36 protein-coding genes and 1 tRNA gene (1 of these 37 only partly in view) are annotated in these 43749 nt (G+C 56.4%); 23 read left to right on the top strand and 14 right to left on the bottom strand.

The window, feature by feature from the left end; all coding sequences use genetic code 11:
• Both OKC28_RS10175 and tcdA read left to right on the top strand, forming a co-directional pair.
• A tRNA-Asp gene (locus tag OKC28_RS10175) sits at positions 1–77 on the top strand.
• A gap of 169 nt (positions 78–246) precedes the next feature.
• Positions 247–1083 (top strand): tRNA cyclic N6-threonylcarbamoyladenosine(37) synthase TcdA, encoded by an 837-nt coding sequence (tcdA, locus tag OKC28_RS10170; protein ID WP_256686491.1) that lies wholly within the window; start codon positions 247–249, stop codon positions 1081–1083.
• Between the two features lie 21 nt (positions 1084–1104).
• On the opposite strand, the gene OKC28_RS10165 is transcribed toward tcdA, so the two are convergent.
• Positions 1105–1539, bottom strand: coding sequence for a SufE family protein (locus OKC28_RS10165; protein ID WP_256686493.1), 435 nt, complete (start codon positions 1537–1539; stop codon positions 1105–1107).
• A gap of 13 nt (positions 1540–1552) precedes the next feature.
• Positions 1553–2773: an aminotransferase class V-fold PLP-dependent enzyme gene (locus tag OKC28_RS10160; RefSeq protein ID WP_256686494.1), complete on the bottom strand. Its 1221-nt coding sequence runs from the start codon at positions 2771–2773 to the stop codon at positions 1553–1555.
• Positions 2774–2939: 166 nt separating this feature from the next.
• On the opposite strand from OKC28_RS10160, the gene rep reads away from it, so the two are divergent.
• A complete protein-coding gene (gene rep, locus OKC28_RS10155; protein ID WP_005318142.1) occupies positions 2940–4952 on the top strand; it encodes a DNA helicase Rep in 2013 nt (670 codons plus the stop codon).
• Positions 4953–4962: 10 nt separating this feature from the next.
• Here rep and OKC28_RS10150 read toward each other — a convergent pair whose 3' ends face one another.
• From OKC28_RS10150 to OKC28_RS10130, 5 genes are all read right to left on the bottom strand, one after another.
• Positions 4963–7248, bottom strand: a complete 2286-nt coding sequence (locus tag OKC28_RS10150; protein WP_059113835.1) for a putative bifunctional diguanylate cyclase/phosphodiesterase — start codon at positions 7246–7248, stop codon at positions 4963–4965.
• A gap of 84 nt (positions 7249–7332) precedes the next feature.
• Complete coding sequence (locus OKC28_RS10145; protein ID WP_005318144.1) at positions 7333–7788, bottom strand: c-type cytochrome; 456 nt, start codon at positions 7786–7788, stop codon at positions 7333–7335.
• Positions 7789–7985: 197 nt separating this feature from the next.
• The gene (tdh, locus tag OKC28_RS10140; RefSeq protein WP_256686496.1) at positions 7986–9014 is read right to left on the bottom strand and encodes an L-threonine 3-dehydrogenase; all 1029 of its coding nucleotides are present in this window, start codon (positions 9012–9014) and stop codon (positions 7986–7988) included.
• Positions 9015–9082: 68 nt separating this feature from the next.
• A complete protein-coding gene (locus OKC28_RS10135; RefSeq protein ID WP_256686497.1) occupies positions 9083–10273 on the bottom strand; it encodes a glycine C-acetyltransferase in 1191 nt (396 codons plus the stop codon).
• A gap of 115 nt (positions 10274–10388) precedes the next feature.
• Positions 10389–11033: a TetR/AcrR family transcriptional regulator gene (locus OKC28_RS10130; RefSeq protein ID WP_005318149.1), complete on the bottom strand. Its 645-nt coding sequence runs from the start codon at positions 11031–11033 to the stop codon at positions 10389–10391.
• A 146-nt stretch (positions 11034–11179) separates the two neighbouring features.
• Here OKC28_RS10130 and rfaD point away from each other — a divergent pair, with 146 nt between their 5' ends.
• The 6 genes from rfaD (at position 11180) to OKC28_RS10100 (ending at position 18144) form a co-directional block, all read left to right on the top strand.
• Positions 11180–12139, top strand: coding sequence for an ADP-glyceromanno-heptose 6-epimerase (gene rfaD, locus OKC28_RS10125; RefSeq protein ID WP_270689088.1), 960 nt, complete (start codon positions 11180–11182; stop codon positions 12137–12139).
• 85 nt (positions 12140–12224) lie between these two features.
• Positions 12225–13346, top strand: a complete 1122-nt coding sequence (locus OKC28_RS10120; RefSeq protein WP_270689086.1) for a glycosyltransferase — start codon at positions 12225–12227, stop codon at positions 13344–13346.
• Positions 13347–13436: 90 nt separating this feature from the next.
• Positions 13437–15197, top strand: coding sequence for a polysaccharide deacetylase family protein (locus OKC28_RS10115; protein WP_256686499.1), 1761 nt, complete (start codon positions 13437–13439; stop codon positions 15195–15197).
• A gap of 6 nt (positions 15198–15203) precedes the next feature.
• The gene (locus OKC28_RS10110) at positions 15204–16415 is read left to right on the top strand and encodes an O-antigen ligase family protein (RefSeq protein WP_270689084.1); all 1212 of its coding nucleotides are present in this window, start codon (positions 15204–15206) and stop codon (positions 16413–16415) included.
• Positions 16412–17095 (top strand): glycosyltransferase family 25 protein, encoded by a 684-nt coding sequence (locus tag OKC28_RS10105; RefSeq protein ID WP_256686503.1) that lies wholly within the window; start codon positions 16412–16414, stop codon positions 17093–17095. The genes OKC28_RS10110 and OKC28_RS10105 overlap by 4 nt, the downstream gene beginning before the upstream one ends.
• Positions 17092–18144 (top strand): glycosyltransferase family 9 protein, encoded by a 1053-nt coding sequence (locus OKC28_RS10100; protein ID WP_256686505.1) that lies wholly within the window; start codon positions 17092–17094, stop codon positions 18142–18144. The genes OKC28_RS10105 and OKC28_RS10100 overlap by 4 nt, the downstream gene beginning before the upstream one ends.
• Here the strand turns inward: OKC28_RS10100 and OKC28_RS10095 are convergent.
• From OKC28_RS10095 to OKC28_RS10085, 3 genes are all read right to left on the bottom strand, one after another.
• On the bottom strand, positions 18119–19183 hold the full coding sequence (locus OKC28_RS10095; protein WP_256686507.1) for a glycosyltransferase family 9 protein: 1065 nt from the start codon (positions 19181–19183) through the stop codon (positions 18119–18121). The two genes, OKC28_RS10100 and OKC28_RS10095, sit on opposite strands and share 26 nt — an antisense overlap.
• A 426-nt stretch (positions 19184–19609) precedes the next feature.
• Complete coding sequence (locus OKC28_RS10090; RefSeq protein WP_256686509.1) at positions 19610–20920, bottom strand: type II toxin-antitoxin system HipA family toxin; 1311 nt, start codon at positions 20918–20920, stop codon at positions 19610–19612.
• Positions 20920–21174 (bottom strand): helix-turn-helix domain-containing protein, encoded by a 255-nt coding sequence (locus OKC28_RS10085; RefSeq protein WP_256686511.1) that lies wholly within the window; start codon positions 21172–21174, stop codon positions 20920–20922. Before OKC28_RS10085 ends, OKC28_RS10090 begins: the two co-directional genes overlap by 1 nt.
• A gap of 606 nt (positions 21175–21780) precedes the next feature.
• On the opposite strand from OKC28_RS10085, the gene hsdR reads away from it, so the two are divergent.
• From hsdR to OKC28_RS10060, 5 genes are all read left to right on the top strand, one after another.
• Entirely contained in the window at positions 21781–24258 is a 2478-nt protein-coding gene (gene hsdR, locus OKC28_RS10080; RefSeq protein WP_270689079.1) for an EcoAI/FtnUII family type I restriction enzme subunit R, read from the top strand.
• A 120-nt stretch (positions 24259–24378) separates the two neighbouring features.
• A complete protein-coding gene (locus OKC28_RS10075; RefSeq protein ID WP_270689077.1) occupies positions 24379–25866 on the top strand; it encodes an N-6 DNA methylase in 1488 nt (495 codons plus the stop codon).
• A complete protein-coding gene (locus OKC28_RS10070; RefSeq protein ID WP_270689075.1) occupies positions 25866–27674 on the top strand; it encodes a restriction endonuclease subunit S in 1809 nt (602 codons plus the stop codon). The genes OKC28_RS10075 and OKC28_RS10070 overlap by 1 nt, the downstream gene beginning before the upstream one ends.
• Before the next feature lie 40 nt (positions 27675–27714).
• Complete coding sequence (locus OKC28_RS10065) at positions 27715–28722, top strand: YecA family protein (protein ID WP_256686518.1); 1008 nt, start codon at positions 27715–27717, stop codon at positions 28720–28722.
• Between the two features lie 10 nt (positions 28723–28732).
• Positions 28733–29851, top strand: coding sequence for a hypothetical protein (locus tag OKC28_RS10060; RefSeq protein ID WP_270689073.1), 1119 nt, complete (start codon positions 28733–28735; stop codon positions 29849–29851).
• A gap of 199 nt (positions 29852–30050) precedes the next feature.
• On the opposite strand, the gene OKC28_RS10055 is transcribed toward OKC28_RS10060, so the two are convergent.
• Positions 30051–30914: a YicC/YloC family endoribonuclease gene (locus OKC28_RS10055; RefSeq protein ID WP_256686522.1), complete on the bottom strand. Its 864-nt coding sequence runs from the start codon at positions 30912–30914 to the stop codon at positions 30051–30053.
• Between the two features lie 271 nt (positions 30915–31185).
• On the opposite strand from OKC28_RS10055, the gene rph reads away from it, so the two are divergent.
• From rph to OKC28_RS10010, 9 genes are all read left to right on the top strand, one after another.
• The gene (gene rph, locus OKC28_RS10050) at positions 31186–31902 is read left to right on the top strand and encodes a ribonuclease PH (RefSeq protein ID WP_256686524.1); all 717 of its coding nucleotides are present in this window, start codon (positions 31186–31188) and stop codon (positions 31900–31902) included.
• Between the two features lie 79 nt (positions 31903–31981).
• On the top strand, positions 31982–32635 hold the full coding sequence (gene pyrE / locus OKC28_RS10045; protein WP_058395167.1) for an orotate phosphoribosyltransferase: 654 nt from the start codon (positions 31982–31984) through the stop codon (positions 32633–32635).
• A 189-nt stretch (positions 32636–32824) separates the two neighbouring features.
• Positions 32825–35254 (top strand): heavy metal translocating P-type ATPase, encoded by a 2430-nt coding sequence (locus OKC28_RS10040; protein ID WP_256686527.1) that lies wholly within the window; start codon positions 32825–32827, stop codon positions 35252–35254.
• On the top strand, positions 35255–35644 hold the full coding sequence (gene cueR, locus OKC28_RS10035) for a Cu(I)-responsive transcriptional regulator (RefSeq protein WP_005318178.1): 390 nt from the start codon (positions 35255–35257) through the stop codon (positions 35642–35644). It abuts the gene before it with no gap.
• An 84-nt stretch (positions 35645–35728) separates the two neighbouring features.
• Positions 35729–36883, top strand: a complete 1155-nt coding sequence (locus tag OKC28_RS10030; RefSeq protein WP_181455381.1) for a GGDEF domain-containing protein — start codon at positions 35729–35731, stop codon at positions 36881–36883.
• A 30-nt stretch (positions 36884–36913) separates the two neighbouring features.
• A complete protein-coding gene (locus OKC28_RS10025; RefSeq protein ID WP_005318183.1) occupies positions 36914–37177 on the top strand; it encodes a YihD family protein in 264 nt (87 codons plus the stop codon).
• Positions 37178–37373: 196 nt separating this feature from the next.
• A complete protein-coding gene (gene ccoG, locus OKC28_RS10020) occupies positions 37374–38825 on the top strand; it encodes a cytochrome c oxidase accessory protein CcoG (RefSeq protein WP_125601940.1) in 1452 nt (483 codons plus the stop codon).
• Positions 38826–38909: 84 nt separating this feature from the next.
• Positions 38910–39899 carry a serine/threonine protein kinase gene (locus OKC28_RS10015; protein ID WP_059113820.1) on the top strand — a complete coding sequence of 330 codons (990 nt, stop codon included), beginning with the start codon at positions 38910–38912 and terminating at the stop codon, positions 39897–39899.
• A 377-nt stretch (positions 39900–40276) separates the two neighbouring features.
• Positions 40277–40885: a thiol:disulfide interchange protein DsbA/DsbL gene (locus OKC28_RS10010; RefSeq protein ID WP_005318191.1), complete on the top strand. Its 609-nt coding sequence runs from the start codon at positions 40277–40279 to the stop codon at positions 40883–40885.
• Positions 40886–40988: 103 nt separating this feature from the next.
• Here OKC28_RS10010 and phnE read toward each other — a convergent pair whose 3' ends face one another.
• The 3 genes in view from phnE to OKC28_RS09995 are tightly spaced (each overlapping or abutting the next) and all read right to left on the bottom strand, a layout consistent with a single transcriptional unit that may run on beyond the window.
• Positions 40989–42524, bottom strand: a complete 1536-nt coding sequence (gene phnE / locus OKC28_RS10005; RefSeq protein ID WP_270689099.1) for a phosphonate ABC transporter, permease protein PhnE — start codon at positions 42522–42524, stop codon at positions 40989–40991.
• Complete coding sequence (locus OKC28_RS10000; RefSeq protein WP_256686537.1) at positions 42524–43285, bottom strand: phosphonate ABC transporter ATP-binding protein; 762 nt, start codon at positions 43283–43285, stop codon at positions 42524–42526. Before OKC28_RS10000 ends, phnE begins: the two co-directional genes overlap by 1 nt.
• Positions 43282–43749: the 3' portion of a putative selenate ABC transporter substrate-binding protein gene (locus OKC28_RS09995; RefSeq protein WP_059111909.1), read on the bottom strand. The gene runs 378 nt beyond the window's last position; only the last 468 of its 846 coding nucleotides appear in the window; the start codon falls outside the window, past its right edge; it ends in the stop codon at positions 43282–43284. Before OKC28_RS09995 ends, OKC28_RS10000 begins: the two co-directional genes overlap by 4 nt.

The raw sequence follows: 43749 nt of genomic DNA, 5'->3' as shown, positions 1-43749 counted from the left end.
GGAGCGGTAGTTCAGTTGGTTAGAATACCGGCCTGTCACGCCGGGGGTCGCGGGTTCGAGTCCCGTCCGCTCCGCCAGTAAATTGAGAAGCCCAGTCGAAAGACTGGGCTTTTTTCATTTCCGAAACTGCAAAGTCAGCGGTCACCATTACCCACCTCCTCTTCCTTTCTCCACGCTGAGGCATCTTGATGTTCGCCGCTGGCTGTCGTTGCCGCTATAATGGCCGCCTTCAAGCAAGGTGGTGGTATGAAAGCAGAATATCTACAGCGATTCGGGGGCATTGCCCGTCTTTATGGTCAGAGTTCACTTGGTTCCTTCAGTCAGGCCAAGGTCTGTGTGGTAGGGATCGGCGGAGTTGGCTCCTGGGCAGCGGAGGCGTTGGCCCGTGCCGGGATCAACCAGATCACCCTGATCGACATGGATGACATCTGCATCACCAACACCAATCGTCAGATTCACGCCATGCAGGGCACTGTTGGCCGCCTCAAGACAGAAGTGATGGCCGAGCGCATTCGTGCTATCAACCCGGATTGCGAGGTGATCGAGGTGGATGACTTCGTCACCGCCGACAACCTGGCAGAGCATATCAAGCGGGAGTTTGACTATGTGGTGGATGCCATCGATTCGGTCAAGGCCAAGGTGGCGCTGATTGCCTTCTGCAAGCGCAACAAGATCCCGGTGATAGTAGCTGGCGGCGCAGGCGGGCAGATGGACCCGACCCAAATCACAGTGGCGGATCTGGCCAAGACAATCCAGGATCCGCTGGCGGCCAAGGTGCGCTCCGACTTGCGCCGGTTGCATAACTTCAGCAAGAATCCGGCGCGTAAATTCGGGGTGGAGTGTGTCTTCTCAACCGAGCAGTTGAGCTATCCCGATGGCAATGGCGGTACCTGTCAGGCCAAGGCGGCCAGCGATGGCAACATGAAGATGGATTGCGCCTCCGGCTTCGGCGCCGTGACGCCGGTGACAGCGACCTTCGGTCTGGTGGCCGCCTCCCGGGTATTGAAGAAGATTGCCGAGCGGGGCGCTCGCGCCGAGAAAGAGGCAGGGAATGAAGCCGTAGGGTCGATTAGCGAAGCCTAATCGACCACTGAGCAAGGTGGATTAGACTGCATGCTCCCGGATCGTCAGCACTATTGCCCTGAGCCCGTTACCCCGTGACGGGCTCAGGTGTTTCTCCAGCCCCAGTTCGGTGAAATAGGTCTCCATATCAAAGGTCTGAATGGCCTCTGCGGATTGGTGGTTGAGCGCCGCCAGTACGATGACGATGAGGCCGCGTACTATGCGGGCGTCGGAGTCGCAGGCAAAATGCCAACGGTCATTCTCTCCCTGCTCCCCTTTCAGCCAGGCCTGGCTTTCACACCCCTTGAGACGAAACTCCTCCTGCTGCCACTCGGCAGGGAGGACGGGTAGCAGCTTGCCGAGCTGGATGATGAGCCTGTACTGGTTTTCCCAGCCGTGGGCGGCCGCAAATTGTTGGCGGATGCCCTCGGCATTGGGTTCTAGGCCGATCTGGGTATAGGTTGCGAGGCTGTTCATGAGGTTGTCTGCCTTAGAAGAAGTCACTGAGTTTGCGCAGAGCCGCCAGCAGGGCATCCACGTCGTCTTGATTGTTGTAACAGGCCAGCGAGGCCCTCATAGTACCGCCGATGCCAAGGCTTTCCATCAGCGGCATGGCGCAGTGATGGCCGACCCGCAGCGCTATGCCCTGCATGTCGAGCAGGGTGGCGGCATCCTGGGGATGGATGTCATCCAGCAAGAAGGATACGGCGCCGGCGCGCTGGCCGGGTTCACCGACAAGACGCAGACCCGGTACCTGCCGCAGCCCTGCCACCAGATGGTCGGTGAGTACCTGCTCGTGGTGAACCAGGGCAACCCTGTCTTGTTGCATAAAAAAGTCGATGGCGGCAGCCAGGCCTATGGCACCGGCGATGTGCGGGGTACCTGCCTCGAACTTGAAGGGCAGGGCGTTGAAGGTGGTGCCGCTGAAACTGACCCTGTCGATCATCTCGCCGCCCGCTTGCCATGGCGGCATCCGTTCCAATAGCTCGGTGCGGCCCCACAACACGCCGATGCCGGTCGGGCCATAGAGCTTGTGGCCGGAGAAGGCGTAGAAGTCGCAGCCGATGGCTTGCACATCCACCTCGAGGTGAGCCACAGCCTGGGCACCATCGATCAGGGTCAGGGCGCCGACCGCCTTGGCCGCTGCCACTATCTGCACGGTCGGATTGACGGTACCGAGGGCGTTGGAGACATGGGCCACGCTCACCAGCCGGGTGCGCGGTCCCAGCATGGCTAGGTAGGCGGCCATATCCAGATCGCCCCGCTCATTGAGGGGAATGACCCGGACAACGGCGCCGGTTCGCTGGGCAATCAGCTGCCAGGGGACTATGTTGGCGTGGTGCTCCAGGGTGCTGAGTACGATTTCGTCCCCCGCTTTGAGCTCGCTCGTTCCCCAGCTTTGGGCCACCAGGTTGATTGCCTCGGTTGTGCCGCGGGTCCAGATCACCCCGCGACAGTGAGGCGCATTGATGAAGCGGGCGATCGTCTCGCGGGCAGCCTCGAAGGCCCGGGTGGCCCGCCCGCTCAGAGCATGGGCGGCGCGGTGAACGTTGGCGTTGTCGGCCCGATAGTAGTGCGCGATGGCATCCAGCACCGCTTGCGGCTTCTGGGTGGTGGCGGCATTGTCCAGGTAGATCAGAGGGTGGCCGTTGACCTGCTGCGCCAAGGCCGGAAACTGGCCGCGCAGTCGGGCGTGCTCTTGCTGATTCATGGTCCCCTCGTCATCGTCTGGAAAAGGCGGCCATGATCCTGAAAATGGCGTTCGAACACAAGACGCATGATGCTTGCCGACTGATGGTGTGTGGCGCAGCGATGCGGCTCGCCCGCTGATTTCTGTTACAATGCCGCCCCTCATCATAAGCCAAGAGATCCGGCCCATGAAGCTCAACCCCAATCAGAACGAAGCGGTCAAGTTTGTCTCCGGCCCTTGCCTGGTACTGGCGGGAGCCGGATCGGGCAAGACGCGCGTCATCACCAACAAGATCGCCTATCTGGTGCAACAGTGTGGCTATAACGCCCGCAACATAGCGGCCGTCACCTTCACCAACAAGGCGGCGCGGGAGATGAAGGAGCGTGTCGGCCAGACTCTGGGTCGCAAGGAGGCGCGGGGCCTCATGGTTTCCACCTTCCATACCCTAGGCCTTGATATCATACGCCGTGAGCACAAGAGCCTAAATCTCAAGGCGAACTTCTCCCTGTTCGATGACACCGACCAGCTGGCGCTGCTCAAGGAGCTGACCGAGGCTGAGCTGGATAACGACAAGGACAAGCTGTCGGCCCTCATCAGCCAGATCTCCAACTGGAAGAACGACCTCATACTGCCGGCGCGTGCCATGCGTATCGCCCAAGGGCCGGAAGAGGTGCTGATGGCCCAGCTCTACGAGCGCTATCACCGCCAGATGGTGGCCTACAACGCGCTCGACTTCGATGACCTTATCGTGATGCCGACCCTGCTGCTGAAAAGCAACGAGGAGGTGCGCACCCGCTGGCAAAACAAGATCCGCTACCTGCTGGTCGACGAGTATCAGGACACCAACACCAGCCAGTACGAGCTGGTGAAGCAGATAGTCGGCGAGCGGGCCCGCTTTACCGTGGTTGGGGACGATGACCAGTCCATCTACTCCTGGCGCGGTGCCAAGCCGCAAAATCTGGTGCTGCTCAACGAAGACTTTCCGAGCCTCAAGCTCATCAAGCTGGAGCAGAATTACCGCTCCAAGGGGCGCATTCTGAAATGCGCCAACATACTGATCGCCAATAACCCTCATGTGTTCGACAAGGCGCTCTTCTCCGAGCTCGATTACGGGGTGCCGGTCAAAGTGTTGTTTGCCAAGAACGAGGAGCACGAGGCTGAGCGGATCGCCGCCGAGCTGATGGGGCACAAGTTCATGAACCGCACCCGGTTCAAGGATTACGCCATCCTCTATCGTGGCAACCATCAGTCGCGCATCTTCGAGAAGGCGCTGATGACCAACCGCATCCCCTATCGTATCTCGGGCGGTACCTCTTTCTTCTCCCGTACCGAGATCAAGGACATCATGGCTTATCTCAAGCTGCTGGTGAATCCGGACGAGGACACCGCCTTCCTGCGGGTGGTCAATCTGCCACGGCGGGAGATAGGTCCCACCACGCTCGAAAAACTGGGTCAGTATGCCAACCAGCGTGGCAAGAGCCTGTTTGCCGCCAGCTTTGAGCTGGGGCTGGAACAGTCCCTTTCCGGCCGTGGCTTGAGTGCACTACAAGCATTTACCAACTGGCTGGTGCGATTAGGCGAGCAGGCGCAGCGGGGCAACCCGGTTGAGGCGGTGCGGGACATGATCAAGGAGATCCACTACGAGGAGTGGCTCTACGAGACTTCCCCCAGCCCGAAGGCGGCTGAGATGCGAATGCAGAACGTATCGACCCTCTATCGCTGGATCACCGAAATGCTGGAAGGGGATGAGCTGGAAGAGTCGATGACGCTCGCTCAGGTGGTCACCCGCCTTACCTTGCGCGACATGATGGAGCGCAACGAAGGAGAAGATGACGCCGATCAGGTGCAGCTGATGACACTGCACGCCTCCAAGGGGCTGGAGTTCCCTTATGTATTCATGGTGGGGATGGAAGAGGGCCTGTTGCCCCATCAGACCAGCATCGATGAAGACAACGTGGAGGAAGAGCGGCGCCTCGCCTACGTGGGCATTACCCGTGCCCAGACCGAGCTCACCTTCACCCTCTGCAAGGAGCGGCGCCAGTATGGAGAGTCGGTAAGGCCCGAGCCGAGCCGCTTTCTGCTGGAGCTGCCCCAGGACGATCTTGAGTGGGAAAATCAGAAGAAGGTGACGGCCGAGGAGCGCCAGCAGAAAGGGCAGGTTGGCGTCGCCAACCTGCGAGCGCTGTTCAAGAAGGATTGAGCCGACACGGCTAGCCGCGTTCACCCTTGGTCTGGCTGAGCAAGGGGGTGATATCTGCCCCCGGCATGGGTGGTGAAATGTAGCGTCCTTGTCCCATCAGGCAGCCCATGTCGATCAGCTTCTGCAGTTGCTGCTGGTTCTCGATCCCTTCGACTACCAGAGTGAAATCCAGATCCTGGCAGATGTCCCGCATGGCGCGGATCAGCGCCAGATCCTTGGGGGATTGCAGCATGCGATGGGTGAAGCTGTCATCCACCTTGATGTAGTCCACCGGGAAGTGGAACAGGGCGTTGAGGGAGGAGAAGCCGGTGCCAAAATCATCCAGACTGATCTGAATGCCTTTGGCCCTCAGCTCATGCAAAGAGGTGAGGGCATCGGAATCCTGCCGCGACAGCTCTCGTTCATTGAATTCGAAAATCAGGTAACCCGGTGCTATCCCCTCGCTCTCAATAATGTCGACCAGTCGCATGATCTGGTCGTGGTTGACCAGATGCTTGCCGGAGAGATTGATCGCAACCTTGAACTTGCTCTGGCCCGACATGGGCAGCCAGTTTTTCAACTGTTGGCAGGTGTGGCGCAGTATCTGGTAATCCAGTTCCTGAATAAGGCCGCACTGCTCCGCCAACGGGATGAAGTCGAAGGCATCCTTGAGTACACCCTCCTCCGTGATCCAGCGAGCCATCACCTCCAGCCCTGTCAGGCGGCTGTCCTTGAGCCGGATCACTGGCTGGAAATAAGGCACTATGCGCCCCTCTCGCAGGGCTCTGGCCAGCATCTCCTCCGGTGAGGTCCAGGTCTGGGCCGAGCACTCTTCCGAATAGCTGACGATGCGGCTGCGACCGTTGCGTTTGGCCTGATACATGGCCAGGTCGGCCTGATGCAGCAGTTGACTGATATCTGAAGTCTGCTCCGACACACTGGCCACCCCCAGGCTGACCGTGATGCTCAGCTCATTGCCTTGCAGCCGGAATGGATAGGAGAGGCGGCTGATGACGCGGTTGAGAACAGGGCTGATATCCTCCTCGTCCTTGCTGTTGTCCAAGTAGATGACAAATTCGTCCCCTCCCAGTCTGGCCACCATGTCGTTTTGTCTGATGCAGGTTTGCAGACGGCGACTCATCTCTTTGAGCAACTGATCGCCAGCGCTATGGCCCAAGGTGTCATTGACCTGCTTGAAGTGATCCACATCGACGAAGATGAGTGCAAACCCCGGCGTCTTGTAGCGGTGGAAGTGGGTCATGGCATGATTGAGGTGATTCATCAGCAGCGCCCGATTCGGCAACTGGGTCAGCGGATCGTGCAAGGCATCGAATTGCAGCCTGCGCTCGAGCTCCTGGTGTTGCTTGAGTTGCTTCTGCAATCTGAGATTGGTCTGCCGCAGCTGTTGCAGGCGCTGGTTGATGGAGTCTTCCGAGTTGATGTCGTGCAGCTGCTGCCGGATCCGCCTCAGCTCCAGCAACAGGGTCAGCTGGCTGCGCAGAAAGTCGAGGAACAACCGGTTATCTGTCTCCAGCGGCTGCTGAGTACTGATAAGGAAGTGGGCAAAGTATTGCTGCTGCAGGCGCAAGGGCTGGCTGTACCAGTGCAACTGCTCTTTGTGCTGTTCCATGTTGTTGGTGCTGTGGCACAGGCTGGTGATGAACTCATCGCTATGCGGTGGCTGCTCGGGATATATTTTTTCCAGCCGATGGCTGTCTATTCGGACCAGCAACATGTCCTGAATGGCCAGTATCTGGCGTAGCACAGCTTCCAGCTGGGAGAACAGTGCCTGGCTGGGCAGGGTATTGGCCAGGCGGATAATGCGATTGATGCTCTCAATCTTTTTTTGCCAGTCAGGATCCTTGCGGATAAGGGGGGAGGCCAGTTCCGATAGCTGGGAGCCTGCCTGGGTTTCATTCAGCCGCTTGGCGAGACATTCCAGCAACAGGCGCAGTGTGGGCAGATCCTTGGGCTGACAGCAGGCCAGTAACCACTGTATCTGACCGTGCTCGACCGGCAGTATGCACCAGCCTTTCGCCTCATCGAGCTGGTCAAGCTGATCAGAGATCCGCGACTCCTCCAGCCCCAGCTGCAGTTTGAAACGGTCAGAAATCTGATGCTCGCAGACCCAGTGCAGCCCCGCTTCCGATAAGCCCAATATGCCAAAATGTTGCAGAGGACAGAGCTGGTTCAGCTGCTGGATCAGAGTGTCATACTCTTTAGGGGTGGCCTCGGAGGGTGCTGGGAAGTCCATAATAGAGGAGACCAACGCCAACAAGGGAGTCGAGTAATGCGGTGCTGTGGGTTGGGCTGACATAGAAACTCCCGGTTTGCCTACCTTACAAAGAGTAGTCGGAAGTAAACAGATTGAAAGGGCCGCAATTGCGGCCCTTTCAATCACTTAGAGGTTGTCAGTCATGTAGTGAATGGCGTTTTCGATCTCTTCATCGCTACAGGTGACGCAAGTCCCTCGTGCTGGCATCACACCGCTCTTGCCGGTGAAGCCTTCAATTGCATGTTTCTTTAATATATCAATGCCTTGGGCTATGCGTGGCTCCCACACAGCCTTGTCGCCGCGTTTGGGGGCACCGGCAATACCCATGTCATGACAGGCAAAGCACGCCCCTTTGTAGACGGCCTCGCCATCACGTGGGCCGGATGGTGCTGCCGCCACAGGAGCTGCGCCTGCAGTCGCAATCCCTTCCAGTTCCTTGGCGGTATAGACCTGACCGACGGGCTTGATCCGCTCGGCAATCGCGTCCGGTGACATCTCATCGGCAGCAAGTACAACGCCGGACAAACTGGCAGCCGTCATTCCGACAGCCAGCAAATAGCTCAGTTTTTTCAACACGCTCATGTACTCCCAGCAGGCTTTTATTATCCCTAGAAAACGGCTGGATTATAACCGAATAGTTACAGCCATTTAAACGCTTGTGTGTGAAGTGTTAAGCACTCTGCGTGCAAAGTTTCTTCGTCAGATCACAAACTGGTGAGGATGCATGATAAAAAAACCCGGTATTCACCGGGTTTCATGAAAGAGGGCGACCCAAGGGCTTATTTGTCCCAGCTGAGGATCACCTTGCCGGACTTGCCGGACCCCATGGCTTCGAAGCCTTGCTGGAAGTCATCGATATGGAAATGATGGGTGATGATGGGAGTGAGATCCAGGCCTGACTGGATCAGGCTGGCCATCTTGTACCAAGTCTCGAACATCTCGCGGCCGTAGATCCCTTTGATAAACAGTCCCTTGAAGATCACCTTGTTCCAGTCTATGGCCATGGTGGAGGGGGGGATGCCGAGCATGGCAATTTTGCCGCCGTGGTTCATCCTGTCGATCATGTCCTGGAAGGCCGAGGGCACACCGGACATCTCCAGCCCCACGTCGAAGCCTTCAGTCATGCCGAGTTCGCTCATCACGTCAGCAAGGTTCTCTTTGCTGACGTTGACGGCGCGGGTGGCACCCATCTTGCGAGCCAGCTCCAGCCGATATTCGTTGACGTCCGTGATCACCACATGACGGGCTCCCACGTGGCGACAGACAGCTGCAGCCATGATGCCAATGGGGCCTGCACCTGTGATGAGCACGTCTTCGCCCACCAGGTCGAAGGAGAGCGCAGTGTGCACGGCGTTGCCGAACGGGTCGAAAATGGCGGCCAGTTCATCGGGAATGTTGTCAGGCAGCTTGAAAGCGTTGAAGGCCGGGATCACCAGATATTCGGCGAAGGAACCCGGGCGGTTGACGCCGACCCCTATGGTGTTGCGGCACAGGTGGGTGCGGCCGGCCCGGCAGTTGCGGCAGTGGCCACAGGTAATGTGGCCCTCGCCGGAGACCCGATCCCCCACGGCGAAGCCACGCACTTCCTGGCCGACGGCGACCACTTCGCCCACGTATTCATGACCGACCACCATGGGCACGGGGATGGTCTTTTGGGCCCATTCGTCCCAGTTGTAGATGTGCATGTCGGTGCCACAGATGGCGGTCTTGCGGATCTTGATCAGCAGATCGTTGTGGCCGAGCTCGGGTGCCGGGACATCCGTCATCCAGATGCCGACTTCGGCTTTGAGTTTGGAGAGTGCTTTCATGGTTGTTCCTTCATGCCAGTCAATCACGATGAATGCAGAAAAAAGGGGCTGCAGCCCCTTGGTTCAAATCAGATGACACCGAGTTCGCGGCCGATGCCGATGAAGGCATCGATCGCCTTGTCCAGCTGTTCACGGGTATGAGCGGCGGACATCTGGGTGCGAATGCGGGCCTGGCCCTTGGGGACGACCGGGAAGGAGAAACCCACCACGTAGATGCCGGCGGCCAGCATGCGGCTCGCCATTTCGGAGGCCAGCTTGGCATCCCCCAGCATCACAGGGATGATGGCGTGATCGGCACCTGCCAGGGTGAAGCCGGCAGCGCTCATCCGCTCGCGGAAGTAACGGCTGTTCTCTTTCAGGCGGGCGCGCAGCTCGTGACCGTCGGCCAGCATGTCGATCACCTTGATGGTGGCCGAGACGATGGAGGGGGCCAGCGAGTTGGAGAAAAGGTAGGGACGGGAGCGTTGACGCAGCCAGTCGATCACCTCTTTCTTGCCTGAGGTGTAGCCACCGGAGGCGCCTCCCAGTGCCTTGCCCAGGGTGCCGGTAATGATGTCGACTCTGTCCAGCACACCGCAGTATTCGTGGGTGCCGCGACCGTTGTCGCCAATGAATCCGACTGCGTGGGAATCATCCACCATCACCAGGGCATCGTACTTGTCGGCCAGATCGCAGATGGATTTCAGATCGGCGATGACCCCATCCATGGAGAAGACGCCGTCGGTGGCGATCAACTTGAAACGGGCACCATCGGCGTTGGCCTGTTTGAGCTGGGCTTCCAGCTCGGCCATGTCGTTGTTGGCATAGCGATAACGCCTGGCCTTGCACAGCCGCACGCCGTCTATGATGGAGGCGTGGTTGAGGGCATCGGAAATGATGGCGTCTTCGGCACCGAACAGGGTTTCGAACAGGCCGCCGTTGGCATCGAAGCAGGAGGAGTAGAGGATGGTATCCTCGGTGCCGAGGAAGGCAGAGAGCTTCTGTTCCAGCACCTTGTGGTTGTCCTGGGTACCGCAGATGAAGCGCACCGAGGCCATGCCGAAGCCGTGGCTATCGAGCCCCTGATGGGCTGCTTCAATAAGGTCCTTGTGGTTGGCCAGTCCCAGATAGTTGTTGGCACAGAAGTTCAGTACCTGCTCACCGCCCACCGCAATCTGGGCCTGTTGGGCCGAGGTGATGATGCGCTCCTGCTTGTACAATCCTTCAGCCTGTACTTGGCCAAGTTGCTCGGTCAGGTGACGATAGAATCCGTTAGACATCCTCGATCCTTATTGGCTATTGCAGCTGTTTATCAACAATGGGCAGTATTTTACTGCAATCTGTTGCGGTGAATTCAAATGATTGTGCTGACATTCAACAATTGTGAAACAGATCTCACCCTGCTGGTTGGGCCAGTTGACTGTAATGCTGCTCCAGCTGACGGATCTGCCCGGCCACCTGGGGCTGGATATAGGGACGCAGCAGGAACAGCACCCGTAATACCCCCTGGTAGAGCAGTGGCTTGGTGATGCGGGTATGGGGGGCCTGGGCAATCTGGAACGGGATCCAGCAGGTCACCACCATCTTGATGGTCTGGCCAAGGTCGGGCAGGTCCTCGTCGTTGACATCTATGATACCCCCTTCGCGCAGGCTCCTGAGCAGGGCGACCACGGAGGAGCGCAACTGCTCCTGGGCCTTGAGATACTTCTGCTGCAATGGCTCATCGCGACTGAGGATGTCCGGTAAATTTGCGTAGAAAAAACGGAACTGCCACATCAGATAAAAGATGGCATCCAGGTAGCCCATCAGGTTTTCCAGCTTGATCTCGTTGCTGCGCGCCGGGGTAAAGCTCTCGCTCAGGTGACGGGCATATTGATCAAAAATCGAGTGGATGATGTCTTCTTTATTCCTGAAATGGTAATAAAGGTTGCCTGGGCTGATGCCCAGATGGGCGGCAATGTGGTTGGTGGTGATGTTGCGTTCACCCTGATCGTTGAACAGCTCGGTGGCGCTGTGAATGATCCTGTCTCTGGTTTTCATCACTGTTCCCTCTGGCGGGCCCCTTGCATCAAGGTCGAATCCCCTTGCGGCCCGTGATAAACTTTTCGGCAATTTCAAATTGGCTCACTATACACAGCTTTAACAAGCAGTCACATGTGACCATCAACGTACGCGAGGCAAACTCCATGATCGTAGTAACTGGCGGTGCTGGCTTTATCGGCAGCAATCTGGTCAAGCAGCTGAACGCTCAAGGACGGACCGATATCGTGGTCATCGATGACCTGACCGACGGCACCAAGTTCGTCAATCTGGTCGACCTGACCATTGCCGATTACATGGATAAGGACGAGTTCCAGGCGCGGATCGTCTCCGGTGACGAATTTGAAGAGTGGGATGACGGCATCGAGGTGATCTTCCATGAAGGTGCCTGCTCCGCTACCACGGAGTGGAATGGCAAGTTCATCATGGAGGTCAACTACGAGTACTCCAAGGATCTGTTCCACTACTGTATCGAGCGGGAAATTCCGTTCATTTATGCCTCCTCCGCCGCGACCTACGGTGGCCGCAACGATAACTTCATCGAAGATCCCAAGTTCGAGCAGCCCCTCAACGTCTATGGCTACTCCAAGCAGCTGTTCGACCAGTACGTGCGCCGCTGGATGCCGGAGATCAACTCCCAGGTCGTGGGTCTGAAGTATTTCAACGTCTACGGTCCGCGCGAGCAGCACAAGGGCTCCATGGCTTCCGTTGCCTTCCACCTCAATACCCAGGTGAAGCAGGGTGACAATCCCAAGCTGTTCGAGGGCTGTGACGGTTTCCCGGATGGTGGCCAGATGCGTGATTTCATCTATGTGGACGATGTCTGCAAGATTAACCTCTGGTTCTGGCAGAACCCGCAGCACTCCGGCATCTTCAACTGCGGCACCGGCCGTGCCGAGCCTTTCCAGAACGTGGCCGAGGCCGTGATCAAGCATCACCAGCAGGGCGCCATCGAGTACATCCCTTTCCCGGATCATCTCAAGGGTCGCTATCAGAGCTTCACCCAGGCAGACCTGACCAGGCTGCGCGGTGTCGGTTATGACGGCGAGTTCAAGACAGTGGCCGAAGGCGTGGCCGATTACATGGCCTGGTTGAACCGGGCGTAAATCAGCCTTATGGAGTCCGGGCCGTCTCCTAAAGAGATGGTCCGTATTTTTAATATTAAAACCTCCAATTGAAGTGACTTTAAGTATGAAAAAGAAAGTGCTATTCCTGATGGAGACATTGGGAGGGGGAGGGGCTGAAAAGGTATTGGTTAATATTATCAATAGTCTTGATGATATCAAGTATGACATCACGTTGTTATTATTGAAACGTGAGGGAATGTATCTATCAAAAGTTCCACCTCATGTAAAAATAAAATACCTGCTAGATGCAGAGCCTACGGGGCTAGTCCGTAGAGGAATGATGTATTCGCTAAAGAAAAGATGGCTTAATGCAGTTCTATCAAAGCCATGGCTAGCCAACATGTCGTTCCCAGAGGAGTATGATGTCGGGGTTTCGTTTCTGGAGGGTGACAGCAGTTTGCTATTATCCCACCTGGATGGACCCAAGAAAAAAATAGCATGGGTACATATAGACCTGGAGAAACATCATACCCTGCCCAAAGAGATAGAGAAGGTCGTATATGAGAACATGGATCAAATAATCTGTGTTTCGGAAGGTTCCAAGCATTCAGTTTTGAGTCTTTACCCTGCTCTGAATGATATTACCTCAGTCATTTATAACCCGATAGATCTAAAAAAAATCATTGATGGTGGCGAACAGAAAATCAGAGTTGGTTCGGGTCTCAATGTATTGGCTGTTGGTCGCTTGCTCAATGATCAAAAGGCATTTGATGTTCTGTTGGATGCTCACAGAATAAACATATCTGCGGGATTGAATTATCACTTGACGATTCTTGGTGAAGGATCAGACAGGTCGACTCTGGAAGCCTATATCACAGAGCATCAACTGGGTGATAATACTAGTCTGCTTGGTTTCAAAGACAATCCTTATCCCTACATTGCAGGTTGTGACATATTTGTCATTTCTTCTCATTATGAGGGATATCCAGTTGTACTGGTTGAGGCGATGACGCTTGGTAAGCCCATTGTGTCAACCGATTGTACCGGACCCAAAGAGGCATTAAGTAATGGGGAGTTTGGTCATTTGGTACCCATTGCGAATGCACAAGCGTTAGCTGATGGTTTGAAAATGCTATTGGAGAATGATGCCATTCGTGAACGCTATGCTGAGTTGTCGAAGCAGCGATCTGAATTTTTCAGCTTCGAACGCAGCATGCAAGATATTGAGACACTATTAAATACCTAGTCATCGCCTCATCGGCATGATGAAATTCGTCTACCGCTCTCTCATGAAATGGTAGAGAGATGTATAGAATACGTTGTGGGTGGGAAAAATATGAACATATTGATGGCACTCTCCCAGCTTGAAGTGACGGGAGCTGAGGTCTATGCCACCACGGTCGGTAACGAACTGACCCGGCGTGGCCACAACGTTTTTTACGTTTCAGATACGCTGACCAAGCCTACCCTGGGGCCGGTGTTCAAGCTGCGTTTCAACAAGCGCAGCATACTGCGCCGTTTCTGGCATGTGTTTTACCTCATCTACCTCATCAAGAAGCACCATATTCAGTTGGTACACGCCCACTCCCGTGCATCTGGCTGGAGCAGCTATGTGGCCTGCAAACTGACCGGTACTCCTATGATCACCACGGTACATGGGCGTCAGCCGGTACACGCCTCTCGCAAGGCCTTCCATGCCCTTGGGTTTAGGGCTGTGGCTGTCTGTGAAGATATAGCCCACCAGATCATCGACAACCTGGGGGTGGATCCGGACATAGTGCAGGTACTGCGCAACGGTATCGAGACAGACAAGTTCCAGCCAGTGCCGGTGCCTGACAATGCCAGGCCGGTGATCGCCATCATAGGTCGCCTGAGCGGTCCCAAGGGCGAGCTCTGTTATCGCCTGCTGGATGAGGTGCTTGATCTGGACACTTGTCAGGTTCGTGTGGTGAGCGGCAGTCAGGTGCCCGAGCGTTTCTGTCGCTTTCAGAACCAGGTCGATTTTGTCGGCTATGTGGATGATGTGCCAGCCTTGCTGGCGGGTTGCGATCTAGTGATCGGGGCTGGTAGGGTCGCAATGGAGGCACTGCTGTGCGGGCGCCCTGCGTTTGCCATCGGCGAGGCCAAAGCGATTGGTCTGGTGACTGAACAGAACCTAGCGGAGGCGCTGGCCAGTAATTTTGGCGACATAGGCCCGCAGGATCTGGCTATCGACTTCGCTGCCTTGAAGGCGCAAATTCTGCCTGCGTTGGCCAGCCGGAGTGTGCCGGACGTTATTTGCCAGCGCATTCAGGCTGAGTATGGCTTGCAAGGGGTAGTATCCGGGCTGGAGTCTGTCTATCAGGATGCTGTAGTCGAGACCCTGCGCCGGGAGATGCCTGTCGTTATGTATCACCGCTTTATCGAGCATGACAGCGAGAAGGGGGTTCATGGTACCTGGATGCCGATTGCCATGTTTGAGAAGCATCTGCGCTTGCTGAAATGGTTGGGCTACGAGACGCTGACCTTCCGCGATCTGGCTGAGAGGGGCTTCATTCATCGCCTGGAATATGGCAAGAAGTACCTGATGATCACCGCCGATGACGGCTACCAGGACAACCTTACCCGCATGCTGCCATTGCTTGAAAAATACGGGTACAAAGCCGTGGTATATGTGGTGACGGGAGAGGAGCATAATCGTTGGGACGTGGAACACCCCACCAACCCGGATACCCAGATTTCCCTGATGAATGGGGAGCAGATAAAAGCACTGGTGGCCTCCGGCCATGTGGAGATTGGGGGCCATACCCTGACCCATCCACGGCTGAGCAAGCTCCCCCCCGAGCAACAAGCCCATGAAATAAGAGAAAATAAACGACAGTTGGAAGCATTGCTTGGCTATTCGCTGCTGTCGTTTGCTTACCCTTATGGGGACATGGATGATAGCGCCAAGGAGCAGGCACAGGCCGCTGGTTACCGCTTTGCCGTAGCCACCAACAGTGGTCCCAGAGCCATGCATCAGGATCCCTATCGGATCCGTCGCATCGCCATTTTCCCTCGTACCGATGTTTTTGGCCTGTGGCGGAAGATTCGGGGTAACTACGTATTCAGGAAATAATAATTGATGTCCATTAGAAGCCTTGAACTGCTCGACAAAGCTACGACAGCCTTGTTTGCGCTGGTGATTATGTTTTCATTTTGCGGCCTTTTTTTGGTGCCAGCCGGCCAGACAATTCTTTCCAATCTACTCGTCGTGGCATCCGTATTTGGTCTGCTAAATTACGTTTTTGGTAAAAAGCGAAACGTCGGGCTTGAGGACCGGCGTATTCTCTGGGTATTGGCAGCCTATGCAGCCATGATTTTTGTAAACCGGCTGATCCATGGTGATCAATATGGTGTGATGCGTGGTTTATTCTATGTTGTTGTGTTTGCGTTGCTGATACCACGCAAGCCAGCTCTGTTGACACTGGGCTATGCTGCGATTGTCACTGGGGGTATTGGCTTGGGTATTATGAGCCTCTGGCAATATCAGAGTGGTATTGTCAGAGTTGAAGGATTTACCAATGCCATTCTCTTTTCGCAGGCTGCATTGACACTGGCGATATTGAACTGGTTTGTGTTCCAGCAGAGACAACTGTTGAGCTGGATAAGGTATGGCGCCTTGGTCGCTTTGGTGGCGGCCCTGTTTGCTCTCTACCTGTCCCAGAGTCGTGGTGTCTGGCTGGCTCTCGGCGGTGTTATTGTTTATATCATCTGCTATAAGGGGTGTTTCAAGCCTTGGAAATACGCTGCGATTGCCGTGTTATGCACTGCTGCTCTGGGAGCAACGTATCATAGCAATCAGTTGATCCAGAAACGGGTAGCGGCTGCGGTGTCCGACATGCAGAAAATGGATAAAGGGTCGTATGATTCTTCATGGGGGCTTAGGGTCGTGGCATGGCAGAGTGCTTGGTTGGGGTTTGTTGATGCTCCCGTCTTTGGAGTGGGAACCCGCGGTTTTGATAGCTTGAAACAGGAACAGGCTGCAAAAAAACTAGTTTCTCCCCTTATTCTTCACTCTGCTCTGGCTCATGCTCATAATCAGTATATGCAGAATATGGTTATTCGCGGTAGCGTTGGTTTTTTTGCTCTAGCAGTCTTTTTATTTTATCCAATAGGATTGGCCATAAAGAATATGGGGTGGATGTCAGCGGGTGTTTTTATCCCGTTAACATTTGCTATCAATGGACTGAGTGACGTTCCATTTGAACATCAAAATGTATTGTATGTTTACGCATTAAGTCTAATATTTGTTTGGTATTCATCTGAAATAAAAGTAAATGAGAGCGCATTATGATTCCGATATTTGTCATTAGTCTTTCTCGAAGTCAAGATCGGCGAGCAATGCTTATTAAACAGATGAAGCATCTTGGCCTTGAATTTACATTTTTCGATGCAGTCGATGGTAAATCATTGAGTGATGCTGAGTTGCAGCATGTTGACTTTCCCCTTGCCCGTGAGACGTGTGGTCACGATCTCAGCATGGGCGAAGTAGGCTGTGCCATGAGTCATATCAGGTTGTATGAGATGATGGTGGAAAAAAACATAGAGCGTTGTGTGGTGCTGGAGGATGATATATATCTCCATATGCACTTCAACGCGATTATGGAGAGCGCCATTGCAAAGAGTCATTCTGAGATTATTTTCTTGTATCATGGCAAAGCTAAATGTTGGCCATGGATGAAGCCTTTGCCCGAGGGATATCGTCTTGCAAGATATCGCACCCCAAGTTGTAGCTCTAAACGTGGGATAATCTCTACGGCTGGTTATATATTGACATTATCTGGCGCTAAAAAATTATTAAGCAAGGCATATCCAATCAGAATGCCATCTGATTATCTGACCGGGCGGTTGCAATTGAATGGACTGACTGCATCCGGAGTTGAGCCAAGCTGCATGGATGTAGGATTGTTTGAGACAACGATCGATGATCGCAACTATGGTCCTCATCTGGCTAACCGAGAGGTCGAATCGTGATTGGTTATCTGCAGTTATTACGCGACCGGATTCGTCGGGCCTTGGGAATTCTTTTTTTTGACAAGAAGACTCCTCTTGGCTTGCAAGGAGACATAAGTCATATTTTAGTTATTCGTTGGGATGCCAAGATAGGCGATTCATTTGCCTCATCATTTTTCTTCCGAGAGCTGAAAAAGCTGCCTAATAAATTCATTACTGTTATTACCTCCCCCGCCTTGGCACCTTTGTATCGAGAGGAGTTCGGTGTTGACCATGTGATAGAAGTAACTAAAAGGCCAAGTTACAAAACTCTTTGCGATATAGCCTTGTCAATTCCTCATGTGGATTTGGCAATACATCTCACCGAAGGGATGAAGATGAAAGACTTATACTTTTTGTATAAGTTATCGCCAACCAATATCGCATCGCTGGATGATAATGTCGCACGGGTAAATATAAAGCTCTCTGATACGACCAAGGGCATGCTATTTCAAGAGAAATATACATATCTATTAAATATGTTAGGGTTAATGGATGTAGATACTACATATATCATCCCCGATGTTGCTAGAGACAAGGTTATATCTGGCTGCGACAATAGTATTGTCATCAATCCTTTTGGTAGTACGCGTTACAAGTCCATGTCACAAGGAAAGGTAACGGAATTGCTGACTGTTTTGGGTCAGTGTTTCCCCACTCGTCATTTTGCTCTACTTTCCTCACCGGCCACTCGTGAGGATGCACAGAAAATGATAAATGGTTGTGGTGCAAACAATGTGGCGCTACTGGAAGGGGTGAATACAATTGAGGATGCAATTTATTGCATTCGGGAAGCCAGCGTGGTCATTTCGGTCGATACTGCCATCGTTCATATCGCAGCCGGACTCAAAAAACCACTGATCTCTATTTACCCACTACATGGGAATGAGTTCAATCAATGGCTACCAAGTCCCTCACCCTTAACCAAGGTGATATTTAGCCACTCTCCAGGCATCAATGCAGATATGAACAATGTAGAAAGTCATGCAATATCTGACGCGCTTTCTATGTTGCTTTCAGTTGAGAAATAAGCGTGCTCAATCTGCCAGTTATCATCTCGGGAGTAATGAGGCGATAGAGTTGTTCATTCGTGCCATTTTTATTCAGTGCTGATAGCTGCTCAGTTTCTGCCCCCTTGGCATCGAAGATATCGATGGCTTGATAACGGGGGTGGTTGACCGGGTTAGCGATGATCTTGTCGCCGCCCGGGGCGACTATGGTCAGCAGGGGCAGGTCGATGGCCTGGGCCATGTGGCGCGGGCCTGTATCGTTGCCGACAAACAGCTGACAATGGGCGAACAGACCCACCAGTTCCCGCACCGAGCGGGTCCTGATGTGGTCAAATACGCTGGCCTGCAGCTCGGTTGACAGCAGCGGTTTGAGGCTGCGGTTGTACTCTTCTTCTCCCGGCCCGCAGTAGATCAGGATCTGGGCGTTGTGCTGTTCGATGAGCCATTGGGCAACCTGGGCGAAGCAGTCGATGGGCCAGCGCTTGTAGTGCCCCAGCGAGTTGACCCCCATGGCGATCAAGAGTCGCGCAGGGTCGACGCCGGCCGCCTGCAAGGTTTCCCGTCCCTGCTGTTTCTCCTCTTCGCTCAGCCAGAGATGGTAATTGCGATCTTCTTTGGCCAGTTTGAGCGGCTTTAGCAGCGAGAACCTGTCGTCGATCAGGGTACTGTTGCCTTGGAATTCGGTGTCTTTGCGAAAGCGCACTATGCGGTTGTGGCCGAGTCGCCAGGGGAAGGAGTCAAATCCTATCCGCAATCTGGCGCCGGAAAATAGGCAAGTCAGCAGGCCGATCATCTGGCCCTGGCTGTTGACCACCACGTCATAGTTTTCGCGGCGGATATCCAGCAGCAGGTCCTTCATGTAACGCCAGTCGTTGCGCTTGGCTTTCTCGATGACGATGAGTCGATCGATATTGGGATTGCCCTGCGCCATACCCGCGCAATAATCCATGACCAGATAGTGAACCTCGCCGTTTGGGTCATTCTGCTTGAGGTTGTTGCACAGCGCGGTGGAGATCAGTACATCCCCTATCTGTTTGGTTTGAACTACAAGGTATTTCATAAGGCAGGCCTCAATAGAGGTCGTTGTTGATCATCAGCGTGCCAGCATACCGCACAAGCGAGTCAGATGCTGTCGGCGCTGAGTGAAAATCTGATCTGGCTCAAGCCAAGGGTAGTGTGGTGCAGGCCTAGAGCAGAAGCCCGTCGTTGACGGGCTTCTTGCATCCATCACTCTATGTTCTGGGTCTGATTACATGATGGATTGTAAATAACTATAAAAATCATATGTATGATGTGATTTGTCTTATTTTTTTAGAAAAAACTACCCAAACAATGGTTATAGCCCCCTGTTTATCCTGAACCATCCCCACGCTGGCCAGGTAGAGGTGGGAAAAGTGGGAAACAGGAAAAACTGGGCCTGGATGTGAGGTGGTAATGGTTGGTGCTTATGTTTTGTCTCTGGCCAGGATTCATTTCACTTGGTTGACTACAGAGTTAAACGCTGCGCTCTGGTGCTGAGTCCATCCAGAATCGAGTCCGCAATCTGGGCGGGAAATGTCTCTGGTAACTGCTGACTGACGGCCGAGATCACTTCATCCAGACTACTGGCCATTTCGTTTAGGATCATTTCCATTTGCACCTTTTCAAATCCAACCGCTTTGGCAGTCTGATAGAAATGGCGAGGAAATATCTGCTCTATCGCATATTTCTTGCCCTTGGTCGCGGTCAGGCCCATGGCCAGCTTTGCATCGCGTGGGTGTAGACCTCGGCCGCCAAACACCGGATAGACAGATAGGATGTCGTAAAAAGGGGTCAGGCGAAAACGCCCTTCCGGTTCAATAAAGACCGAGAAGTTCTTTGCATGGCCATCGGTGGCCGCCAGCAGCCAGAACAGGACCTGAGACTTCATGAACAGGTAGCGATCCTGTTCTGGTGTCGCAGAGCCCAGCAAGGTTTTCATGATGTCAGTGATCCCCGGTCCTCCATGGCTCTCGTATTTCCGTGCTGACGGAACATTCAATACCTGACAGAAATCTTCTTGGGGAAGGCGCATGATCCAACTGCGATCGGCAGCGTAACGTCTGTCGAAGCGTTCCACAGCCAGTGCTTTGACCTGGCCAACCTGCATCATGAAGCAGTGAGGTACGGGTAGACCAAACTCCTTGGCAATCAGAGTGCAGAGATATTCATTTTCTACGCTCTGGGAGAGGTCTATCGAGTAGGAGTGGCTTTCAATCTTGCCGATAGGGAGTTTGATAATGTGGGTTGTCGGCGTTGCATTGAGTGGCAAGTACCAACGGCCATCGAGATAGAGTAGCGCAGTCTTTTCTTGCGCCCCGGCGATAGAGATCCGGAACTCCTCTTGCTCCCTGACCATCCCCAAAGGGATTCCTGATTTGTAGCTGGTCAGGATCTGCTCGAGCTCGTCATCGGAAAGTGCCTTGTAGTCGATTCGCCTGACATCTGGAACATCGTGCCCTTCGGTAACCAGCTGTAATGCCCCTACGCTATCCTGGCCAATGCAACTGAGCAGATCGAAGGGCTGGGTTGATGCCGCTTGATAGCGTGCTACAACCCTGTTCCTCACCTCCGTATTATCTGGCAGCAGGTTGTCGAAAAAGTTATAGGCTTCATCGCCCCGGTAGGGCTGATGGCGCAATGGCATGGAGAGTGAGATGGGACGGCTGCCTGGTTGTGCTAACCATGACCCATGGTACTGAAACTGATGGGCGCCGCTGGTAGTTTTGGTGAATGTGCCTACCCGATAGCCGTTCATGTAGACAGCCAGATTGGCCATTACCACTCCTCCTTCCAGCCCGATGCCGGACTCTCGGATGACTCATTGCGGGGTTTGATGTCCAGTGACAACTCGAGTGCTGCGAGGATCTTGAACAGGGTCTCCAGCTTGGTGGACTCAGGGTTGAGCTCGAAGCTGGATACAGTGTCTTGCCTAATCCCCACTTTCTCGGCCACTTTACCCTGGGAAAGCTTTTGCGAAAGCCTGGCATCCTTGATATAGGCGCTCAGCTGCTTGGCGCTGGTTACTTTCATGATTCGACAACCTGGTAGCGTGCGTTCTTCTAATTTACACGCTATGGCAGGTATATCAAAGCTTACCTGTTATAGGAGGTAAATATCATTTACACGCCATAGGCGGTTTTTAGCATTTATCCCCTATAGCGGGTAAGAGAACGGCAAAGTCGAAGTTTCAATCGATATGCGCAGCCAACCAGCCGAGACCTTGCTCTGCAAACGTAAACAGCTGGTCGCTATAGCCAGGATTGTGAGGGACGCTACGCATTATCGTGCAGCAAACCTACCGATCCTGACTGAAGTATGTGGGTGGTCTGTATCAAGCGTTCAAAGACAACTCAAAAGCTATCTATTGGTGAAGGCGCAGACTTGAAGTGTGTTCCGTCGGATCAAAAGGCTACCGAGAGGTCGTGTTTTGATGCCGTGCGATGGTTCCAAAAAGGTATGCCCTTCAACAAGCATTCACTACGACCTAGTTATGCCATTGCCAGACGTATCCTTGGCCAGAAGGCATGCTATCAAGAGCAGCCCCCCATGTTGCTTTATGAGTCTGAAATCAACAAAACTCGGCTGATTTTATGAGAGAATCTTGAGCAATATTGTCCCCCGACCGGAAGAGTGCTCATGGCCGAGATCAACAAAGCAACCCTCACCGAAGCCGACATCATCTCGAAATACTTGCTGCCTGCTATCAAGGCGGCGGGGTGGGATGACCTGACCCAGGTCCGCCAGGAGGTGAAGCTGCGGGATGGCAAAGTGGTGGTGCGCGGCCAGATGGCAGCACGGAAAAAGGTCAAATCGGCCGATATCGTGCTCTATCACAAGATGGGCTTGCCACTGGCAGTGATCGAGGCCAAAGCCAACCAGCATGAGATTGGCAAGGGGATGCAGCAGGGGCTCGATTATGCCCGTCTGCTGGATGTGCCGTTCGTGTTTGCCAGTAACGGCGATGGCTTCGTGTTTCATGACAAGACCAATCCGGCCCAGCTGGAGTCCGAGATTGCGCTGGAGGACTTCCCCAGCCCGGGCCAGCTCTGGGATAAGCTCTGCACCTGGAAGGGCTACACCCAGGCCCAACTGCCTGTCATCAGTCAGGACTACTACTCCGATGGCAGCGGCAAATCCCCTCGCTACTACCAGCTGCAGGCCATCAACAAGACAGTAGAAGCCATATCGAAAGGTGAGGATCGGGTGCTGCTGGTGATGGCCACCGGCACCGGCAAGACCTACACCGCGTTCCAGATCATCTGGCGTTTGTGGAAGGCGGGGGCCAAGAAGCGCATCCTGTTTTTGGCCGATCGCAACATTCTGGTGGATCAGACCAAGATCAATGACTTTCAGCCCTTTGGCCCGGCCATGACCAAGGTCACCGGACGCACTGTCGATCCCGCTTATGAGATCCACCTTGCCCTCTATCAGGCGCTCACCGGGCCAGAAGAGTCACAGAAAGCCTTTAAGCAGGTCTCACCCGACTTCTTCGACCTGATCGTGGTGGATGAGTGCCATCGGGGCAGCGCCGCCGAAGACAGCGCCTGGCGCGAGATACTCGAATACTTCTCATCGGCCACCCAGATTGGTCTCACCGCCACGCCCAAAGAGACCGAAACCGTCTCCAGCACCGATTACTTCGGTGACCCTGTTTATACCTACTCCCTCAAAGAGGGGATCGAAGATGGTTTTCTTGCCCCCTACAAGGTGGTGCGGGTCGATATAGACGTTGATCTGCAGGGGTGGCGTCCCACCAAAGGGCAGATGGACAAACAGGGCAACCTGATTGAAGACCGTATCTATAACCAGAAGGATTTTGACCGCACTCTGGTGATCGACGAGCGTACCCAGCTGGTGGCCGAGACCATCACCAACTACCTCAAGAAAACCGACCCGATGGCCAAGACCATAGTGTTCTGCAACGATATCGATCATGCCGACCGGATGCGACGGGCGCTGGCAAACCTTAACCCTGAGCAGATGCTGAAAGATGATCGCTATGTGATGAAAATCACCGGCGACGATGACCTTGGCAAGGCCCAGCTCGACAACTTCATCAACCCGAAAAAGCCCTATCCGGTCATCGCCACCACCTCCGAGCTGATGACCACTGGCGTCGATGCCAAGACCTGCAAGCTGGTGGTGCTGGATCAAAACATCCAGTCCATGACCAAGTTCAAGCAGATCATAGGCCGTGGCACCCGTATCGATGACAAGTACGGCAAACTCTGGTTTACCATTCTCGACTTCAAGAAGGCCACCGAGCTGTTTGCCGATCCCCGTTTCGATGGCGATCCGGAGCGCGTCATGGTGGTCAAACCGGCAGACATCAACAACCCCGATGATGGTCTGGGCGATATCATCGATGGCACCGATCCACTGCCAGCCGATGAACCCGGCGATAATGACGATCCGCTTGCCCCCGGTGTCGATGAACACCCCGGTAGCTACACAACCGGCAGTGATGGTGGCCAAAGTGGCGCAGGGGGGCTGGGCGCAGGCCCGCTGGGTGGTCCAACGCCCGGAGTCAGCAAGTATTATGTCAACGGCGTGGCCGTCAGCGTCATCGCCGAGCGGGTGCAGTATTACGATGCTGATGGCAAGCTGGTGACCGAATCCTTCAAGGACTACACCAAAAAGACCCTGCTCAAGGAGTTTGCCACCCTGGATGCCTTCACCAGACGCTGGCAGGCGGCTGAGCGCAAGCAAGCCATCATGGATGAGCTGGTACAGGCGGGCGTGCTGTGGGAGGTGTTGGAGCAGGAAGTGGGCAAGGAGCTCGACCCGTTCGACCTTATCTGCCATGTGGTATACGATCAGCCGCCACTGACCCGCCGTGAGCGGGCGAACAACGTCAAAAAGCGCAACTACTTCACCAAGTACAACGACACCGCCCAGCAGGTGCTTACCAGCCTGCTCGAAAAGTATGCCGATCAGGGTGTGACCGAGATTGAGACCAAGGATGCGCTAAAAGTGGCCCCCTTTACCGAGTTGGGTCGGCCGCTGGAGTTGGCCAAGAAGGGCTTTGGTGGCGCCAAACAGTTCGAACAGGCCATCACCGAACTGGAGCAAGAAATCTATCGCCACACTGATCGCGAGCAACAGAGCGCCTGACGCCAAGACTGCAACCGAACCACAGTGCGGCCATGGCAATCATGGCCGCTCGTTTTATCGATCTTCCTGACGCATTCGCCCCTGTATTCGTCACCATTGTTGTAAAAAGCAGAGAATTCCATGTCATCCATCAGCTCAGTTATCAAATCCATTCAGGACATCATGCGCAAGGACGCCGGTATCGACGGCGATGCCCAGCGCCTCGGCCAGCTCTCCTGGCTGCTGTTTTTGAAAGTGTTCGACGCCCAGGAAGAGGAGCTGGAGTTTGAGCAGGGTAACTACCGCTGCCCCATCCCCGAGCGTTTCCTGTGGCGCAACTGGGCGGCCGATAGCGAAGGGCTGACCGGCGATGCCCTGCTCGATTTCGTCAACAACGATCTGTTCGATTCCTTAAAAAACCAGCCTGCCAATATCAGTCTCAACCCCCGTGGCTACGTGGTGAAAGAGGCGTTCAGCGATGCCTTCAACTACATGAAGAACGGCACCCTGCTCAAGCAGGTGATCAACAAGCTCAACGAGATCGACTTTACCGACAGCAGCGAGCGCCACCTGTTTGGCGACATCTACGAACAGATCCTGCGCGACCTGCAAAGCGCCGGTAATGCGGGCGAGTTCTACACCCCCCGCGCCGTCACCCGCTTTATGGTCAACCGCATCGACCCCAAACTCGGCGAGCGGATCATGGACCCGGCCTGCGGCACCGGCGGCTTTCTCGCCTGCGCGTTTGATCATGTCAAAGAGCACTATGTCGAGACCGCTGCCGACCACCAGACCCTGCAACAGCAGATCCTGGGGGTCGAAAAGAAGCAGCTGCCGCACCTCCTTTGCACCACCAACATGTTGCTGCACGGCATCGAGGTGCCGGTGCAGATCCGCCACGGCAACACCCTCGACAAGCCGCTGTCGAGCTGGGATAGCGATATCGATGTGATCCTCACCAACCCGCCTTTTGGCGGTACCGAAGAGGATGGCATCGAGCAGAACTTCCCTGCCGATCTGCGCACCCGTGAAACCGCCGACCTGTTCCTGCAACTCATCATCGAAGTACTGAAAAAGGGTGGTCGCGCCGCCGTGGTGCTGCCCGATGGCACCCTGTTTGGTGAAGGGGTCAAAACCAAGATCAAGCAACTGCTCACTGCTGAGTGCAACCTGCACACCATAGTGCGGCTGCCCAATGGCGTGTTTGCCCCCTATACCGGCATCAAGACCAATATCCTCTTCTTCACCAAGGGGCAGCCCACCCAGGATGTCTGGTTCTACGAGCACCCCTATCCGGCTGGGGTGAAAAACTACAGCAAGACCAAGCCGATGAAGTTCGAGGAGTTTGAGGCAGAGATCGCCTGGTGGGGTGAGGAGGCGGACGGCTTTGCCGCCCGGGTAGAGAACGAGCAAGCCTGGAAGGTCAGCATCGACACCATCATCGAGCGCAACTTCAACCTCGATATCAAGAACCCCCATGTCGGTGAGCAGATAAGTCACGACCCCGACGAGCTGCTGGCGTGCTATGCCACAGAGCAGGCTGAAATCCAGACCCTGCGTGACCAGCTAAAAGCCATTCTGGGCGACGCCTTGGGCAAAGGTGCGGCCAAGCAGGGGGAGCAGGCATAATGGCGGCGCTGAAAATAGAAAATCTGATTACCGACCACCTGGATCTCTGGACTGCGGCGGTGCGCCCCAAAAGCAGTGCCGGGCGCGGCAGCAATAGCAAGCTGGAGCTCACCGGCATCAAAAAGCTGCGCGAGCTGATCCTTGAGCTGGCCGTGCGCGGTAAATTGGTGCCGCAAGACCCCAGCGATGAACCGGCCTCCGTGCTGTTGGAACGGATCGCCGACGAAAAGACGCAGCTGGTCAAAGAGAAGAAAATCAAAAAAGAGAAACCGCTACCTGCGATTAGTGAAAACGAAAAGCCGTTTGAACTGCCGCAGGGCTGGGAGTGGTGCCATTTAAAAGACATCATCACCATAATGGATGCTGGCTGGAGCCCTGCTTGCCCTCCTGAAGCCTCACCAGATATTGATACTTGGGGTGTCCTGAAGACAACAGCAGTACAAACCTTGGAGTATCGAGAATATGAGAACAAAGTTCTTGATAAAACAAAGACTCCGAGACCCGAGTATGAAGTTATGGTTGGCGACATCCTAATTACTCGTGCTGGCCCTAAAAATAGAGTAGGAATTTCATGCTTAGTTGAAAAAACCAGACCAAAGCTGATGATTTCTGACAAGATAATTCGATTTCACTTGGTTGAAGTTGGTTTATCGGAACGTTTTATATCTCTATGCCTAAATGCTGGTGCAACAGCTGTTTATATTGATGGCTCAAAATCTGGCATGGCTGAAAGCCAAATGAATATATCTCAAGATAAACTTAAACTTGCTCCTATTCCGTTGGGTCCTCTAAAGGAGCAAAACCATATTATGGATAGAGTGGATGAGTTAATGGCCCTCTGCGACCAATTGGAGCAGCGCAGCGAATCACAGCTGGCGGCCCATCAGACATTGGTGGAAACATTACTCACCACCCTGACCGACTCCGGCGATGCCGACGAGCTGGCGAAAAACTGGGCGCGGCTAAGCGCTCACTTCGATACCCTCTTTACCACCGAGGCCAGTATCGACGCCCTGAAACAGACCATCCTGCAACTGGCGGTGATGGGCAAGCTGGTACCGCAAGACCCGAGCGATGAACCCGCCTCCGCTCTGCTGGCGCGTATCGCCGCCGAAAAGGCGCAGCTGGTCAAAGAGAGGAAAATCAAAAAAGAGAAGCCGCTACCCGCGATTAGTGAAGAAGAAAAGCCGTTTGAATTACCGAAGGGGTGGGCATGGTGCCGATTCGGATTACTACCGACTTTTTATTCTACAGGGCTTGATAGAGGGAGGAGCCAACAATCGATTGATGGCCAGTATATATATTTCAAAATGAATAATATTTTGAATGATGGCGGCTTTGATCTAAGCAATGTGACTCGAGTGAATGCAATGCAAGGTGAGGTTGAACAATATTATATTAAAAAACACGATCTTCTGTTTAATACTAGAAATAGTGAAGAGCTTGTTGGAAAAACCTGCGTGTTCACCTCCGATACTCAGGAGATCATTCTTTACAATAACAATATATTAAGGGCTGAATTCTTTGATGAGGTCTTACCCTATATGATCGATATATGGATGCGCAGCCCTGCTGGTAAAAATGAATTGAATAAAATTAAGTCTGGCACGACGAATGTTTGGGCCATATATCAAGGTAAATTAGAGTCACTACCTTGTGTGATCCCCCCTTGTGCAGAACAGCATCGGATTATAAAGAAAGTCGATGAGCTGATCTCCCTCTGCGATCAACTTAAATCCCGCCTGCAAACCAACCAGCTGACCCAACTTGCCTTGGCCGAGTCGCTGGTGGAAGGAGCCTTGTCCTGATAAGCCGCTTGCAGCATTCGCCCGATGATAAGAGGCATGGATGATGAAACTCAGTCGAAACGATCCCTGCCCCTGTGGCAGCGGTAAAAAATTTAAACGTTGTTGTATGACCCGCGAGGACAAGCTGCATGCCGACGTGCAGGATGAGGTTGCCGCCATGTTGGCCATGAACCCACATTTGAGCCTGGCGGAACTCAATGTGGCGTTACAGCACAAAATGGCGGATCGTAATAACCAACCGCATCCCGATTTTTGTGGGGTGACGCCAACCCAAATGGCTAATTGGCTTTATGCACCGTTCGATCAATTACAGTGGCTCACCATCAGCACCCCAGAAGATCTTTCTGCCAGCCCGGTGATGCGCTATTTAGGCCTCATGCTTGATGAGGCCATGGCGCAATCCGGGTCATTCAACGCCACCAGCAAAGGCAACTTGCCGACGAAGTTAGTCAAACAGGCCTGTGAGTTGTTGCCGGAGTTTGCCGTGGCGCAATGCGGTTCTAACCTCGGTATCTGTGAGTTTGCGGGCAATAACGAAGACAAATTCAATGCCCTGCACTACACCAGAGTGTTGGCCGAACTCAGTGGGATTATTTATCGCCGTAGCGGTCGCTATCATGTGAAAAAAGCAGCGCAAAAACAGTATCAGGCGGCAGGGATACCGGCCTTTTTTAAACCTATGCTAGCGGCTGCCGTCAGCCAATATAACTGGGCGTATTTTGACCAACATCCATTCGATGTCGATGTGGGTATATTTTGGGTGTTTATGCTGTGGCGCCTGCAACACCACCACAGCGCCGCCGAGTTGGTGCAAGAGGTGATGACGGCGTTCCCCGATGTGCTCTTGGCCATCCCTCCCGACCATTACTTTTCACCGGAAAGCAATTTGGGCACGCTCATCGAGTTACGGTTTATTGAACGATTTTTACAATACTGGGGATTTGTGACGATTGAGCCGAAGCGTTATATCAACGCTGAGCCGGTCGCCAGAAGGGTTCATATCCAGCCTTTGTTACAGCAAACCTTTCAATTCACCCTTAACCGATAGCAAGGTCATCGTGAGCGAATATCAATACTACAAATTTGAGCGTGTCGACGGGCAGTTAGCCCCTCACGCCCGCCAGGCACTCAGAGCCATTTCAAGTCGAGCCGAGATTACTGCGACCGCTTTTCAGGTCTATTACACCTACAGTGACTTGAAGGCTGAGCCTGCTGAGCTGATGTTAAAATATTTCGACATCGGTTTTTACTATGCCAACTGGGGTTCCATTGATGCTTATATCAAGCTGCCTGCCGGCACGATCCCCGATGCGTTACTTGGCGTTTCGCTCGATGGCCTTCATGTAGATGAAAGCGATGAATGGCAATTGATGATTTTTTCCATCGAAGAGTATGGCGAATATTTTGACGATGAACAGGCTGACGACTTTTTCCAACATTTAGCCGCTTTGCGCAGTGCCTTAATTCAGGGGGATTGGCGTCTTGTCTATTTTATGTGGCTGAAAGAATGCGAATTTAATGAAGAAATTGATGGGGTGCCTTTAATTCATTTCGATTTTGAGCACCTCAGTGAGGAGCTGCAGGCTTTTGCCACCCTTTATGATATTCCCTTGGCGTGGGTTAACGCACTGGCCATGGTGCTGAATGCACACCCCAGTCACCCAGCCAAACAGGCCGAGTTTCAGTTTGACGGCTGGTTCCATCATCTCACTGACGGGGAGAAACAGACGCTATTAAGCACACTGTTTGAACAAGGCCAGTTAACCCGTCATCAAGCCTTGGCGATGACGCGAAAAGAATCGGCCAACCAAGACCAAGCCTATCAGTATTGGTTAACTCCCGACCTGATCACTCCTTACGTTGCACAAGCGCAACGCCAATTACAGCAAGCGCAAGCTGAAGCGATCGCAAAGAAAATGGCGATTGAAAAAGCGGAAAAAGAAAAAGCATTGACGGATATCTACCATCAGCGCGAACACGCTTGGCAGCAAGCACAAGAACAAGCGGATCGCACGTGCGCCAGTGGCTACGATGCGGCATCACGCTATTTGCATCAGTTATGCGAAGCCTATCAGCTCAAAGGCGATAGCCCCGCGTTTGCCCTGCGCTTTAAGCGATTTGTGGTGGCGAACAACAGCCGTAAAGCGCTGTTAACCCGGCTGAAAGATCTCCTGTAGGCGGGTATCCGGTTACGCAACATGACCCTTTTCGGCGAACGGGGAGCCATCATCGTCGAACAACACAAGCAGGCGCGGCAGGTCGGTTGTCACCGACATCTGCCCATTTATGTGGCTAGGAAAATTAAAAGCCCTGTATCTACCCTGCTATTCACAAGGTAACACGGGGCTTTTAAGAGATGCCTGGGCTGGTGAAAAACTATTCGATGTTCTGAATTTGTTCCCGCATCTGCTCGATAAGGACTTTCAGCTCGACGGCGGACTGGGTCACGTCGGCGTTGATGGATTTCGAACCGAGCGTGTTCGACTCGCGGTTGAACTCCTGCATCATGAAGTCGAGACGACGGCCACAGGCGCCACCCTTCTTCATGATTTTGATGGTCTCACTGATGTGCATCTCCAGACGATCCAGCTCTTCGGCTACATCGATCTTCTGGGCCAGCATCACGATTTCCTGCTCGATGCGAGCCGGATCCAGCTCTACCTTGGCCTCGGTCAGGCGGTCGGTGAGCTTCTGGCGCTGCCACTCTATGATCTGCGGCAGGTGCACGCGTACTTTCTTCACTTCCACCTGAATGCCATCCAGACGCTGCTGGATCAAGTTCTTGAGGTTGGCACCCTCGCTGGCACGGGAGGCGATGAAATCCTCCATGGTCTGGTCAAACCCGCCGAGCAGCTCGGTGGCGACTGCATCCATGTCCTGTTCGGCGGCGGCCATGACACCCGGCCAGCGCAGCACGTCAACCGGGTTGAGCTGGCCCTGGCCCGCTTCTTTCATTACCCAGTTGGCGCTGTCGATGATCAGCTTGGCCAGCTCTTCATTGATGTGCAGCTGGCTGGCGGCGGCTTGTGCTGCTTCGAAACGCAGGTTGCACTCCACCTTGCCGCGCTGCAGCTTGGCGCGGAAACGTTCACGCAGCACCGGCTCCAGGCTGCGCAGTTGCTCCGGCAGGCGAATGTAGGTTTCCAGATAGCGCTGGTTGACCGAACGAATTTCCCAAACGGCTGTGCCCCAGTCGCCCTTGAATTCCTTGCGGGCGTAGGCGGTCATGCTGTGAATCATTGATTGTTCCGAGCTTGATGAAGTGTGGGGCCAGTATACTCAGCCCGGCCCTGCTCGTCAGCCGATGCCGTGGTTTTAGAACCAGGTCCAGCTTTTGTGGCGCTGCTGCCCTGCATCCCTATTGATGGTTATTGCTGCCTGTTCCTGCGCGCTCATTCACCTTGGCGACGGTCTTTCACGACTGATCAGGAACCGCTTCTTAGCGGCTGATATTTGGGGCGGGATCACTTATAATCCCCCGCCAATTTGAGCCAGCCCAGAGGTCCGTTCCATGTCACGTCCCAGCGATCGCAGTGCCGCGCAACTTCGCCCGGTTACCATTACCCGCAATTTCACCAAACATGCAGAAGGCTCAGTGCTGGTGGAGTTCGGTAACACTCGCGTGCTCTGCACCGCCAGCGTCGACACCAGCGTACCGCGCTTCCTGAAAGGGAAGGGTCAGGGTTGGGTGACTGCCGAATATGGCATGCTGCCGCGCTCCACTCACTCCCGGATGAACCGTGAAGCGGCCGCTGGCAAGCAGAGTGGCCGTACTCTGGAGATCTCCCGTCTGATCGCCCGCTCACTGCGTGCGGCTGTCGACCTGACTGCGCTGGGCGAGCACGCCATCACCGTTGACTGCGACGTGCTGCAAGCCGATGGCGGTACCCGCACCGCCTCCATTACCGGTGCCTGCGTGGCGCTGGTGGATGCGCTGAACTGGATGGTTGAGAAGGGCATGATCAAGCAGAGCCCGCTCAAGCAGATGATCGCCGCCGTCTCCGTCGGCATGTATCAGGGCGAAGCCATCTGCGATCTGGAGTACATCGAAGACTCCGCCGCCGAGACCGACATGAACGTGGTGATGACCGAAGATGGTCGCATCATAGAGGTGCAGGGCACCGCGGAGGCCGAGCCCTTCACCCATGAGGAGCTGCTGGCGATGCTGGGGCTCGCCAAGGGCGGCATTGAAGAGATCATTGGGCTGCAGAAGCAGTCGCTTTCATAATTTTAAAAACGCGGCATGGACCGCGTTTTTTTATACCTGAAGCAACACGACACCAAGACGAAACCAGCAAGGAGCCAGAATGAAAGCCTACCAGCGTCAATTTATCGAGTTCGCCCTGGAGAAGCAGGTCCTCAAATTCGGTGAGTTCACCCTGAAATCCGGTCGTAAAAGCCCCTACTTCTTCAACGCCGGTTTGTTCAACAGCGGCCGCGATCTGGCCCGCCTCGGCCGCTTCTATGCCGCCGCCCTGATGGATGCCGGCATCGAGTTCGATGTGCTGTTTGGCCCGGCCTACAAGGGGATCCCCATCGCCTCCGCCACCGCTGTGCAGTTGGTGGAGCAACACGATGTGGATGTGCCCTGGTGCTTCAACCGCAAGGAGGCCAAGGATCACGGTGAGGGCGGCAATCTGGTAGGCAGCCCGCTCAAGGGGCGCATCATGCTGGTGGACGACGTCATCACCGCCGGTACCGCCATCCGCGAATCCATGGATCTGATCCAGGCCAACGGTGCTTCCCTGGCTGGCGTACTGATCGCGCTGGATCGTCAGGAGAAGGGCAAGGGTGAGCTCTCCGCCATCCAGGAGGTGGAGCGTGACTATGGCGCTCACATCATCGCCATCATCCAGATGGGGGATCTCATCGCCTATCTGGAAGAGAAACAGGCAGAGCAGCCGGAGCTGGCGGTACAACTGGCAGCCATGCAGGCTTATCGCGCCCAGTACGGCATCTAATCGCCCGTTGTTCTAGCGCTAACAAGCCATGCATCGGCGCTCGCCTCTTGCCCGGGTAATCCGGCAGGGGCGGGCGTCGCTTTTTTATGTTTAAAAAGTGCGTGTCGTGGCTTGAGCTTGCCCTTACAGTAAAGGTTAGGGTTTGTCGGTCGGCAGCCAGTTTGGCCGATTGGTTCCGAGGAGGACACCATGACCACCCAGATTCAAGACCCCATTCATCTGCAACTGCCGCTCAGCGGCATGAGCTGCGCCAATTGCGCCAGCCGCATCAGCACCGCCCTTAACCAGCTAGAGGGAGTAACGGCCACCGTCAACTTCGCGCTGGAGCAGGCGGCCATCGAGTTGAGCGATCCGGCGCGCTTGCCAGCGGTGCTCGACAGCATTACCGGGCAGGGTTATGGCTATGGCCACGAGACCCTCTCCTTCCAGATCAGCGGCATGACCTGCGCAGGCTGTTCAGCACGTCTCAACAAGATGCTGGCGGCATTGCCTGGCGTTATTTCGGCTGAGGTCAATTTCTCCATCGAGCAGGCCCGTATCGAGCTGGTGCCGGGTATGCAGACGCCGGCCTCGTTGCGCGAACGTATAGAGGAGCTCGGCTTTGGAGCCCAGTTGGCGCAGGGCTCTGCCAGCGGTCGCCGCCAGCAGTTGCAGGCGCGGGAAGCTCAGGAAGCCGCCGCCACACACAAGGCGCTGATCCAGGTTGTTATGTCGGCCCTGCTCACCCTGCCGCTGCTGGTGGGCATGATCGCCATGGCGGGCTTGCTGCCCTGGCATATGCCCGCATGGCTGGAGCTGGTGCTCGCCACCCCGGTGCAGTTCTGGATTGGGGCCCGCTTCTATCGCGGCGCCTGGCTTGCCCTCAAGAACCGCGCGGCCAACATGGATGTGCTGGTGGCGACCGGTACCAGTGCCGCCTACTTCTACAGCCTCTACCTGCTGCTGACGTTGGGGATGGCCGCCAGCGGCAAGCTCTATTTCGAAGCGAGCGCCATCATTATTACCCTGATTTCGTTGGGAAAACTGCTGGAGGCGCGCGCCCGCCGCAGCACCCAGTCCGCTATTCGCGAACTGATGGCGCTGCGGCCGGAAACCGCCACCGTCTGGCGTGGCGAGCGCTGGCAGAGCCTGGCCATAGATGAAGTGCTGCGCGGCGATCGGTTGCGGGTGCTGGTGGGCGAGCGGGTGCCTGTGGATGGCAAGATAGTGAGCGGCGAGAGTGAACTCGATGAATCCATTCTCACCGGCGAGAGCCTGCCGGTGCCGCGGGGTATCGGGGAGGGCGTGCTGGGCGGCGCCATCAACCGCTCCGGCGTGCTGGAGATCGAAGCCACGACCGTGGGGGAGGATTCCAGCCTCAGCAAGATCATCGCCCTGGTGGAGAGCGCCCAGATGGGCAAGGCGCCGCTGCAACAGCTGGTGGACAAGGTTTCCGCCGTGTTCGTGCCTGTGGTGATGGCCATAGCCCTGTTCACCCTGCTGGTGTGGTACGCCTACGGCCACGACTTCGGTCAGGCACTGCTGGCTGCCGTGGCCGTGCTGGTGATCGCCTGTCCCTGTGCGCTGGGGCTGGCGACGCCGGCAGCCATAGTGACAGGCACCGGGGTGGCGGCCCGTCACGGCATTCTGATCAAAGACGTGGATACCCTGCAGAAGGCCCACGCCATCAAGGCGCTGATCTTCGACAAGACAGGTACCCTCACTCAGGGGCGGCCCGTGCTGGCGAGCTGGAGCGGCGATGACGAGCAGTTGCGGCTCGCGGCCGCTTTGCAGCAGGCGAGCGAACACCCGCTGGCGCTGGCCATGCGCGAGGCGGTCGGCAACGGTGCGACAATGCCCCAGCCGGAAGCGGTCGAGGTGCGGGTTGGGGCCGGTATTGTCGGTCAGGTGGCGGGCCACAGGGTCGCCATCGGCAACGCCTCCCTGCTGGCTCAGCTCGGCATTGAGCCGCCACAACAGGATGAAGCGCCCGCCGACGGCGCGACCCGGGTCTGGGTTGCCATCGACGGCGTGGCGGTGGCTATCGCCGCCCTGGCCGATACCTTGAGGCCAGAGAGCCCGGAAGCCATTTCCATCTTGCGCCAGCGTGGTATCGCCAGCTGGCTGGTGAGCGGCGATGCGCCGGCACCCGTGGCCCATATCGCCGCCAAGCTGGGGCTGGACGGAGCCTTTGACTCCGTGCTGCCTGCGGGCAAGGTGGAAAAAGTGGAGGCGCTGCGCGCCCGCACCCAGGGGCTGGTGGCCATGGTGGGGGACGGGGTGAACGACGCCCCTGCGCTGGCGGCGGCGGACGTGGGCATCGCCATGGGCTCCGGCTCCGATGTGGCAATGGAGACCGCCTCCATCACGCTCATGCGATCTGACCCTCGCTTGGTGGCCGATGCCATCGACATCTCGGCGGCCACCTGGCGCACCATACAGCAGAACCTGTTCTGGGCCTTCGTGTTCAACATCATTGGCATTCCGCTGGCAGCACTGGGCTATCTCAGCCCCGAGCTGGCGGGGGCGGCCATGGCCCTGAGCAGCATTACCGTTTTGAGCAATTCCCTGTTACTGAAACGCTGGCAGCCCAAGGCGGCGCACACACCAGCCCTCATCCAGATTGGTAAGGAGACATAAATGAATATCAGCAAGGTTGCCAAGGCCACGGGGCTGACCGCCAAGACGATTCGCTACTACGAGAGCATCGGCCTCATTTCAGCCCCTGTACGCAGCGACAACGGTTATCGCAGCTACACGGAGGGCGCGTTGCGGGAGCTGCGCTTCGTCAAGCGTGCGCGGGAGACAGGCTTCAATCTGGAGGAGTGCCAGGAGCTGTTGGCGCTCTATCGGAACGAGCACAGAACCAGCGCTCAGGTGAAGAAGCTGGCGCAGGAGAAAATAGTCGATCTGCGCAGCCGCATCGCAGGCTTGCAAGCCATGCTGACCTCCCTCGAAGGGCTGGTCTGTTGCTGCCACGGGGACGAAAACCCTGAGTGTCCTATCTTGGACGAGCTGGAACGCGGTTGACTAACCGCTTAATAACAGACGTTTTATTGTTGGCCCGGAAGGGGGAGTGGTAGACTGTGCGGCTCTTGTACAGGGAGCATGCAGTTGACTCAGAGTGTGACACGTCAGGTGAAGCAGGCCATCATGGCCCAGCTTTATACTCACTCCTCATTCAGCCTGCCTTGCCTGGGCCTGCTGGCACTCGGCTGGAGCCTGCTGTTCCACGATTACCTGCCCGCTGGCGAGGCACTCGGCTGGTTGGCACTGGTCTGCCTGCTGCTGCTGTGTCGAGGCTGGCACCTGCGCTGGCGTCAGTCCAGTCTGACGCAGACCCCCTTGCCAGTGCTGGAACGCGAGCTGTTCATCGGGGTCACCATTACCTCCATCATCTGGGCGCTCGGCGTGCTGCTCTACATGGACAAGCTGCCCGACACCTATCGTGCCGCCATGATGATGCTCTCCAGCCTGATCCTCACCGGCAGTGCCATCATGCTGTTTGGCAGCCGCCGCTCCCTCTATGGCGCCGTCTTGCCACTCGGGCTTGCCATGCTGTTCGAGCTGGGGGCCGGCAACGAGCAGGAACGGATTGTCTCCTGCATGCTGGCAGGCTATCTGTTTGTCTTTTTGCCGACCCTGCTGCGCCGTCTGCGGCGGGATCAGGTCGCCTCCCTCTACCACCGCTTCTCCAACGCCGATCTGGTGGCCGAGCTGAAGGCCGTCTCCGAGCATTTGCGTCTCACCTCCCGCCTCGATGGCCTGACCGGCATTGCTAACCGCGCCCACCTCGACGACTCTCTGGAACGGGCCTGGCGCCGCTGTCACCGCGCCCGGGCGCCCCTGTCGCTGGTGCTGGTAGATGTAGATTATTTCAAGCAATTCAATGATCTGTACGGTCATCAGCAGGGTGACGAGTGTCTGCAACGGGTTGCTGCTCTGCTGGCCGAGGTGCAGCGCCGCGAGGATGATCTCGCCGCTCGTTACGGCGGGGAGGAGTTCGCTCTGTTGCTGCCCTGTACCAGCATGCAGGGGGCCTTGCAGATTGCCGAAAACGTGCGGATGGCTCTCAAGGATCTGGGTATCCCCCACCAGAAATCCCTGGTCTCAGGCCGGGTCAGTTGCAGCTTCGGGGTCGCCACTCTGGTGCCGGATCAGAGCGGCTCCATCGCGGAGCTTATCCAAAAAGCGGATGCGGCCCTCTATCAGGCCAAGCATAATGGGCGGGATCGTATCGAAGTAGCCTTGATGGGTAAGGTTGCCTGAGTTTCACATGACAGATTAAAGAGGTTGTCTATGCAATGTCATCGTATCGAAGAGCTGCTGGAGTTGTTGCAGCCTGCCTGGATCAAGGAACAGGATCTCAGCCTGGTGCAGTTTGTTGCCAAACTGGCGGCAGAAGCTGGCTATGACGGCGCCTTGTCCGACCTGACCGACGACATGCTGATCTACCACCTCAAGATGCGGGAATCCGACAAGCAGGCGATGATTCCGGGTCTGGCCAAGGATCATGTGCCCGATTTCAAGGAAGCCCTGCTCAAGGCTCGCGGCATCAAGTGATCCCTGCTTGGTACAAACCGGGCTGAGTGGTTTCATGAGAATCTCAACGAGAGGCGTATCGTCAACCGGCGATACGCTTTTTTTGTTGCTGAAAATTGCGACACGACTCGAACATTAGATACATCTTACCCACACAATTAGCAGGCTGTTTAAGATATAATCCGCTCCATAACAAATAAGGGAGCTGTGTCTTGCAATGGCCGATCATGAAAAAATCGATATCAAGGATGTGACTGACAAGAGCGTCACCGGGACTTTCAACCCGAACACGTTCAAAGCCAGCGATGACAGGTTCAATCCCGGCAACCGCATTTACGTGAGGGCACAGACCGGCTATTGGCAGCGGATGCGCAAGGTCATGGGCTGGTTCTTCGTGGTGCTCTTCGTCGCCTTGCCCTGGTTGCGCTATGACGGTCGTCAGGCCGTGCTGTTCGATGTTGGCCATCAGCAGTTCCACATCTTTGGTGCCACCATCTGGCCGCAGGATCTGACCCTGCTGGCCTGGATCTTCATGATCGCCGCCTTTGCCCTCTTCTTCGTGACCACCTTCCTCGGCCGGGTCTGGTGCGGCTATCTCTGCCCGCAGACGGTCTGGACCTTCATGTTCATCTGGTTTGAAGAGAAGCTGGAAGGCGCCGCCAACAAGCGGCGCAAGCTGGATGCCGCCCCCTGGAGTGGCGAGAAGCTGGCCCGCAAGGGGGCCAAGCATCTGGCCTGGATCCTGCTATCCCTCGGTACCGGTCTCACTTTCGTCGCCTACTTCCAGGATGTGACCGAGCTGGTGCCCGACTTCTTTACCCTGCAGGCGAGTGGTTGGGTCATCTTCTGGGTACTGTTTTTCACGGCCTGTACCTACGGCAATGCCGGTTGGATGCGTGCCATCATGTGTATCCACATGTGCCCCTATGCACGCTTCCAGTCAGCCATGTTCGACAAGGATACCTTCATCGTCGGCTACGACACCAAGCGTGGTGAGACCCGGGGTGCCCGTAGCCGCAAAGCGGATCCCAAGGCGCTGGGGTTGGGGGATTGCATCGATTGCGACCTCTGCGTTCAGGTCTGCCCGACCGGCATCGACATCCGCGACGGCCTGCAGTACGAGTGCATCAACTGCGGTGCCTGCGTCGACGCCTGCGACCAGACCATGGATCGGATGGGCTATCCGAAAGGGCTGATCAGCTACACCACAGAGCACAAGCTGGCCCATAACAGCACCCATGTGGCGCGGCCCAAGCTGCTCGGTTATGGCCTGGTGATGGTCATCATGCTGGGGGTGTTCGTCTACAACGCCATGTCCATCATGCCCATGGGACTCGACATACTGCGGGATCGCAACCAGCTGTTCCGCGAGAACAGCGAGGGGCTCATCGAGAACACCTATACCCTCAAAATCCTCAACAAGACACTGCATGCCCAGACCTATCAGCTGGATGTGGAAGGGCTGCCGGAGCACGAGTGGTTCGGCCCCCGCGAAGTGACCCTGAAGGCGGGCGAGATCTACACCCTGCCGGTGAGCGTGGCGGTCGATCCCTTCAACCTGAAGAAGCCGACCCTGGATATACGGTTCGTGCTGAAACGGGATGGGGCGGCAGCCGATGACAGCAAGGGCACACTGCGTCAGGCCAGCAAGTTTATCAGCCGGCTGTAATGGGAATAGTTGGTGCAACTGATTGGTTTGGAACGCCATTGAGCTTAGTGGTGATAGAATGGGGCGCAACGGCGCCCCTTTTTAATGGTGGATGACATGCGTTTCAACTATTCCGACCTTACTCCCGACCTCATCATGGATGCGCTGGATCTCAGCGGTCTGCGACTCGACTCCGGCCTCATCGAGCTCAACAGTTACGAAAACCGGGTCTATCAGTTTCAGGACGAGGAGCGCCGCCGCTATGTGGTGAAGTTCTACCGTCCCGGTCGCTGGAGTCGTGCCCAGATCCTGGAAGAGCACGATTTTGCCGCCCGACTCAATGAGGCTGAGATCCCGGTCGCTGCGCCGCTCTCCTTCGCGGGTGAAACCTTGCTGGAGCATCAGGGCTACCCCTTTGCCATCTGGCAGAGCGTGGGAGGCCGCCAGTTCGAGGTGGACAACCTGGATCAGCTGGAGTGGGTGGGACGTTACCTTGGCCGGATTCACCAGATCGGTGCCAGCCGATCCTTCCATCACCGCGTCCGGCTGGATGTGGAGAGCATGCTGCACGAACCGCGCGAGCTGCTGGCGTCCGGCGAGTGGCTGCCGAGCGGGCTGGCCAAGCAATTCTTCGGTGTACTCGACGAGCTGATCAAGCACGTCTGCGATGCCATGACTCTGGATGTGGCACAGATCTCCCTGCACGGTGACTGTCATCCGGGCAATATTCTGTGGCGTGATGGCCCCATGTTTGTCGATCTCGACGACTGCCGCACCGGCCCCGCCATCCAGGATCTCTGGATGATGCTGAGCGGCGAGCGCCACGAGCAGTTGATCCAGCTCGATACCCTGCTGGCTGGCTATGAGGAGTTCATGGAGTTCGATCCGCGCGAGCTGGCCTTGATTGAGCCGCTGCGGGCCATGCGCATCGTTCACTACATGGCCTGGCTGGCACGGCGCTGGGACGACCCTGCGTTTCCCCGTCACTTCCCCTGGTTCAATACCGACCACTACTGGCGTCAGCAGATTGCGACCCTGCATGATCAACTGGCCGCGCTCAAGGCACCGCCGTTGACCCTGACGCCGGGGTGGTGACATATCAGGAGTGCTGATGGGGGCCCGCAGATCGCGATACCTGCCGCACGATCAACTGGCTGCGCTCAAGGCACCACCGTTGACCCTGACGCCAGGGTGGTGACATATCAGGAGTGCTGATGGGTGCCCACAGATCGCGATACCTGCCGCATGATCAACTGGCCGCGCTCAAGGCACTACCTTTGACCCTGACACCGGGGTGGTGAGCGAGGGCGCGTCGGCATAAGCCCACAGCGATTGTCTGTCGATGACGCGCTCTGCCGTAGCGCCTGCCGGTGTGGCCCTTTGCCATTGACGTCTGAGTGGTGACGCAATAGGCTTGGCACTGCTTCGGTTCGCCGGGCGTGCCTCACAGTGATCCCTTAACAGGAAACGTCATGAAAAAAGTACTATTTTTCCTCGCTGCCATGCTGATGATCCCCATGGTTCACGCCGCCCCCGAATTCAAGGAAGGCGTTAACTATGACGTGGTCAAACAGACAGGCAGTGCCCAGCCGGAAGTGGTGGAGTTTTTCTCCTACTACTGCCCGCACTGCGCGACCTTCGAGCCGATCGTTGAACAGTTGAAAGCGGGGATGCCAGAAGGCGTTCCCCTCAAGAAGAACCCGGTGGCCTTCCTGGGCCGCGAGATGGGTCCGGAAATGCAGCGCGCCTATGCCCTGGCCAGCCTGCTGAATGTTGAAGCCAAGCTGACCCCGGCTATCTTCAACAAGATCCATACCCAACGCCAGTATCCGCAGAGCCGTGCTGATGTGAAGCAGATCTTCCTTGATAACGGCGTGCCGGCTGAAGAGTTTGACGGTGCCGTCGACAGCTTCGCCGTATCCGGCATGGTGTCCCAGTTTGATCGCAACACCGAGAGCTACAACATTCGCGGTGTGCCGGCCTTCCTGGTCAACGGCAAGTACATGGTTAAGATCGAATCCATTACTTCTCAGGAACAGTTCAGCCAGTTGGTGAATTTCCTGCTGGCCAAGAAAGACTGATCCCGCTGTACTCCATGAAAAAGCCCGCCGGTGCAAACCGGCGGGCTTTTTGTTTATCGGGATTGGAGCCTGGCCAGCTCGACGCCGGCTGCTTGCTCCCGATTCAGATCTGGCAGTCCCGCTGGGTGGGCGCCAGTCGCGGCAAACGGGAGCGGCGGCTGATCCCCTCAGCCAGCCAGACCAGCAGCAGGATGGCCAGGATCAGGGTGGCTGCCTGATCGTAACGGAACAGGCTGAGCGACACATAGAGCTGCTGCCCCAGCCCCCCTGCGCCCACCACCCCCAGTATGGTGGCGGCCCTCAGGTTCATCTCGCCGCGATAGAGGCTGTAGGCCAGCCACTGGCGTGACACCAGTGGAAACAGCCCGTACCAGAAGCTGGCCGTGGGGCCGGCGCCGCTCAATTGCAGGGCGAGGCGAGGGGCCTGATCCGCGTTCTCCAGCGTCTCCACGAACAGCCGGGCCAGCACGCCTGTGGTGTGCAGGGTGAGCGCCAGTATGCCCGCCACCGGCCCCAGCCCGACCGCGATCACCAGTAGGCTGGCGAAGATGAGCTCCGGCACGGATCGCAGCAGGTTGAACAGCAGCCTCAGTGGCCAGCAGTGGCGGGCGAGACAGGCCAGCGGCAGTGCCAGCAGGGCGCTCAACAGGGTACTCAGCAATGCCATCTGCACCGTATCGAGCAGGCCAAAGCCGACTGTTCGCAGAAAAGGCCCCGACCAGTCCGGTTGCAGAAACTCGCCGATGAACCGGCCCAGCCCGCCGAAGGAAAAACTCAGCATGCGCCAGTCGAGCTGGTGGAGTGCCATGGCGCTGGCCAGCCCCAGGCAGGCAAGCAGTTGCAGGCCGGGGGAACGGGTGTGGCGCAGCCAGGCGCTGAGGCCGTCGGCCAGGGTCACCAGCAGGATGAAGGCCAGCAGCAGGGTCACTACCTCACCACCAGCAAACATGCGCAACGAGAGTTCGAGCTGCTGGCCGAGCCCGCCGGCACCGACGAAACCCATGATGACGGAGGCGCGCAGGGCACACTCCCAGCGATAGACGGTGTAGGAGAGCAGCTCCTGGCGCACCGCGGGCAGCACGCCGTACCAGAGCGCCTGCAGGCGGCCGCTGCCGCCGAGCAGCAGAGCACGGGCCGGTTGCAGGGCGCCGCTCTCCATGATCTCGTTGTAGACCTTGGCCAGCATGCCGCCGTAGCTGACGGCGATGGCCAGGATGGCAGCCAGGGGCCCGAGCCCGGAAAGGCGCACGAACAGCAGCGCCCAGATGAGCTCGGGCAGGCTGCGCAGCAGAATGGCGATGAGCCGGCTGAAAGAGCGCAAGGCGCCGCGTAGCGGGCTGGGGATAGGCCCCAGCTCGGCCAGCGACAGGGCGCGGGAGCCGAGCAAGGCAAAAGGAATGCCGAGCAGCAGAGCACCGGCCAGCCCCAGAGTCGCCACGGCCAGACTCTCCAGGGTAGCGGTCAGGGTCAGGGCCAGAAAGTCCTGATCCAGGCGGGGTGGCCAGCTGGTGGCGAGAAAATTGCCCATCTGCCGCCAGCTCTGGCCATCGAGCAAGCCCAGCCAGCCGTCGGCCTGTTGCCACAGGCTGTAGCCGACCAGGGCCAGCAGCCAGGGCAGGGGATGGCGCCAGCGGCTCATCAGCCGATACACGGCAGTGCCTCCTGGTCACCGGCGTAGAGGGCGGCCAGCATGGCCGGGGTCACGGCGGCGGCGGGGCAGTCGAACTGCACCCGCCCCTCGCGCAAACCTATGATGCGGGGGAAGCGTTCGAGGGCCAGTTCGACCGCGTGCAGGCTGGCGATCAGGGTGCTGCCGCGCGTGCGGGCTTGCGCCAGCAGGGCATCCAGGCTGCTTTGGGCGAGCACGGGATCGAGGGCGGAGACGGGTTCATCGGCCAGCATCAAATCCGGCTGCTGATAGAGCACCCGGGCTATACCGACCCGCTGCAACTGGCCACCGGAGAGCTCGCCGCAGCGCTGCTGCCACTTGTCGGCGAGGCCGAGGCGGGCCAGTTCGGCCCGTGCACCGTCCGGATCGCAGGGGCGCAGCAGCGAGAGCAGGGCGCGAACGAGGGACCACTGGCCGAGTCTGCCAGCCAGCACGGCAGTCACCACCGGCTGGGAGGCGGGCAGAGGAGGCTGCTGCCAGACCATGCCGATCCGGCTGCGCAGCCGCTGGCGGGCCCGGGTGGAGAGGGCCCAGGGATCTTCCCCCCACAGGGAGAGTGCCAGCTCACCGCGCAGCTCTGTGCCGATCAGCCGCAGCAGGCTGGTCTTGCCCGCGCCGCTCGGCCCTATGATGGCGACACACTCCCCTGCCTCGATCTGCAGGCGAAGCGGATGCAGGATGCGACTCTCGCCGAGCCGCAGCCCTGCTCCATTCAGCGCAACGGCGATCACTTCAGCAGACCGGCCTGGGTCGCGGCCGCTTCTATGCCCTGGTAGTTCTCGGGCTTGGTTTCGATGAAACGGCTGGCCCGTTGCAGCTTGAGGATCTCGGCCTGGGCCGGGACGGCAGGATCCAGGCTGAGGAAGGCCTGCTTGATTTTCTCCTGCAGCGCCGGATCCAGGTCGCCGCGCACCGTCCAGTTGTAATCAAAGTAGGTCGGCGTGGTCCAGATCACCTTCACCTTGGCGGTATCGACCTTGCCCTCTTCCACCAGCTTGTCCCACACGGAGGCGTTGAGCGCACCGGCCGGCACCTTGCCGGAGGCGACCCAGGCAAGGGTGGCGTCGTGAGCGCCGGAGAAGGCGACATGTGCGAAGTCACGTTCCGGATTGATGCCCTGCTCGGCCAGGAAGTGGCGCGGCATCAAGTGACCCGAGGTGGAGGAGGGGGAGCCGAAGGCGAAGTCCTTGCCCCT

The sequence above is a fragment of the Aeromonas sp. D3 genome, from assembly GCF_027705025.1.
Taxonomy (GTDB): Bacteria; Pseudomonadota; Gammaproteobacteria; order Enterobacterales; family Aeromonadaceae; genus Aeromonas; species Aeromonas salmonicida.
The sequence above is the reverse complement of the archived record's forward strand: the minus strand, read 5'-3'. Positions and strand labels throughout refer to the sequence as shown.

What these genes read in the sequence shown, in the direction of transcription:
- tcdA (WP_256686491.1), top strand. Translation starts at nt 247, where the DNA reads ATGAAAGCAGAATATCTACAGCGATTCGGGGGCATTGCCCGTCTTTAT.
- OKC28_RS10165 (WP_256686493.1), bottom strand. Translation starts at nt 1,539, where the DNA reads ATGAACAGCCTCGCAACCTATACCCAGATCGGCCTAGAACCCAATGCC.
- OKC28_RS10160 (WP_256686494.1), bottom strand. Translation starts at nt 2,773, where the DNA reads ATGAATCAGCAAGAGCACGCCCGACTGCGCGGCCAGTTTCCGGCCTTG.
- rep (WP_005318142.1), top strand. Translation starts at nt 2,940, where the DNA reads ATGAAGCTCAACCCCAATCAGAACGAAGCGGTCAAGTTTGTCTCCGGC.
- OKC28_RS10150 (WP_059113835.1), bottom strand. Translation starts at nt 7,248, where the DNA reads ATGTCAGCCCAACCCACAGCACCGCATTACTCGACTCCCTTGTTGGCG.
- OKC28_RS10145 (WP_005318144.1), bottom strand. Translation starts at nt 7,788, where the DNA reads ATGAGCGTGTTGAAAAAACTGAGCTATTTGCTGGCTGTCGGAATGACG.
- tdh (WP_256686496.1), bottom strand. Translation starts at nt 9,014, where the DNA reads ATGAAAGCACTCTCCAAACTCAAAGCCGAAGTCGGCATCTGGATGACG.
- OKC28_RS10135 (WP_256686497.1), bottom strand. Translation starts at nt 10,273, where the DNA reads ATGTCTAACGGATTCTATCGTCACCTGACCGAGCAACTTGGCCAAGTA.
- OKC28_RS10130 (WP_005318149.1), bottom strand. Translation starts at nt 11,033, where the DNA reads ATGAAAACCAGAGACAGGATCATTCACAGCGCCACCGAGCTGTTCAAC.
- rfaD (WP_270689088.1), top strand. Translation starts at nt 11,180, where the DNA reads ATGATCGTAGTAACTGGCGGTGCTGGCTTTATCGGCAGCAATCTGGTC.
- OKC28_RS10120 (WP_270689086.1), top strand. Translation starts at nt 12,225, where the DNA reads ATGAAAAAGAAAGTGCTATTCCTGATGGAGACATTGGGAGGGGGAGGG.
- OKC28_RS10115 (WP_256686499.1), top strand. Translation starts at nt 13,437, where the DNA reads ATGAACATATTGATGGCACTCTCCCAGCTTGAAGTGACGGGAGCTGAG.
- OKC28_RS10110 (WP_270689084.1), top strand. Translation starts at nt 15,204, where the DNA reads ATGTCCATTAGAAGCCTTGAACTGCTCGACAAAGCTACGACAGCCTTG.
- OKC28_RS10105 (WP_256686503.1), top strand. Translation starts at nt 16,412, where the DNA reads ATGATTCCGATATTTGTCATTAGTCTTTCTCGAAGTCAAGATCGGCGA.
- OKC28_RS10095 (WP_256686507.1), bottom strand. Translation starts at nt 19,183, where the DNA reads ATGAAATACCTTGTAGTTCAAACCAAACAGATAGGGGATGTACTGATC.
- OKC28_RS10090 (WP_256686509.1), bottom strand. Translation starts at nt 20,920, where the DNA reads ATGGCCAATCTGGCTGTCTACATGAACGGCTATCGGGTAGGCACATTC.
- OKC28_RS10085 (WP_256686511.1), bottom strand. Translation starts at nt 21,174, where the DNA reads ATGAAAGTAACCAGCGCCAAGCAGCTGAGCGCCTATATCAAGGATGCC.
- hsdR (WP_270689079.1), top strand. Translation starts at nt 21,781, where the DNA reads ATGGCCGAGATCAACAAAGCAACCCTCACCGAAGCCGACATCATCTCG.
- OKC28_RS10075 (WP_270689077.1), top strand. Translation starts at nt 24,379, where the DNA reads ATGTCATCCATCAGCTCAGTTATCAAATCCATTCAGGACATCATGCGC.
- OKC28_RS10070 (WP_270689075.1), top strand. Translation starts at nt 25,866, where the DNA reads ATGGCGGCGCTGAAAATAGAAAATCTGATTACCGACCACCTGGATCTC.
- OKC28_RS10065 (WP_256686518.1), top strand. Translation starts at nt 27,715, where the DNA reads ATGATGAAACTCAGTCGAAACGATCCCTGCCCCTGTGGCAGCGGTAAA.
- OKC28_RS10055 (WP_256686522.1), bottom strand. Translation starts at nt 30,914, where the DNA reads ATGATTCACAGCATGACCGCCTACGCCCGCAAGGAATTCAAGGGCGAC.
- rph (WP_256686524.1), top strand. Translation starts at nt 31,186, where the DNA reads ATGTCACGTCCCAGCGATCGCAGTGCCGCGCAACTTCGCCCGGTTACC.
- pyrE (WP_058395167.1), top strand. Translation starts at nt 31,982, where the DNA reads ATGAAAGCCTACCAGCGTCAATTTATCGAGTTCGCCCTGGAGAAGCAG.
- OKC28_RS10040 (WP_256686527.1), top strand. Translation starts at nt 32,825, where the DNA reads ATGACCACCCAGATTCAAGACCCCATTCATCTGCAACTGCCGCTCAGC.
- cueR (WP_005318178.1), top strand. Translation starts at nt 35,255, where the DNA reads ATGAATATCAGCAAGGTTGCCAAGGCCACGGGGCTGACCGCCAAGACG.
- OKC28_RS10025 (WP_005318183.1), top strand. Translation starts at nt 36,914, where the DNA reads ATGCAATGTCATCGTATCGAAGAGCTGCTGGAGTTGTTGCAGCCTGCC.
- ccoG (WP_125601940.1), top strand. Translation starts at nt 37,374, where the DNA reads ATGGCCGATCATGAAAAAATCGATATCAAGGATGTGACTGACAAGAGC.
- OKC28_RS10015 (WP_059113820.1), top strand. Translation starts at nt 38,910, where the DNA reads ATGGTGGATGACATGCGTTTCAACTATTCCGACCTTACTCCCGACCTC.
- OKC28_RS10010 (WP_005318191.1), top strand. Translation starts at nt 40,277, where the DNA reads ATGAAAAAAGTACTATTTTTCCTCGCTGCCATGCTGATGATCCCCATG.
- phnE (WP_270689099.1), bottom strand. Translation starts at nt 42,524, where the DNA reads ATGAGCCGCTGGCGCCATCCCCTGCCCTGGCTGCTGGCCCTGGTCGGC.